At 68.0% G+C, this 55,780-nt stretch carries 54 protein-coding genes (2 of these 54 running past the window's edge); 30 read left to right on the top strand and 24 right to left on the bottom strand.

The genetic code is table 11. From position 1 onward, the window contains the following. Together C1931_RS11140 and betT are read left to right on the top strand one after the other, a co-directional pair. A protein-coding gene (locus C1931_RS11140; RefSeq protein ID WP_108756388.1) for a M14 family metallocarboxypeptidase crosses the window boundary here: on the top strand, positions 1-303 show its final stretch. It extends 618 nt beyond the left edge of the window; 303 of the gene's 921 nt are visible here — the last part of the coding sequence; its start codon lies off the left edge, out of view; its stop codon occupies positions 301-303. 224 nt (positions 304-527) lie between these two features. Continuing rightward, on the top strand, positions 528-2,507 hold the full coding sequence (gene betT, locus C1931_RS11135) for a choline BCCT transporter BetT (RefSeq protein ID WP_108756387.1): 1,980 nt from the start codon (positions 528-530) through the stop codon (positions 2,505-2,507). Positions 2,508-3,242: 735 nt separating this feature from the next. On the opposite strand, the gene C1931_RS11130 is transcribed toward betT, so the two are convergent. Beyond that, a complete protein-coding gene (locus C1931_RS11130; protein WP_108756386.1) occupies positions 3,243-4,220 on the bottom strand; it encodes a zinc-binding dehydrogenase in 978 nt (325 codons plus the stop codon). Between the two features lie 428 nt (positions 4,221-4,648). On the opposite strand from C1931_RS11130, the gene C1931_RS11125 reads away from it, so the two are divergent. The 4 genes from C1931_RS11125 (at position 4,649) to C1931_RS11110 (ending at position 8,916) form a co-directional block, all read left to right on the top strand. Next, the gene (locus C1931_RS11125; protein ID WP_108756385.1) at positions 4,649-7,012 is read left to right on the top strand and encodes a ribonucleoside-diphosphate reductase subunit alpha; all 2,364 of its coding nucleotides are present in this window, start codon (positions 4,649-4,651) and stop codon (positions 7,010-7,012) included. A gap of 72 nt (positions 7,013-7,084) precedes the next feature. Continuing rightward, positions 7,085-8,125: a ribonucleotide-diphosphate reductase subunit beta gene (locus C1931_RS11120; protein ID WP_108749818.1), complete on the top strand. Its 1,041-nt coding sequence runs from the start codon at positions 7,085-7,087 to the stop codon at positions 8,123-8,125. A gap of 25 nt (positions 8,126-8,150) precedes the next feature. Beyond that, positions 8,151-8,618, top strand: a complete 468-nt coding sequence (locus tag C1931_RS11115) for a flavodoxin (protein ID WP_325051542.1) — start codon at positions 8,151-8,153, stop codon at positions 8,616-8,618. After that, positions 8,590-8,916 (top strand): thioredoxin family protein, encoded by a 327-nt coding sequence (locus C1931_RS11110; RefSeq protein WP_108756383.1) that lies wholly within the window; start codon positions 8,590-8,592, stop codon positions 8,914-8,916. Before C1931_RS11115 ends, C1931_RS11110 begins: the two co-directional genes overlap by 29 nt. 273 nt (positions 8,917-9,189) lie before the next feature. Here C1931_RS11110 and C1931_RS11105 read toward each other — a convergent pair whose 3' ends face one another. Beyond that, entirely contained in the window at positions 9,190-10,521 is a 1,332-nt protein-coding gene (locus C1931_RS11105) for an Nramp family divalent metal transporter (RefSeq protein WP_108756382.1), read from the bottom strand. 116 nt (positions 10,522-10,637) lie between these two features. Between C1931_RS11105 and mntR the strand changes: the two genes are divergently transcribed. After that, on the top strand, positions 10,638-11,108 hold the full coding sequence (mntR, locus tag C1931_RS11100) for a manganese-binding transcriptional regulator MntR (protein ID WP_108756381.1): 471 nt from the start codon (positions 10,638-10,640) through the stop codon (positions 11,106-11,108). A gap of 135 nt (positions 11,109-11,243) precedes the next feature. Here the strand turns inward: mntR and fabR are convergent, their stop codons facing one another. After that, positions 11,244-11,903 (bottom strand): HTH-type transcriptional repressor FabR, encoded by a 660-nt coding sequence (gene fabR / locus C1931_RS11095; protein ID WP_108753290.1) that lies wholly within the window; start codon positions 11,901-11,903, stop codon positions 11,244-11,246. Between the two features lie 92 nt (positions 11,904-11,995). Here fabR and C1931_RS11090 point away from each other — a divergent pair, with 92 nt between their 5' ends. Together C1931_RS11090 and C1931_RS11085 are read left to right on the top strand one after the other, a co-directional pair. Next, positions 11,996-13,066 (top strand): ferredoxin reductase, encoded by a 1,071-nt coding sequence (locus C1931_RS11090; RefSeq protein ID WP_234412809.1) that lies wholly within the window; start codon positions 11,996-11,998, stop codon positions 13,064-13,066. 12 nt (positions 13,067-13,078) lie between these two features. Beyond that, positions 13,079-14,233, top strand: a complete 1,155-nt coding sequence (locus C1931_RS11085; protein ID WP_108756379.1) for an acyl-CoA desaturase — start codon at positions 13,079-13,081, stop codon at positions 14,231-14,233. 4 nt (positions 14,234-14,237) lie between these two features. On the opposite strand, the gene C1931_RS11080 is transcribed toward C1931_RS11085, so the two are convergent. The 5 genes from C1931_RS11080 to ptsJ form a co-directional block, all read right to left on the bottom strand. Beyond that, positions 14,238-14,576 (bottom strand): hypothetical protein, encoded by a 339-nt coding sequence (locus tag C1931_RS11080; protein ID WP_108756378.1) that lies wholly within the window; start codon positions 14,574-14,576, stop codon positions 14,238-14,240. Beyond that, positions 14,573-15,151, bottom strand: coding sequence for a flavin reductase family protein (locus C1931_RS11075; protein WP_108756377.1), 579 nt, complete (start codon positions 15,149-15,151; stop codon positions 14,573-14,575). The genes C1931_RS11080 and C1931_RS11075 overlap by 4 nt, the downstream gene beginning before the upstream one ends. Next, entirely contained in the window at positions 15,148-15,777 is a 630-nt protein-coding gene (locus tag C1931_RS11070; protein ID WP_108756376.1) for a superoxide dismutase, read from the bottom strand. Before C1931_RS11070 ends, C1931_RS11075 begins: the two co-directional genes overlap by 4 nt. A 73-nt stretch (positions 15,778-15,850) precedes the next feature. Further along, on the bottom strand, positions 15,851-16,603 hold the full coding sequence (locus C1931_RS11065; protein ID WP_108756375.1) for a gamma-glutamyl-gamma-aminobutyrate hydrolase family protein: 753 nt from the start codon (positions 16,601-16,603) through the stop codon (positions 15,851-15,853). 51 nt (positions 16,604-16,654) lie between these two features. Further along, positions 16,655-17,962 carry a transcriptional regulator PtsJ gene (ptsJ, locus tag C1931_RS11060; RefSeq protein WP_108756374.1) on the bottom strand — a complete coding sequence of 436 codons (1,308 nt, stop codon included), beginning with the start codon at positions 17,960-17,962 and terminating at the stop codon, positions 16,655-16,657. Between the two features lie 96 nt (positions 17,963-18,058). On the opposite strand from ptsJ, the gene C1931_RS11055 reads away from it, so the two are divergent. Next, positions 18,059-18,874: a YggS family pyridoxal phosphate-dependent enzyme gene (locus C1931_RS11055; RefSeq protein ID WP_108756373.1), complete on the top strand. Its 816-nt coding sequence runs from the start codon at positions 18,059-18,061 to the stop codon at positions 18,872-18,874. Beyond that, complete coding sequence (locus C1931_RS11050; protein ID WP_108756372.1) at positions 18,871-19,101, top strand: cytoplasmic protein; 231 nt, start codon at positions 18,871-18,873, stop codon at positions 19,099-19,101. The genes C1931_RS11055 and C1931_RS11050 overlap by 4 nt, the downstream gene beginning before the upstream one ends. A gap of 616 nt (positions 19,102-19,717) precedes the next feature. On the opposite strand, the gene C1931_RS11045 is transcribed toward C1931_RS11050, so the two are convergent. Then, a complete protein-coding gene (locus C1931_RS11045) occupies positions 19,718-21,232 on the bottom strand; it encodes a thioredoxin family protein (RefSeq protein ID WP_234412808.1) in 1,515 nt (504 codons plus the stop codon). A 100-nt stretch (positions 21,233-21,332) separates the two neighbouring features. Beyond that, on the bottom strand, positions 21,333-22,247 hold the full coding sequence (locus tag C1931_RS11040; protein ID WP_108756370.1) for a LysR family transcriptional regulator: 915 nt from the start codon (positions 22,245-22,247) through the stop codon (positions 21,333-21,335). 105 nt (positions 22,248-22,352) lie between these two features. Between C1931_RS11040 and C1931_RS11035 the strand changes: the two genes are divergently transcribed. Then, complete coding sequence (locus C1931_RS11035; RefSeq protein WP_108756369.1) at positions 22,353-23,114, top strand: SDR family oxidoreductase; 762 nt, start codon at positions 22,353-22,355, stop codon at positions 23,112-23,114. 9 nt (positions 23,115-23,123) lie between these two features. On the opposite strand, the gene C1931_RS11030 is transcribed toward C1931_RS11035, so the two are convergent. Next, positions 23,124-23,582: a GNAT family N-acetyltransferase gene (locus C1931_RS11030; protein WP_108756368.1), complete on the bottom strand. Its 459-nt coding sequence runs from the start codon at positions 23,580-23,582 to the stop codon at positions 23,124-23,126. A 55-nt stretch (positions 23,583-23,637) separates the two neighbouring features. Here C1931_RS11030 and C1931_RS11025 point away from each other — a divergent pair, with 55 nt between their 5' ends. The 9 genes from C1931_RS11025 (at position 23,638) to C1931_RS10985 (ending at position 34,718) form a co-directional block, all read left to right on the top strand. Next, entirely contained in the window at positions 23,638-24,555 is a 918-nt protein-coding gene (locus tag C1931_RS11025; RefSeq protein WP_108756367.1) for a TIGR03571 family LLM class oxidoreductase, read from the top strand. 106 nt (positions 24,556-24,661) lie between these two features. Further along, positions 24,662-24,991 (top strand): DUF3817 domain-containing protein, encoded by a 330-nt coding sequence (locus C1931_RS11020; RefSeq protein ID WP_199912356.1) that lies wholly within the window; start codon positions 24,662-24,664, stop codon positions 24,989-24,991. Positions 24,992-25,148: 157 nt separating this feature from the next. After that, the gene (locus tag C1931_RS11015) at positions 25,149-26,345 is read left to right on the top strand and encodes an MFS transporter (protein ID WP_108756366.1); all 1,197 of its coding nucleotides are present in this window, start codon (positions 25,149-25,151) and stop codon (positions 26,343-26,345) included. After that, a complete protein-coding gene (locus C1931_RS11010; RefSeq protein ID WP_108756365.1) occupies positions 26,342-27,541 on the top strand; it encodes an isochorismate synthase in 1,200 nt (399 codons plus the stop codon). Before C1931_RS11015 ends, C1931_RS11010 begins: the two co-directional genes overlap by 4 nt. Continuing rightward, positions 27,538-29,190 (top strand): AMP-binding protein, encoded by a 1,653-nt coding sequence (locus C1931_RS11005; RefSeq protein ID WP_108756364.1) that lies wholly within the window; start codon positions 27,538-27,540, stop codon positions 29,188-29,190. Before C1931_RS11010 ends, C1931_RS11005 begins: the two co-directional genes overlap by 4 nt. Further along, a complete protein-coding gene (locus C1931_RS11000) occupies positions 29,190-29,822 on the top strand; it encodes an isochorismatase family protein (RefSeq protein WP_108756363.1) in 633 nt (210 codons plus the stop codon). Before C1931_RS11005 ends, C1931_RS11000 begins: the two co-directional genes overlap by 1 nt. Then, the gene (locus C1931_RS10995; protein ID WP_108756362.1) at positions 29,822-30,079 is read left to right on the top strand and encodes a phosphopantetheine-binding protein; all 258 of its coding nucleotides are present in this window, start codon (positions 29,822-29,824) and stop codon (positions 30,077-30,079) included. Before C1931_RS11000 ends, C1931_RS10995 begins: the two co-directional genes overlap by 1 nt. Next, the gene (locus C1931_RS10990; protein ID WP_108756361.1) at positions 30,076-33,969 is read left to right on the top strand and encodes a non-ribosomal peptide synthetase; all 3,894 of its coding nucleotides are present in this window, start codon (positions 30,076-30,078) and stop codon (positions 33,967-33,969) included. Before C1931_RS10995 ends, C1931_RS10990 begins: the two co-directional genes overlap by 4 nt. After that, positions 33,960-34,718 carry a 2,3-dihydro-2,3-dihydroxybenzoate dehydrogenase gene (locus C1931_RS10985; protein ID WP_108756360.1) on the top strand — a complete coding sequence of 253 codons (759 nt, stop codon included), beginning with the start codon at positions 33,960-33,962 and terminating at the stop codon, positions 34,716-34,718. Before C1931_RS10990 ends, C1931_RS10985 begins: the two co-directional genes overlap by 10 nt. Positions 34,719-34,972: 254 nt before the next feature. Here C1931_RS10985 and C1931_RS10980 read toward each other — a convergent pair whose 3' ends face one another. From C1931_RS10980 to C1931_RS10965, 4 genes are read right to left on the bottom strand one after another with little or no spacing between them, the layout of a single operon-like run. After that, positions 34,973-35,359, bottom strand: coding sequence for a DUF2894 domain-containing protein (locus tag C1931_RS10980; RefSeq protein ID WP_108756359.1), 387 nt, complete (start codon positions 35,357-35,359; stop codon positions 34,973-34,975). Next, positions 35,349-35,987: an OmpA family protein gene (locus C1931_RS10975; protein WP_108753269.1), complete on the bottom strand. Its 639-nt coding sequence runs from the start codon at positions 35,985-35,987 to the stop codon at positions 35,349-35,351. Before C1931_RS10975 ends, C1931_RS10980 begins: the two co-directional genes overlap by 11 nt. Further along, positions 35,984-38,215, bottom strand: a complete 2,232-nt coding sequence (locus C1931_RS10970; RefSeq protein WP_108756358.1) for a DUF802 domain-containing protein — start codon at positions 38,213-38,215, stop codon at positions 35,984-35,986. Before C1931_RS10970 ends, C1931_RS10975 begins: the two co-directional genes overlap by 4 nt. A gap of 10 nt (positions 38,216-38,225) precedes the next feature. Beyond that, on the bottom strand, positions 38,226-38,879 hold the full coding sequence (locus C1931_RS10965) for a DUF3348 family protein (RefSeq protein ID WP_108756357.1): 654 nt from the start codon (positions 38,877-38,879) through the stop codon (positions 38,226-38,228). A gap of 143 nt (positions 38,880-39,022) precedes the next feature. Between C1931_RS10965 and C1931_RS10960 the strand changes: the two genes are divergently transcribed. After that, positions 39,023-39,943 (top strand): M14 family metallocarboxypeptidase, encoded by a 921-nt coding sequence (locus tag C1931_RS10960; RefSeq protein ID WP_108756356.1) that lies wholly within the window; start codon positions 39,023-39,025, stop codon positions 39,941-39,943. Between the two features lie 48 nt (positions 39,944-39,991). Here C1931_RS10960 and C1931_RS10955 read toward each other — a convergent pair whose 3' ends face one another. The 7 genes from C1931_RS10955 to C1931_RS10925 all read right to left on the bottom strand — a co-directional run bounded on the left by C1931_RS10955 (position 39,992) and on the right by C1931_RS10925 (position 45,106). After that, complete coding sequence (locus C1931_RS10955; RefSeq protein WP_108756355.1) at positions 39,992-40,519, bottom strand: hypothetical protein; 528 nt, start codon at positions 40,517-40,519, stop codon at positions 39,992-39,994. A 58-nt stretch (positions 40,520-40,577) separates the two neighbouring features. Then, positions 40,578-40,871, bottom strand: a complete 294-nt coding sequence (locus tag C1931_RS10950) for a hypothetical protein (protein WP_159095480.1) — start codon at positions 40,869-40,871, stop codon at positions 40,578-40,580. Positions 40,872-40,890: 19 nt separating this feature from the next. Further along, on the bottom strand, positions 40,891-42,012 hold the full coding sequence (locus C1931_RS10945) for a type IV secretion system protein (protein WP_108756353.1): 1,122 nt from the start codon (positions 42,010-42,012) through the stop codon (positions 40,891-40,893). A gap of 42 nt (positions 42,013-42,054) precedes the next feature. Next, on the bottom strand, positions 42,055-42,792 hold the full coding sequence (locus tag C1931_RS10940) for a hypothetical protein (RefSeq protein ID WP_234412807.1): 738 nt from the start codon (positions 42,790-42,792) through the stop codon (positions 42,055-42,057). Between the two features lie 310 nt (positions 42,793-43,102). Then, complete coding sequence (locus C1931_RS10935; RefSeq protein ID WP_108756352.1) at positions 43,103-43,441, bottom strand: hypothetical protein; 339 nt, start codon at positions 43,439-43,441, stop codon at positions 43,103-43,105. Then, on the bottom strand, positions 43,438-43,794 hold the full coding sequence (locus C1931_RS20515; RefSeq protein WP_234412806.1) for a hypothetical protein: 357 nt from the start codon (positions 43,792-43,794) through the stop codon (positions 43,438-43,440). Before C1931_RS20515 ends, C1931_RS10935 begins: the two co-directional genes overlap by 4 nt. Positions 43,795-44,233: 439 nt before the next feature. Next, entirely contained in the window at positions 44,234-45,106 is an 873-nt protein-coding gene (locus C1931_RS10925; protein WP_108756351.1) for a LysR family transcriptional regulator, read from the bottom strand. Positions 45,107-45,215: 109 nt separating this feature from the next. Here C1931_RS10925 and C1931_RS10920 point away from each other — a divergent pair, with 109 nt between their 5' ends. The 5 genes from C1931_RS10920 (at position 45,216) to C1931_RS10900 (ending at position 49,832) form a co-directional block, all read left to right on the top strand. Beyond that, positions 45,216-46,406 (top strand): MFS transporter, encoded by a 1,191-nt coding sequence (locus tag C1931_RS10920; protein WP_234412805.1) that lies wholly within the window; start codon positions 45,216-45,218, stop codon positions 46,404-46,406. Between the two features lie 40 nt (positions 46,407-46,446). After that, positions 46,447-47,310 carry an alpha/beta hydrolase gene (locus tag C1931_RS10915; RefSeq protein ID WP_108756349.1) on the top strand — a complete coding sequence of 288 codons (864 nt, stop codon included), beginning with the start codon at positions 46,447-46,449 and terminating at the stop codon, positions 47,308-47,310. A 101-nt stretch (positions 47,311-47,411) separates the two neighbouring features. Then, positions 47,412-48,392: an MBL fold metallo-hydrolase gene (locus C1931_RS10910; protein WP_108757737.1), complete on the top strand. Its 981-nt coding sequence runs from the start codon at positions 47,412-47,414 to the stop codon at positions 48,390-48,392. Positions 48,393-48,424: 32 nt separating this feature from the next. Further along, positions 48,425-49,249, top strand: a complete 825-nt coding sequence (locus C1931_RS10905; RefSeq protein WP_108756348.1) for an alpha/beta hydrolase — start codon at positions 48,425-48,427, stop codon at positions 49,247-49,249. A gap of 91 nt (positions 49,250-49,340) precedes the next feature. Continuing rightward, positions 49,341-49,832 (top strand): hypothetical protein, encoded by a 492-nt coding sequence (locus C1931_RS10900; protein ID WP_159095479.1) that lies wholly within the window; start codon positions 49,341-49,343, stop codon positions 49,830-49,832. A 404-nt stretch (positions 49,833-50,236) separates the two neighbouring features. Here the strand turns inward: C1931_RS10900 and C1931_RS10895 are convergent, their stop codons facing one another. Together C1931_RS10895 and C1931_RS10890 are read right to left on the bottom strand one after the other, a co-directional pair. Next, a complete protein-coding gene (locus tag C1931_RS10895; RefSeq protein ID WP_108756346.1) occupies positions 50,237-52,567 on the bottom strand; it encodes a TonB-dependent receptor in 2,331 nt (776 codons plus the stop codon). Positions 52,568-52,652: 85 nt separating this feature from the next. After that, complete coding sequence (locus C1931_RS10890) at positions 52,653-53,114, bottom strand: MarR family winged helix-turn-helix transcriptional regulator (protein ID WP_234412804.1); 462 nt, start codon at positions 53,112-53,114, stop codon at positions 52,653-52,655. Between the two features lie 68 nt (positions 53,115-53,182). Between C1931_RS10890 and C1931_RS10885 the strand changes: the two genes are divergently transcribed. From C1931_RS10885 to glgA, 3 genes are all read left to right on the top strand, one after another. Further along, positions 53,183-54,673, top strand: coding sequence for an FAD-dependent oxidoreductase (locus tag C1931_RS10885; protein WP_108757736.1), 1,491 nt, complete (start codon positions 53,183-53,185; stop codon positions 54,671-54,673). 88 nt (positions 54,674-54,761) lie between these two features. Next, the gene (locus C1931_RS20415) at positions 54,762-55,082 is read left to right on the top strand and encodes a hypothetical protein (RefSeq protein WP_199912355.1); all 321 of its coding nucleotides are present in this window, start codon (positions 54,762-54,764) and stop codon (positions 55,080-55,082) included. Positions 55,083-55,354: 272 nt separating this feature from the next. Continuing rightward, positions 55,355-55,780, top strand: partial view of a glycogen synthase GlgA gene (gene glgA, locus C1931_RS10875; RefSeq protein ID WP_108756344.1) — the start only. The gene runs 1,134 nt beyond the window's last position; the window shows 426 of its 1,560 coding nt (coding positions 1-426); its start codon is at positions 55,355-55,357; its stop codon lies off the right edge, out of view.

Below are 55,780 nucleotides of genomic sequence, written 5' to 3'. Positions count from 1 at the left end.
GTCGATGACAGCGAGAACCCGCAGCCGGCGTTCCAGCAGGCGGTGATTGCTGCGGTGGAGCAGGTGACCCACATCGCCCCGGCCGATGACAAGGGCGAGATCATCGGTTCGCCGGTGGTGGCGCACGGGGTGATCGAGTACCCGCTGGTGAAGCTGGGCCTGTGCGCTGGCATCACCGGTGCGAAGTACACCACCACCACCGAGGTCTACCCCGACAGCCCTCGGGCCACGCCGCAGCAGTGCAACGATGCGCAGGTGGCCGCGGTGTGTTCGGCGCTGGAGTACGCGCTGGCGCAGGGGTGATCGCGGGGCGGCCATCCACGCATGGCGTGGTTCTACTGAAGCATGATCATCCACGCCGGGCGTGGATGTACCGGCGGATGGGTTGAGGCCCACGGCCGCGCGCGCGATAGCACGTCCGGCCTGTCCCCCCGCTGTCATCGCGCGGGGGCACTTCATGCGGCGTCCACTGCGGTTCAGCCAGACTCGGCCGGCTCATTCTTTGATCGACCGGAGACCGCCGCCCCATGGAAGCACTGGAGCCGCAACCTTCCCCGGTGCGCACCCTACGGCCTGTGTTCGCCTTCGCGGCGATCGTTGTCGTGGCGTTCGCGCTGTTTGTCAGCCTGTTCCCGCTGGGTGCCGGCCGCCTGCTGGTAAAGGCCCAGGACTGGGCCGCGCTGAACGTGGGCTGGTACTACCTGCTGGCCATGACCCTGTACCTGGTGTTCGTGGTCGGCGTGGCGCTTTCGCGCTATGGCGGCATCAAGCTGGGCGCCGACCATGACGAACCCGAGTTCAGCTATCTGTCGTGGGCCGGCATGCTGTTCGCCGCCGGCATCAGCATCACCCTGTTCTTCTTCTGCGTTTCCGAACCGCTGACCCACTACCTGCAGCCGCCACAGGGCAATGCCGCTGCCGGCGAGGCCGGTGCGCGCCAGGCCATGCAGCTGCTGTTCCTGCACTGGGGCCTGCATGGCTGGGGCGTGTTCGCCCTGGCGGCGATGGCGATGGCCTATTTCGCCTATCGCCATAACCTGCCGCTGGCGCTGCGCTCGGCGCTGTACCCGCTCATCGGCAAGCGCATAAACGGCCCCATCGGCTATACCGTGGATGCGCTGGGTATCGTCGCCACCGTGTTCGGCATCGGTGCCGACATGGGCTTTGGCGTGCTGCACCTCAACGCTGGCCTCACCCACCTGTTCAACGTGCCGCATTCCAACCTGGTGCAGATCCTGCTGGTGGTGGCGATGATGGGCGCGGCGGTGGTGGTGGCCGTGTCCGGCGTGGAGAAGGGCGTGCGCTGGATGGCCAACATCAACATGCTGCTGGCCATCGCGCTGGTGCTGTTCATGCTGTGCGCCGGCCCCACGCAGTACCTGCTGAGCACCCTGATGCAGAACCTGGGCGACTATCTGGGCAGCGTGGTCGGCAAGAGTTTCGACGTCTACGCCTACGGCGGGCGGCCGGAATGGCTGGGCGGCTGGACAGTGTTCTACTGGGCGTGGTGGATCGGCTGGGCGCCGTTCGTGGGCCTGTTCATCGCGCGCATCTCGCGCGGGCGCACCATCCGCGAATTCGTGTTCGGCGTGCTGCTGATCCCGCTGGGGTTCACCCTGGCGTGGCTGTCGATCTTCGGCAACAGCGCGCTGGACCAGGTACTGCACCATGGCCAGCAGCAGCTGGCGCAGCTGGCGGTGGATGACCCGCCCACGGTGCTGTACGCGCTGCTGGACGGCTACCCGTGGAGCCGCGTGGTGATTGCAGTGACCGTGCTGGTCAGCTTCATCTTCTTCGTAACCTCGGCCGATTCGGGCGCGGTGGTGTTGTCCACACTGTCCTCGCATGGCGGCGCGCCGGAAGACGACGGCCCGCGTTGGCTGCGCGTGTTCTGGGGCACGGTGATCGCCGTACTGACCGCCGGCCTGCTGCTGGCCGGCAGCATCGATGCGTTGAAGTCTGCGGTGGTGCTGGCCTCGCTGCCGTTCTCGGCGGTGCTGCTGTTGATGATGTGGGGCCTGACCCGCGCCTTCAGTGACGAATCACACCGCGAGCGGGCGCAGCAGTTCCGGCCGTCGCCGTTGATTGGCGATGACCGCCACCACCAGGGCTGGCGCCAGCGCTTGAGCCAGGCCATGCACTTCCCGGTACGCGACCAGGTGTATCGCTTCATGGATGACACGGTGAAGCCGGCGATGGAAGCGGTGGCCGAACAGCTGAGCGGGCAGGGCTGGGAGGTGAGTACGCGCTTCGAGGCCGGCGACATGGAATTGTCCGTGAACCACGGCGAGCAGCAGGATTTCCTGTACCGGGTGATCCTGAGTGGCTACCTGACGCCGTCGTTCGCCGCACAGCAGCTGCGCAACCAGCGATATTACCGGGCCGAAGTGCATCTGTTCGAAGGCAGCCAGGATTACGACCTGGTGGGATACAGCCGCAAGCAGATCATCAACGACATCATCAGCCAGTACGAACGGCACCTGCAGTTCCTGCATCTGAGCCGGTGATGGGGCCGGGCCGCCGGGCATGGCCCGGCGGTACCGGTGTGCATGCTGCTTGGTAGAGTCGAGCTCGCTCGACTGCTTTTGGCGACGGCAGTCGAGCAAGCTCGACTCTACGCCCTCGCGCGCGGCCCGGCGTTACCGGTCATGCACGAACGCCGGGCATGGCCCGGCGCTACCGGTGTGCGTGATGCTTGGTAGAGTCGAGCTTGCTCGACTGCTTTTGGCGACGGCAGTCGAGCAAGCTCGACTCTACGGCTTTGCGCGCGGCCCGGCGTTACCGGTCATGCACGAACGCCGGGCATGGCCCGGCGCTACCGGTGTGCGTGATGCTTGGTAGAGTCGAGCTTGCTCGACTGCTTTTGGCGACGGCAGTCGAGCAAGCTCGACTCTACGGCCTCGCTCGCGGCCCGGCGTTACCGGTCATGCACGAACGCCGGGCATGGCCCGGCGCTACCGGTGTGCATGATGCTTGGTAGAGTCGAGCTTGCTCGACTGTTTTTGGCGACGGCAGTCGAGCAAGCTCGACTCTACGGCTTTGCGCGCGGCCCAGCGTTACCGGTCATGCACGAACGCCGGGCATGGCCCGGCGCTACCGGTGTGCGTGATGCTTGGTAGAGTCGAGCTTGCTCGACTGCTTTTGGCGACGGCAGTCGAGCAAGCTCGACTCTACGGCCTCGCTCGCGGCCCGGCGTTACCGGTCATGCACGAACGCCGGGCATGGCCCGGCGCTACCACGGGTCAGGGGCGCAGCAACACTTTGCCGCCGCGGCCGGGCTTGCCGCTGGCGGTCACTGCGGCGGCGACATCGTCCAGCGCGAAGACACCTTCCACCGGCAGCTTCAGTTCGCCGCTGGCCGCGCGCTGCAGCAGCTCGCCCACCAGTCGGCGCTTGTCTTCCACCGCCATCGCCTGGCTGACCTTGCTGCCCCAGAAGCCCTTCACCGTGGCCTGCTTGAAGATCACATCGCCGGACGGAATCTGCATCGGCTCGCCGGTCATCGAACCGAACGACACCAGGGTGCCGCCGTCACCGAGCAGGCCCACCAGATCGCCAGCCGCCGTGCCACCCACCGAATCGACCGCGGCAGTGGCACCGGCGTCGCCCAGCACCGCGCGTACCGCATCCTTCCAACCATCGCTGGCGGTAGAGAACACATGGGCGATGCCCAGCGCGGCCATTTCCTGCACGCCGGCATCGCGCCGCACCAGGTTCACCACCGGAATGCCGCGCGCGGCGGCCAGCATTGCCAGGGTCTTGCCCACCGCGCCATTGGCGGTGTTCTGCACGACCCACTGGCCCGGTTCCACCCGCAGGTATTCCAGCAGCATCAGCGCACTCAACGGCATGGCGATCAACTGCGCGGCGGTTTCATCGGCAATCGCCTCGGGCATCGGAATGACCATGCGCGCCGGGGCGATGAACGCTTCGGACCAGGTGCCGTGCACCGACGCGGCAGCCACGCGCTGGCCGATCTGCAGGCCCTGCACGCCGTCGCCCAGCGCGTCGATGGTGCCCAAGCCTTCGCTGCCACCGATGGCCGGCAGCGTCGGCTTGTAGCCGTACTGGCCGCGCACGGTCCACAGATCGTGGTTGTGGATCGGCGCCAGTACGGTGCGGATGCGCACCTCGCCGGGGCCGGGAACCGGCAGGTCGGCGTCACCGGCGGCCAACACCGTGGCCGGATCGCCGAAGGAAGAGTGCAGGGCTGCGCGCATGGGGAAGGTCCTGTGGAAAGAGAGATCTGATGTGGGGCCAGCGCCGCTGGCGACAAGCGTTGGTGTGTGCAACACCGTATCCTGCGACCGTTCGTCGCGACGCGGTGTGATTACCGCATCTTGTGTTGACGATCTGCCGCATCCCCACTATGTTGTGGCCGTCACTCCCGGTCAGCCGCCGCCGCCGGACGATGCAACAGACGTCCCGCGGCCCGCCCCTGATGGCTTGCCGTGTCGACGCGGCCGCCTTCGTGCGGACCCAGGTCGCCCCCACGGTCCGGATACCGGCCGCAGGCGCAGGCACATGCCGACGATCTGGTGTTCCCGCGCATGGGCATCCCCAACCGACAGCCCCGTGCGCCGGTATCGCGCTCTGGGCCGCCACGGCGCTGCACGTTGTCCGCGTGCAGGCCTGGAGACGCACCACCATGAACGACACCCCCTATCGCACGGCCGATCTGGCCGGCGCCGGCGAAGCCTTGTCTGCCGGCGGCGAACAGGTACCGACCTGGATCAGCAAGGAAGCCGGTAACCGTCGCCTGCCGTTCGACGCCGAGCGCCTGCAGCGCAGCATCGACAGCATCCACGCCGAGTTCCCGCAGCTGGACGTGGCCGATTACCGGCGCGTGGTGCAGGCCATGGTCGAGCGCAAGCCCAGCATCAGCGCAGACGACCTGGTCGACCTGCTGATCCGCGAAGCCGAATCGCGCGTGGACCTGACTGCACCGGAATGGGAGCAGTTCGCCGCCCGCCTGTACCTGCGCCGCCTGTACAAGCGCGCCAGCCGCAACCGCTTCTACGATGTAGCGCTGAAGTACGGTTCGTTCGTCGGCCTGCAGGAGAGCCTGGCCGACCGCGGCGTGTACAGCAACGATGTGCTGCGCTGCTATTCGAAGGAAGAACTGCAGCAGGCCGGGCAAATGATCGATCCCGATCGTGACCGCCTGTTCGCTTACAACGGCCTGTATCTGTTGGCCACGCGCTACCTGGCCACCGACCGCACCCGCGAGGTCTACGAACTGCCGCAGGAGCGCTGGCTGACCATTGCCCTGTACCTGATGCAGGACGAAAAGCCACGCGAACGGCGCATGCAGCTGGTGGGCGAGGCCTACTGGGCGCTGTCGAACCTGTACATGACCGTGGCCACGCCCACCCTGGCCAACGCCGGCAAGGTCGGTGGCCAGCTCTCCAGCTGCTTCATCGACACGGTGGACGACAGCCTGCAGGGCATCTATGACTCCAACACCGATATCGCCCGTGTTTCCAAGCATGGCGGCGGTGTCGGTGCGTACCTGGGCTACGTGCGCAGCAGCGGCGCGCCGATCCGTGGTGTGCCCAATTCATCGGGTGGCGTGGTGCCGTGGATCAAGCAGCTCAACAATACGGCCGTGTCGGTGGACCAGCTTGGCCAGCGCAAGGGCGCGGTGGCGGTCTACCTGGATATCTGGCACCGCGACATCGAAGCGTTCCTGGACCTGCGCCTGAACAATGGCGACCAGCGCCTGCGCGCGCACGACGTGTTCACCGCCGTGTGCGTGCCGGATCTGTTCATGGAAGCGGTGGAGCGCCGCGCCGACTGGTACCTGTTCGACCCGCACGAAGTGAAGCAGGCCAAGGGCTGGTACCTGCAGGACTTCTACGATGAGCAGCGCGGGCAGGGCAGTTTCCGCGATCGCTATGCCGAACTGGTGGCCGACGAACGCATCAGCCGGCGCACGGTGAAGGCCATCGACCTGTTCAAGCGCATCATGCTCAGCCAGCTGGAGACCGGCAATCCGTTCCTGTTCTACCGCGATGAAGTGAACCGGAAGAACCCGAACAAGCATGCGGGCATGGTCTATTCCAGCAACCTGTGCACCGAGATCCTGCAGAACATGAGCCCCACCCGGATGATCCAGGAGATCGTCAGCGGTGACCAGATCGTAACCACGCGCCGGGCAGGGGATTTCGTGGTCTGCAACCTGTCCTCGATCAACCTCGGCCGGGCGATCACTGCGCCGCACGATTTGTTGGCCACCGATGTGCTGGAGCGGCTGATTCCGATCCAGGTGCGCATGCTGGACAACGTGATCGATCTGAATGCCCTGCCGGTTCCGCAGGCCACCATCACCAACCGCAAGTACCGCGCCATCGGTCTGGGCACCTTCGGCTGGCACCACCTGCTGGCGCAGCAGGGCGTGCACTGGGAATCGCCGCAGGCCGAGGCACTGTCGGACAGCCTGTTCGAGCGCATCAACTTCCTCACCATCCAGGCCAGTGCCGCGCTGGCGCAGGAGAAGGGCAGCTACCCGATGTTCGCCGGCAGCGACTGGCAGACCGGTCGCTACTTCCGTGATCGCCAGTACGCCGGCGACGGCTGGGATGCGCTGGCGCAGACCGTGGCCACCCAGGGCCTGCGCAATGGCTGGCTGCTGGCAGTGGCGCCGAACATGAGCACCGCGCAGATTGCCGGCTCCACCGCCTCCATCGACCCGATCTACAGCGCGTTCTACTACGAGGAAAAGAAGGACTTCCGCCGTCCGGTCGCCGCCCCGGGGCTGTCGCTGGACACCTGGCCGTACTACGAAAAGGGCGCCTACAAGGTCGACCAGTTCGCCAGCGTGCGGCAGAACGCGCGCCGCCAGCGCCATGTGGACCAGGCCATCAGTTTCAACCTGTACGTGCCCAGCAGCATCCGCGCCAGCACCCTGCTGGAACTGCACCTGAGCGCCTGGCGCCTGGGCCTGAAGACCACCTACTACGTGCGCTCCAACGACATCGACGTGAGCGAATGCGAGTGGTGCTCCAGCTGATCGGCGAGCGCATCGCGCGGCCACCGCACATTCCGCCGGGCGTGGCCCGGCGCTACCTTTGCAGGAACGACCATGGCAACTCCGCTCGACCGCATCAAGATCCTGGAACCCCGCCACCCCAACCGCAGCACCGGCATCATCAACGGGCGCACCAGCGGCATCCTGAACTGGAACGACATTCCGTACCCCTCGTTCTATCGCGCCTACAAGGAGCTTTCCACCAACTTCTGGATTCCCGATGAGGTGGACATGAAGCTGGACGCGCGCCAGTACGGCGAACTGTCCGGCCGCGAGAAGAACGCCTACGACTCGATCATCGGCCTGCTGGCCACGCTGGATTCACCGCAGACGCGCTTCATCTACAACGTGGCCGAGTACATCACCGACCCGGCCGCGCATGCCAATGCGGCGATCATCGGCCAGCAGGAAGTGATCCACAACGAGAGCTACAGCTACGTGCTGGCCTCGATCACCGACCTGCCCAACCAGAACCGCATCTTCGAAATCGCCCGAACCCACCCGACCATCATCAAGCGCAACGCGCCGATCATGGGCGCGTATGACGATTTCATGCGCGAGAAGACCGCCGAGACCCTGCTCAAGTCGCTCATCCAGTCATCCATCCTGGAAGGCATCAACTTCTATTCCGGGTTCGCGTACTTCTACAACATGGTGCGGCAGAACCGGATGACCGGCACCGGCAAGATCATCAGCTTCATCAATCGCGACGAACTGGCCCATACCAAGTTCATCAGCGAACTGATCCGCGCCATCATCGGTGAAAACCCGGAACTGCAGACCCAGCAGCTGAGCGACTACGTGCATGGGGCGTTCCAGCACGCCATCGAGCTGGAAACCCAGTGGTCCAGTGAAGTGCTCGACGGCATTGATGGCATCGACGTGGACGAGATGGTGCGCTACGTGAAATATCGGGCCAACAAGATGGCCGGCATGCTGGGCATCGAGCGGCTGTACAGCGATACCACCGACAACGTGATGCCCTGGATCAAGGCCTACGCCGACAACTTCACCGAAACCAAGACCGACTTCTTCGAGATGCGCAATGCAAGCTACAAGAAGACCAACGTCGACAACGGCTTCGACGATCTGTGAGTCGCGTGGCGCGCTGCGCATCCTGATCGTGGTGGCCTCGCTCAGTGGCAACACGCGCGAACTGGGGCGGATGATCGCCGGCCACTGCCGCGCGGCGGGGCACGCCGTGTACTGGCAGGAGGCCGATGCCGCAGACCCGTCGGAAGCACTGGCCGCAGACCAGGCCGATCTGGTGCTGCTGGGCAGCTGGACCGACAACGCCGGGCGTACGCCATCGGAAATGAAGGCCTGGATTGCCGCCACTGCCGAACGCGGGCAGCGGCCGGCGCAGGTGGCGGTGTTCGGCACCGGTGAAACGCAGTGGGGGCAGGAGTACTACTGCGGCGCCGTGCAGCGCTTGATCCGCTATTTCAACAGCACTTATCCGCCGCTGCGGATTGAACAGATGCCGCATGGTGAGCGCCATGCCGCTGCCATCGCCGAATGGACCGCCGCGGTCCTGGCGCATTACTGGAGTACCGCCGATGCAGATCATCAACGCCACCACGCCTGAACAGTTCCAGCAGTTGCTGGCCGAGCACCCCCGGGTGCTGGTGGATTTCCACAAGGACGACTGCCCCGGCTGCCGCATGCTGGACATGTCGCTGCACCGGGTGGCAACCAGCGCGGCCGGGCAGGGCACAACCCTGCTGCGGGTGCAGCTGGAAGCGGTCGGTGAAGCCTTCTTCCGCCAGTTGGGCCTGCGGCAGACGCCCACGTTGTCGCTGTTCCGTGACGGCGACGAGCGCGCGCGCCTGCCCGGTTTCCAGTCGCCGCAGCAGATTGAAGCCGCGATCGCACAGCATCTGTAACCCCAATCGGCCGGGGTCGGATCCCTTGCCGAAGGCAAGGGCTCCGACCCCGCAACGGGCGCACCCGCTTTTGTAGACTCGAGCCATGCTCGACTGCCCTTCGCGCGATGGCCGATCAGTCGAGCATGGCTCGACTCTACAGGCGCATCCACGCATGGTGTGGATCTACCGGCCGCTGCATCGGTAGCGCCGGCCCGTGCCCGGCGGCGTTTGTAAACCCGATCAACCGGGGTCAGAGCCCTTGCCTGCGGCAAGGGATCCGACCCCGGCGAATCAGTTGCCGGCGAAGGTGTCCAGCAGCAGCTTCACGTTCAAGCCCACGATCAGCAGTGCGATCACCCACGCGGTGCCGCCCAGCCAGCGCGGCGCCACCAGGGCGCCCATCGTGGCCTTGTCGGTCACCAGCCGCACCAGCGGGATGATCGCGAACGGCAGCTGCATCGACAGCACCACCTGGCTCAGCACCAGCAGTTTCACCGCGCCCTGGTCGCCGAACAGCACGATCACCACCACCACCGGAATGATCGCCAGCAGGCGGGTGATCAGCCGCCGCAGCCAGGGCGGCAGGCGCAGGCGCAGGAAGCCTTCCATCACAATCTGCCCGGCCAGGGTGGCGGTCACCGTGGAATTCAGGCCCGAGGCGAGCAGGGCCACCGCAAACAGGGTCGATGCCAGGCCCACGCCCAGCATCGGTGCCAACAGTTGATGTGCCTGCTCGATGTCTTCCACATCCAGGCGGCCGTTGGCATGGAACACCGCCGCGGCCAGGATCAGGATGCTGGCGTTGATGAACAGCGCCAGGGTCAGCGCGATGGTGCTGTCGGTCACCGCCCAGCGCAGTGCACTGCGACGCCCTTCATCGGTGCGCGGGTAGGCCCTGGTCTGCACGATGGACGAGTGCAGGTACAGGTTGTGCGGCATCACGGTGGCGCCGATGATGCCGATGGCGATGTACAGCGCGTGCGGATCGGTCACCACCTGCGCGCGCGGAATGAAGCCGCCCAGCACCTCCATCACCGGGGGCGCGGCCAGCGCGATCTGCACCAGGAAGCAGCCGAAGATGATCATCAGCAGGGCGATCACGAACGCTTCCAGCGCGCGGAAGCCACGATTCATCAACAGCAGCACCAGCAGCGTGTCCAGCGCGGTGATCACCGCACCCCACAGCAGCGGCAGATCGAACAGCAGCTTCAGAGCGATGGCCGTGCCGATCACCTCGGCCAGATCGCAGGCGATGATCGCCGCCTCGCACAGCGCCCACAGTGCCAGGTTCACCGGCTTGGGATAGCGCGCGCGGCATGCCTGCGCCAGGTCCATGCCGGTGGCGATGCCCAGCCGCGCCGACAGCGCCTGCAGAATCACCGCCATCAGGTTCGAAATCAGGATGACCGACAGCAGCAGGTAGCCGAAGCGCGAGCCGCCGGCCAGGTCGGTGGCCCAGTTGCCCGGGTCCATGTAACCGACCGACACCATGTAGCCCGGGCCGATGAAGGCCAGCAGGCGGAACCACCAATGGCCCTTGTCGGGTACGGCCACCGACGCGTTGAGCGCGCCCAGGCTGGCCGCAGGGGCGGCCGGGGAGTCGGTTTGCGCGACAGTGCTCATGGGTGCAATATAGCCACTGCTATACCGATTAGCAATGTGAAACAATCGTCTTTACCGTGTCACTGGTCCAGAATTCAGCTTCGAATACAGGCATGACTGGAAGGGCGGGCAGACGCGTGCGCAGGAAGGACGATCCGACAACGGCAAAAGCCACCCCCTTGATCGAGGCCGAGCGCCAGGTCGAGAGCTTCCGCCAGGTGCGCGAGGCGCACCGGATGGAGCTGGTGGAAGACTATGTCGAGCTGATTTCCGACCTGCTGGCCGACGGCGGTGAAGCCCGCCAGGTCGATATCGCCACCCGGCTGGGCGTGGCCCAGCCCACCGTGGCCAAGATGCTGCGCCGGCTGGCGCGCGATGGCTGGGTGGTACAGCGGCCTTACCGTGGCGTGTTCCTGACCCCGGAAGGCGAGGCGCTGGCCCACGCCAGTCGCCAGCGCCACCAGACCGTGGAGCGCTTCCTGCTGGCGCTGGGTGTCGATCCGGATACCGCCCGCCGCGATGCCGAGGGCATCGAACACCATGTGAGCGAACAGACCCTGGCGCTGTTCGAAGCCTTCGTGCGCAAGGCCGAAGGCGGGGCCGCCTGACAGCGATCGAGCGGGCTCTGACTCCGGTAATTCCCCGCAGTAGATCCACGCCATGCGTGGATGAATTCATCCTATATCTGACAGATTTCATCCACGCATGGCGTGGACCTACTGGCCGCCGGCCGACCCCGGCGCCTACCGGCCGCGGCGGAATGCGGCCGGGCTGCGGGCGCCGACGATGATCATGCGGATCATCGTGGAAATCTGTTCGATCAGTTCCGGGTCTTTTTCCGGCGGCAGGTCCATGGCGGTAGCGCCCATGGCGAACACCAGCCGGGTGATGGCGGTGGCCACCAGTTCGGGCTTGTAGAGTTTGGCGCCGTCCAGCGCGGCCAGGCGCACCAGGTCGTGCTGCAGCTCTTCTTCGAAGTAGTGCAGCTCGCGTTCCACCGCGTGCTTGAAGTCGTCCGATCCCACCGCGCCCTCGCGCAGCAGCACGTGCAGCAGCTTGTCGTCGGCGCGCAGCTGTTCCATGAAAGTTTCCACCGACACCCGTACCACGCTGGTCGCGCTGGAGGTGGCGCGCTGGCGGGCCTCACCGATGATGGTGCGCAGCGAGCGCCCGGCCACGTCGATCAGCGCCACGGCCAGTTCGTCCATGTCGCGGAACTGGCGGTAGAAGCTGTTGGGCGCAATGCCGGCTTCGCGCGCCACTTCGCGCAGGCTGAGCGTGGACAGGCTGCGATGCGGGCCGATCAGTTTCAGCGCGGCGGCCAACAGGTCCTCGCGGCTCACCGTACGGCGGGCCGGGCTGTTGGCATCTTCGGGCGGCGTCAGGGCGGTGGCAGCGGCCATGGGACTTCCGGAGGGACAAGGCTGAATCATACCCAATCCGGTTCAATATACACATGTATACACAGGTGTATGTGCGCCCGTATAGTGGCCCCATGAGCGCTGTCATCCGTCCGTCCCTGTTCTCTCCGTACCGCTGGCTGTCGCCGTCGCTGTTCGATTTCTGGGCGGGCCAGCTCAATCCGCTGTGGACCCTGCGCGAGCCCCTGGCCCGCCTGGTGCGGCGTGAACCGGCCGGGGAGGGCGCCACCACTCTGGTCCTGCGCTGCAACCGGCACTGGAAGGGCATGCGTGCCGGCCAGCACATCACCCTGGGCGTGGAGCTGGGTGGGCGCATCCTGCGCCGCAGCTACAGCCCGACGATGATCGGGCGCCGCGAACTGGCCATTACCGTCAAGGGCGTGGAAGGCGGGCAGGTCAGCCAGCACCTTCTGCACCATGCGCGCCCGGGCGATCTGTTCCGCCTGGATGCCGCCTTCGGTGATTTCCACATGCCCGCCGCGGCGCCGGTGCTGTTGCTGGCCGCCGGCAGCGGCATCACCCCCATGCGCAGCCTGTTGCGCGAGGCCTGCCAGCGCCCGTTGGCCGCGCCGGTGGATCTGTTCTATTGGGAACGCACGGCGGCAACCCAGCAGTTCCGTGACGAACTGCAGGCGCTGGCCGCGGCCACCCCGAACCTGCGCGTGCACCTGCTCACCACCCGCGAGGGCGATGCCCCGGCCGCGCGCATCGACCGCCACACCTTGATGGTGCCCGGCGATGACACCCCGCTGGCCCAGCGCCATGTGCTGGCCTGCGGCCCGGACGGTTTCGTCGCCGCCGCGCGTGCGCGCCTGGCCCACCAGGTGGCCGGCTTCCAGGCCGAGGCCTTCACCCCGCCGGCGCCGATCACCGGCGCCGACAGCGAGGGCGAAGTGGCCCTGACCCTGGCCCGCAGCGGCCGCCAGCTGAAAGTGCCGCGCAACCGCTCGCTGCTGGAAAGCCTGGAAGCACAGGGCATCAAGCCCAAGCACGGCTGCCGCATGGGCATCTGCAATACCTGCACCTGCGAAGGCGTCAGTGGCGGCACCCGCCACCTGCGCACCGGCGAAACCCAGTCTGGCCCGGCAGCCCCGGTACGGATCTGCGTGAGTGCGCCGACCACCGACCTGACTTTGGATCTCTGAGGAACCGTTGCCATGACCCGCGCTACTGACCGTGCCCTGAGCCCCGTGGAGATGGATGCCTTCGGCAGGGAACTCGACGCGATCCGCGACCGTGTGATCGGCAGCCTGGGCGCGTCCGACACCCGCTACATCCGCCGCGTGGCTGCTGCCGTGCGCTGGTCCGGCGTGCTCGGTCGTGGCCTGCTGTTCCTGGGCGCGTTCTCGCCGCTGTTCTGGGCGCCGCTGCTGTGGCCGGCCTGCATCGCCGGCACGCTGCTGCTGGCGCTGGCCAAGATCCTGGAAAACATGGAGCTGGGCCACAACGTGATGCACGGCCAGTACGACTGGACCGGCGACCCCAAGCTCAACGGCAACACCTACGAATGGGACATCGTCGCCACCGGTGACAACTGGCGCAAGACCCACAATTTCCGCCACCACACCTACACCAACGTGCGTGGCATGGACGATGACATCGGCTATGGCCTGCTGCGCATCTTCCCCGAACAGCGCTGGAAGCCGTTCTACCTGCTGCAGCCGATCATCGCGCCGATCTTCGCGCTGCTGTTCCAGTGGGGCGTGGCCGCGCAGGACCTGCGCCTGGGCCGTTGGTTCAAGGGCCGCATCAGCAGCCGCGCCATGTGGCTGCAGACCCGCCCGGTGGCGCGCAAGATGCTGCGCCAGGTGCTGAAGGACTACGTGTTCTTCCCGCTGCTGGCCGGCCCGTTCTTCCTGCCGGTGATGCTGGGCAACCTGGTGGCCAATGGCCTGCGCAACATCTGGACCTACGTCATCATCTTCTGCGGCCATTTCACCGCCGAATCGGAAACCTTCCCCAAGGAATGCCTGCGCAATGAATCGCGCGGCCACTGGTACCTGCGCCAGCTGCGCGGCTCGTCCAACATCAGCGGTGGTTTCATCATCAACGTGCTGTCGGGCAACCTGAGCCACCAGATCGAGCACCACTTCTATCCCGATCTGCCGGCCAACCGCTACGCGACCATTGCCAAGGAAGTGAAGGACATCTGCCGCCGCTACGGCCAGCACTACAACAACGGCTCGCTGCCGCGCCAGTTCGGCCAGGTGGTCTGGCGCATCCTGCGCCATGCCTTCCCCAGCAAGCCGCGTCGCCTGCCGTTGGCCGACATCCTGTCACCGCCCAGCCCGGCACCGGCCAACGCGGGCTGATCGCTCAGCCCGCCTGCCCCTGGGCGGCGCCGCCGGCGCGGTCCAGGCGGCGCAGGAACACCTGCATTTCCCGCTGCGCCTGCTGGTCGCCTTTGCTGCCGGACACGCACAGCCCACGTTCCCAGGCGGCGCGCGCAGCGCCCGGCTGGCCACCGGCCAGCCACGCCTTGCCCAGCAGCTTCCACGCGGCCGAATACTGCGGGTCCAAGGCCACGCAGCGGCCCAGATGCATCGCCGCGCGCAGCGCGTCACCGGCATCCAGCCAGCCCTTGCCCAGGCCGAAGCGCAGCAGCGCGCTGTCCTTGCCCGCGGCCAACAGCGCTTCCAGGGCCTGCACGTTCATGGGATGACCTCGAACACGGGCTGCAGCGATCCGGCCTGGAAGCGGCCGCGATGGAACAGCAGCGGGGCCTGGTCGGCGTCGCTGGCCTGCAGCACGCGGCCCACCAGCAGCAGATGGTCGCCCACCGGCCAGTGCGCGTGGCGGCTGCAGACCAGGTGTGCCACCGCGCCGGCAATGCGCGGCGGCAGGCCGTCTTCCTCATCCAGCAGCGGCACGCCTTCGAAGCGATCGCGCACCAGTGGGTCGGCGAACTGGCGTGCCAGCGCCACCTGGTGCGCGCCCAGCACGCTGATCGCAAACTGCGGTGCGCGCTGGAAGGCCTTCAAACTGTGCGCGTGCAGTGCCAGGGTCCACGACACCAGCGGCGGCTGCAGCGAAACCGGCACGAACGAGTTGATGGTCAGGCCGTGCAGCTTGCCGCGCGCGTCGCGGGTGGTGGCGATGGCCACGCCGGTGGGGTAGTGGCCCAGCAACCGCCGCAGGGCGCGCGGTGCCAGCGCGACCGACGGCTGGACGGCCGCGGCGGGGTAGACCCCCGCCCACGGCCCGGCATAGGGCATGCCTTCGGCGCTCATGCGTGCATCGCCTGTGTGTAGCGACGCTCCACTTCGGCCCAGTGGATGATCTGGAAGAAAGCGCCGATATAGTCCGGGCGACGGTTCTGGTAGTGCAGGTAGTAGGCGTGCTCCCAGACATCCAGCGCCAGGATGGGCGTGTTGCCGGACAGGCCCACGGCCGCGCCCATCAGCGGGTTGTCCTGGTTGGCGCTGCTTTCAATCTGCAGCCGCCCGCTGCGATCGCTGGTCAGCCACGCCCAACCGCTGCCGAAGCGGGACTGCGCGGCCTTGCTGAAGGCGTCCTTGAAAGCATCGAGACCACCCAGGTCGCGTTCGATCGCTGCGGCCACGGCGGCGCCGGGGGTGCCGCCGGCCGGGCTCAGTACCGACCAGAACAGACTGTGGTTGGCATGGCCGCCGCCGTTGTTGCGGACCGGCGGGCGCAGCGCTTCGGGCAGGGCCTCCAGATCGGCAATCAGGTCTTCCACCGGCGTGGCCGGCAGCCCGGCCTGTTCCAGGGCTGCGTTGAGGTTGTTGATGTAGGTCTGGTGGTGCTTGCCATGGTGGATTTCCATGGTGAGCGCATCGAAGTGCGGTTCCAGCGCGTCGTAGGCGTAGGGCAGGGCGGGAAGCGAGTACGGCATTGCAACAGTCTCCGTGGGTGGCCAGGTGTCTGGCCGAGGGAGCACTGTTATCGCACCTCAACGTTGGTTGAGGTCAAGCATCGCCTGCGGTCGCCGGGCGTGGCCCGGCGCTACCTTCGAACGCGGCTTCGAGCTTGTCCAGGAACGTGAAGAGGACCTCGTTCATGACCGCGTAGTCCTGCGCCAGCAGCTCGGCCGGCTGCTGGACAAAGCGCGATGAACGGAAGGCGTCGAGCTCCTGCGTGGACGCGGCAATCAGCAACGCAATCACCTCGCGATTGAACTCCATGTGGCATTGGAAGCCATACACCAAGGGGCCGTACTGCACGATCTGCCGCGGGCAGCCTTCGCTCTGGGCGATCACCGTGGCATCGGCGGTCAGGCCGGGCATGTCGTTGTGCCAATGGCCAACGTCGAGCGTGTCGCCGAAGTGGGCGAACGCCGGGTTGGCACGCCCTGCGGCGGTCAGGGTGATCGGGAACGTGCCGATTTCCTTGTTCGGGCTGTGCTCGAAGGAAGCACCCAGCGCTTCGCCGATCAACTGCGCGCCCAGGCAGACGCCCAGCACCGGCTTTTCCGCCGCGGCAAACGCTGCAATCAGGTGCGTCTCTGCTGCGGCGTTGAAATGCGGACACTCGTCGAGGGTCGTCGCCGGGGATTGCGGGCCGCCCATGACGATCAGCATGTCGTGGGCGTTGGCATCGCGCGGCAGCGGATCGCCCGCATGCAGTCGAGTGAAGCTTGTTCCGTGGCCCCTGCTGTCGGCCCATTGCGCATAGGCGCCGGGCGCCTCGAAGGCTTCATGGATGACGAAGTGAACCTGCATCGGTGGCGTCCTGGGTTGAGCGGCGTGTGGGGTGGGGGCAAGGACGGCGCGCTACAACGCGAGACGTTGCATTGCAGCGGCCAGGTCATCGGCAAAACGCGCCGCATCATCGCGTGCGAGGGAGGAAATGGTCAGGCGCAGGCCATGCGACGGCGCCTGCACCCCGAACGACTCGCCACTTCGGGTCAGCCAGCCGTGCTTGGCCAGTTCGATGACCAACGGCTGGCTGTCGGCTTCAAGGGGAATCCAGACGTTCAGCCCATCGCTGGACGTAGCGGTGCCGATACCGCGGTCGTGCAGAAGGTGGACCAGCCGCGAGCGTCTTTCCGCGTAGTCGCCGCGTGCGGCTGCAACCTGGGCGTTGACCGTGGGCGAGCCAAGGCAGCCGATCACCGCCTGTTGCAGCAGATGGCTGACCCAGTGGGCGCCGGCAGCCAATCGAAGCCGCAGTCGGCTGGAGGTCTGCACGTCGCTGGCAACAAGGGCCACGCGCAGATCGGGGCCCAGGGCTTTCGAGACGGACCTGACCAGCGCCCAGCGCCGCGCATCGGCAGGAATCACATCGAAATAGTCGTTAGTTGCGAGCAATGCAAAGTGATCGTCAACGATCACCATGACGTTGGGATGGCGTGACAGTACGTCCCGGATCTCGGTCGCGCGCGTAGCTCCAAGCGAACATCCCGTGGGGTTCTGCGCACGGGGCGTCAGGATCACGGCCTGCGCCCCGCGGGCAAGCGCCTCCTGCAGCGCCGCCGGGATCATGCCCTCGGCATCCATGCCGACAGGGAATGGCTGCAGACCCGACACGCGCAGGGTGTTCACGCTGCTGACAAAGCAGGGGTTCTCAACGGCCACCTTGTCGCCGGGCACCAGATGGCAGGCGAGAAGCCGCTCCACCGCGTCTACCGCGCCCCCGGTGATGTCCATCTGGAACGCGGGCGGGCAGTCGCCCTGCATCCACGCGGTGGCCAGCGCTTCCAGCTCCGGATGCACCGCCGGCGCCCCGTACAGCGCAGGCGGCTGGGGCCGTTGGCCAAGCACCTGCACGATGTCCGGCAGCCACTCCGGGTTCGGGTTGCCTCCGGCCAGATCAGTCAGCCTGCATCCCGGAACGGTCCCCTCGGCGTCGCCCAGGCGCATCGGGTCACGAATGGTCGTGCCCAGGCGGCCCTGTGTGGTCGCAACCCCTGCGCTGACCAGGCGTTTGTAGGCGCTGGAAACCGTATTGCGGTTCACGCCCAGCGAGGCCGCCAGATCCCGCACCGTCGGCAGCTCCTGCCCGGCCCGCAGCTGCCCGGCCTGGACCAGGCCACGAACGCTTTCAAAGATGGCCGTAGCCGAGGTGCCTACGATTTCCACAGTGTCCTGGGACGTGATAGCTTATTGGCCTAGGACAATAACATGAATGCCGTCGCGCAGGTCGCGAAGTGGCAACCACCACACGTGAGGCATTGAATGACGACTGGCGGCAACTCACAGACGGCTACACGGCACGATCTCCACGGCCTGTGGCCCGAGGCGACCTCGGTGCAGGACATCGTGGCGAACCTGGCCACGGTGCAGTCCCGGATCGACGCGGCCTGCCTGCGCGTTGGGCGCGACGCGGCCAGCGTCAGGCTGCTGCCGGTCAGTAAGACCAAGCCGGAGGCCACCGTGCGCCGCGCCTTTGCGGCGGGCTGCCGGATGCTGGGCGAGAACAAGGTCCAGGAGGCAGTGGCGAAATGGGAAGCGACGCAGGATCTGCCGGCGCTGAAGTGGTCGATCATCGGCCATCTGCAGACCAACAAGGCCAAGGTGGTCGCCCGGTTCGCCGATGAGTTCCAGGCACTGGACAGCCTGAAACTGGCCGAAGCGCTGGACCGCAGGCTGCAGATCGAGGGGCGCGGCCTGGACGTCTTCGTGCAGGTCAATACGTCAGGTGAAGCCAGCAAGTACGGGCTGGACATCGACAGCGTGCAGGGATTCCTGCGCCAGTTGGCACCCTACCGTTCCCTGCGCGTGCGGGGCTTGATGACCTTGGCCATGCTCTCGGCGCAACCCGAACAGGTGCGTCCGTGCTTCATCCGCCTGCGGCAGCTGAGAGAGCGCCTGCAGCAAGAGGCGATCGACGGGGTGTCACTGCAGGAGTTGTCCATGGGGATGTCGGGCGATTACGAGATCGCCATTGAAGAAGGCGCCACGGTTGTGCGCGTCGGCCAGGCCATTTTCGGCGCGCGCGCCACGCCTGATTCCCACTACTGGCCTTCTGATGGCGAGGGGAGCGGGGCATGACGGTGTACCGACTGAACCTGTACCGGGGCGATCGCCTGCTCGGGCACTTTGAAACGGGAACGGCCACCCGCCGGGAGGAGCTACGGGAGCTGGTGGACCGCTTGAGCGCGGACTATCGGGTCGAGACGCTGGCGAGCTACGACGAAAAGCGACTGGTCGAGGCGTCTGCCGAAGGCATCAAGGTGCTTTACCGGGAGCTGCAGTTCAGGGCGATCGACCTGACCTGACAACGGCCCCGTTGTCCGTCGGTAGGTGTCCACCTTGGTGGACACGCCGTGATCGGCGGACGTTCGCCGGGCATGGCCCGGCGCTACCGGTCAATCCGCCGGTAGGTGGCCACCTTGGTGGACACGCCGTGATCGCCGCACGTTCGCCGGGCATGGCCCGGCGCTACCGGTCAATCCGTCGGTAGGTGTCCACCTTGGTGGACACGCCGTGATCGCCGGATGCTCGCCGGGCATGGCCCGGCGCTACCGGTCGATCCGCCGGTAGGTGTCCACCTTGGTGGACACGCCGTGATGGCCGGACGTTCGCCGGGCATGGCCCGGCGCTACCGCTTAATCCGTCGGTAGGTGTCCACCTTGGTGGACACGCCGTGATCGCCGCACGTTCGCCGGGCATGGCCCGGCGCTACCGCTCAATCCGTCGGTAGGTGTCCACCTTGGTGGACACGCCGTGATGGCCGGACGTTCGCCGGGCATGGCCCGGCGCTACCGGTCGATCCGGCGGTAGGTGTCCACCTTGGTGGACACGCCGTGATGGCCGGACGTTCGCCGGGCATGGCCCGGCGCTACCGGTCAATCCGCCGGCAGGTGTCCATCTTGGTGGACACGCCGTGATCGCTCAGCTCAACCAATTCCGGCACGCACTGTCGCTCTGCTCGCCGCAGGCCTGCTGCATGCGCTGCTGCAGGCGGGCCAGGGTCTGCGCGCCCTGGTGCTTGCCGCTCCAGGTCTTCAACTGCGCCGCCAGCCGCTCGAAGCGCTGCCGGGTGCGCTGGTGGTAGCCCGACGGCTGCGCCTGCAGTTCGGCAATCAACGCATCGGTGGCCTGTTCAATGCGGGGTGCATCCTGCGGTGCCAGCCGCAGCAGGCCTTCCACGTACAGCACGCCCCATTGCACGCGCGTGGCCGGGCCCTGTGCGCCTTCATAGGCGCGCTTCAGCCATTCCAGTGCGCCGGCGGTGTCGCCGCGTTGCTCGGCCAGTTCGGCCAGTTCGGGCATGTAGTAGTAGGGCTGCTCGCTGCGCTTGATCTCGGCCAACAGCAGCGCCTCGGCACCGGCGTCATCGCCGATCTGGCGCAGCGCGTACACCGCACTGCTGATCGTGGCCTGGCGTGCATGTGCATCGCTGGCGGCGGCATCGGCGGCGGCCACGCGCTGCTTCACCTGCGCCACAAGCGTGGGCGGCAGCGCGCCTTCGGGTTGCTGCTGGCGTGCCAATGCCAGTTCGGTCAGCGCACGCGACAGGGCATCGTCGGCGCGGTTGCCCTGGGCGGCGTCTGCGCGCTCCAGCGCGACCAACAGCTGCTGGCCCAGACGCTGCTCGGTGGCGGGGCCGGCGCTGGCCAGTTTCACCAGTTTGGCACCGGCATAGCCCAGCAGCTCGCGATTGCGGCGCACCTCGGCCGGCTGTGCCAGCACGGCCTCCAGCAGTTCGCGGGTGGCGGTCGGGGCGCTGCGCGGCGTCTCGGCCGTGGCCAGCGCCAGCAGCGCGAAGCGGCGCTGCAACGCAGGCTCAGGTGCGGCGGCGGCCAGTGCGTTCAAGACATCCGTGCTGCTGCGCGTGCCGGCCAGCTTGTTGGCGTCCACTTCCCAGCCGTAGTCGCCCAGTACCTGCCAGTCCTCTGCGCCCAGTCTGGCGGGCGTGGCCAGTGCGGTGGCCAGGGTGTCGGCCACCGCGCTGCGGCGACCGGCGGCCACGGTCAGCACCCGGGTCAGTTCGGCCGCATCGTTGCCGCCGGCCACCCGGGTAATCTCATTGCGCTGCGGGTCCAGCACGATCAGCGTGGGGTAGCCGCGCACGCCGAAGCGCTCGCCCCAGGCCTGCGCGCCTTCCTCGTCGCCGTCCAGGTAGACCGGCACGAACTTTCCGGTCAGGGCGATGAAGGCCGGATCCTTGAACAGCCCGGCCTTCAGCTGGTTGCACGGCGGGCACCACGCCGCGCCCCAGTACAGCAGCACCGGCTTGCCACTTTCGGCTGCTTCATTGAAGGCATCGTCCACGTCGCCCTGGCGCCAGGCGATGGCCGTGGCCGGCGCGGCGCTGGCCGCATTGGCCGAAGCAACCGGGGCCTGCGCGGGTGAGCAGGCGCTCAGTGCCGAGGCGAGCAGCAGTACGGAAAGGGCAGTGCGCATCGGCGGGCGGTCCGTTGGGGGAATAGCGCATTGTAGGAAGGCCGCCCCCTGCGGTTGATGCAGTTTGGGCATGACGGCCGTGCCTGCCGGCATATGCGGGTCAGGGGGCCCGCGCCGCCTGCAGTTCGTCGGCCAGCAGGCCGGCCAGCCAGTGCATGAAGGCCTGCACGCGGCGGGGCAGATGGCGGCGCTGCGCATAGACCAGGTTCACCGGCATCGGCTCGGCCACGCAGTCGGGCAGCACCTGTACCAGCCGGCCCTCGCGCAGCGCCTGGCGGGCGCCCATTTCCGGCACCTGGATGATGCCCAGCCCGGCCAGTGCGGCGGCGCTGTAGCCGTCGGCATTGTTCACCGTCAGCGCGCCGCGCATCGGCCAGCTGCGGTACTGCTGGCCATCGAAGTATTCAAACCCCGGCGAGCGCTGGCCCAGCGTGCCCACGTAATGCACCAGCGCATGCTGGTCCAGGTCGGCCAGTTCGCGCGGCACACCGCGCGCGGCCAGGTAGGCCGGGCTGGCCACGTTGACGATGTGCATGTGGCCCAGTGGGCGCGCCACCAGGCTGCTGTCGTCCAGGCTGCCGACCCGCAGCACGCAGTCGAAGCCTTCGCGCACCACATCCACGCGGCGGTCGGTCGCGCTCAGTTCCACTTCCAGCGCCGGGTGCTGGGCCAGGAAGGCCGGCAGCTGCGGAATCACCAGGTTGCGCGCCAGCCCGCCGGGCATGTCCACGCGCAGGCGCCCGCTCAGTTCGCTGGTCTGGCGGCGGAACAGGCCCTGCAGTTCCTCCATGTCGTCCAGCAGATCGTGCGCACGCTGCTGCAGCTGGGTGCCGTCGGCCGTCAGGTGAACGCGGCGGGTGGTGCGGTGCAGAAGCTGGGTGCCCAGTTCAGCCTCCAGGCGCTGGATCGCCTGGGACACACTGGCCTTGGGCAGGCCCAAGCCGTCGGCGGCGCGGGTGAACGAGCCCAGCTCGGCCACGCGCAGGAAGACCCGCAGGGTATCAAGGCGGTCCATGGATTGTTTGGCCAGGTTGAACAGTCAAATCAGGATCGCGCGATTTATGGCGCCCGGCAATCCCAATAGTCTGGTCCCACTTCCTCCTCAACCAGGTGCACCGTCATGACGTCTTCCTCCCGTGTTGTCCTTGTCACCGGCGGCAGCCGCGGCCTGGGCCGTAACGCCGCCTTGGCGCTGGCCGCCGATGGCGCCGATATCGTCATTACCTACCGCGCCCAAGCCGACGCGGCCGAACAGGTCGTGCAGCAGATCCAGGCCCTGGGCCGTCGTGCCGCCGCGTTGCCGCTGGACATGGCCGACAGCGCTGGCTTCGCCGCCTTCGCCACGCAACTGCAGAACGTGCTGCAGGGCTGGGGTGCCACGGCGCTGCAGGGCCTGTTGAACAATGCCGGTGAGGGCCTGTACGCGCCGATTGCCGACACCACCGAAGCCCAGTTCGACAACGCCGTGGCCGTACACCTGAAGGGCCCGTACTTCCTCACCCAGGCGCTGCTGCCGCTGATCGCCGATGGCGGTCGCATCCTCAACGTGTCCAGCGGGCTGGCGCGCTTCTCGCTGCCCGGCAGTTCCGCCTACGCCATGATGAAGGGCGGCATTGAAGTGTTCACCCGCTATCTGGCACGCGAACTGGGCGCGCGTGGCATCAGCGCCAACACGCTGGCGCCGGGCGCCATCGAGACCGACTTCGGCGGCGGCCGCGTGCGCGACGATGCGCAGACCAATGCCATGGTGTCGTCGATCACCGCGCTGGGCCGCGCCGGCCTGCCCGATGACATCGGCCCGGTGGTGGTGGCGCTGCTGTCGCCGGCCACCGGCTGGGTGAATGGCCAGCGCGTGGAAGCGTCCGGCGGCATGTTCGTCTGATCAGCGCGCTCAGTGCCGGGGCGGGGCGGCCAGGGTCAGCGGCTGGTAGACCAGTCCGTGCGATTCGGCCACTTCGCCATCCAGCACGAAGCCGTAGCGCTGGTAGGTGGGCACGGCATTCAGTGACGCGCTGACGCTCATCTGCGGCGTGCGCAGGTGCGGCAGTACCGCCTGCAGCAGCGCATGGCCGATGCCCTTGCCCTGGCAGGCCGGGGCCACGAACAACATCGCCAGGTGCCGGCCCTCCTTCAGTTCCACCACGCCCACGATGCGCGCGTCCTGTTCGGCCACCAGGATGTGGTTGTCGCCCTGCAGGCGATCGCCGAAAGCGGCAGGCGCGGCCACCGCAGTAAACGTCGCGACACCCTGGTCGCTCAGGGTGGGCGCCACCGCCTGTTCGAACGCGGCCATGCACACGGCGCTGATCGCCGGGGTGTCCTGGGCGAGGGCGGGGCGGATCCTGTGCATGCAGTGTTCTTCCTGTGGTGGCGTGGTGGTCAGCCTGCCACGCTAAGCTGCCTGCATGAGCGATTTCAATGCCGCCCATGCGCGGGTGTTTCCATCGCAGGGCCTCAGTCTGGGCCTGATGACCCCGCTGGCTGCGCACGGTCTGGCCGACCTGCGCAGCGCACGTGCGCATGCACGGCTGGCCGACGATCTGGGCTTTGCGGCGCTATGGGCGCGCGATGTGCCGCTGATGGTGCCGCAGGGGCCGGATGCGACGGCCAGCACACTCGATGATCCGTTCCTGTGGCTGGCAGCGCTGGCCGGTGCCACCGAGCGCATTGGGCTGGGCACCGCGGCCATCGTGCTGCCGCTGCGGCATCCGCTGCATGTGGCCAAGGCCGCGCGCAGCCTGGACCGGATCAGCGAGGGGCGCTTCATCCTCGGCCTGGGTTCGGGTGACCGCCCGGAAGAGTTCGCCGCGTTCGGCGAAGACCTGGACCATCGCGGTGCGGCGTTCCGCCAGCGCTGGTGGGTGTTGCGCGCGGCGCTGTCGCCCGACGCGCATGCGCAGGCCGAACTGGCCGATGCCACCGGTGGCTTTGCGGTACTGCCGCCGCCGCAGCAGCGTATTCCCATGCTGGTGGTGGGCACGGCGCGGCAGAGCCTGCAGTGGATCGCACGCGACGCCGAGGGCTGGGCCACCTATCACCGCGAAGAAGGCGCACAAAAAGGCCGCATCGGGCTGTGGCAACAGGCGCTGGCCCAGGCCGGCGCCGCCAAGCCGTTCGTGCAATCGATGCAGCTGGATCTGCAGGCCGATCCGCACGCGCCGGCCACGCCATTGCCATTGGGCATGAAAGTGGGCCGCCACGGTCTGCAGGCGTATCTGCAGCGCGTGCATGCGCAGGGCGTGGCGCATGTGATGTTCAACCTGGTCGACAACGGGCGGCCGGTGCAGGCGGTGCTTGAGGAAATCGCGTCGGTCGGGCTGTGAGGGTGCGAACCCCGGGTACGGCCCGGCGCTACCCGGCACGGCGGGTTCCTGCCGGCGTTCGCATCTGCGTATCATTCGCGTTTGATTCCCCGGCCCGGAGCCTTTCGTGACCCCACGTTCCCCCCTGCACCCGTTCGGGCGCGCGTTCGCCATCGTTGCCTTCATCGAGGCGCTCACCTGGGCCGGGCTGCTGCTGGGCATGTGGCTGAAGTACGGCCCCGCCGACACTGTGGCGCTGGTGAAGCTGTTTGGTCCGCTGCATGGCGGGGCCTTCCTGGTCTACGTGGCGGTCAGCCTGCTGGCGGCGCTGCGCCTGCGCTGGCCGTGGTGGGCCACCGGGCTGGCCCTGCTGGCGGCGATTCCGCCGCTGGTCACGCTGCCGCTGGAATGGTGGTTCCGCCGCCGGGGCCTGCTGTCGGCGCGTAGCGTCGGCTGAGCCTGCGCAAGCGCACGTTGCTGTCCCATTCAAGTGAATGGGTATCAAATGCAAATACGAGCCGTTATCATTTGAAGGCTGGATGCACGCCTGACGGTGCCGCGCCAGACGGGCCCACAAGGCGCCCGCGCTCCTTTCCTGAAACGGCTGGTGTTCCATGAATGCACGTCCCGTCGTCGCCGGTCTGCCGGCATTGGTGTTGGCTGCCCTGATCGGCACCATGGCGATGATGTCCTTCGTCGCGGTCATCGGCCCGGTGGTGCGCTTGCTGGGCCTGGCCGAATGGCATGCCGGTCTGTCGGTTACCGCCGCCGGTGTGCTGTGGATGCTCGCCGCCCGCCCGTGGGGCCTGCTGAGCGACCGCATCGGCCGCAAGCGTGTGCTGCTGGTGGCCATGAGCGCCTACACGGTGGTCTACATCGGCCTGGCGGTGTTCATCGACCGCGCGCTGCAGTCGGTGCCGGCGGTGCTGGTGTCGGTGGCGGTGCTGGTCGGCACGCGCGGTCTGATCGGGCTGTTCTATGCCGCCGTGCCGCCGACGGCCGCGGCGCTGATCGCCGATCAGTCACCGCCGGGGCAGCGCACGCAGTTGCTGGCGCGGCTGGGCAGCGCCAATGCGCTGGGCATGGTGCTGGGGCCGGCCGCGGCCGGTTGGTTGGCCTACCGCAATCTGCCGCTGGCCCTGTACGCCGCCGCGCTGCTGCCGTTGCTGGCGCTGGCGCTGCTGGCCTGGCGCCTGCCGGCCACGCCACCGGTGGCGGCCAACGCGGCACAGAAGCGCACGCCGTTGGCGCGCATGGATGCACGCGTGCGGCTGCCGCAGCTGACCGCGTTCCTGGCCATGATCTCGGTCACGATCGCCCAGGTTACGGTCGGTTTCTTTGCGATTGATCGGCTGGCGCTGGACGCCGCCGCCGGCGCGCGCATGGCGGGCCTGGCGCTTACCGCGGTCGGCGTCGGCCTGATCCTGGCGCAGGTGCTGGTGATGAAGCTGGACGTGCATCCGCGGCGCTGGATCGCGCTGGGCGCGTTGATCGGCGGCCTGGGCTTCGCCTCGGTCGCGCTGGTGCAGCAGCCCTGGCAGCTGCCGGCGGCCTACGCCATCGCGGCGTTCGGCATGGGCTTTGTGTTCCCGTCCTTCCAGGCGCTGGCCGCCGACGCGGTGGAACCGCATGAGCAGGGTGCCGCCGCCGGTACCGTGGCCGCCGCGCAGGGCGTGGGCATGGTGGTCGGGCCGATGCTGGGCACGCTGCTGTACCGCGCCAACGCCAGCCTGCCGTACCTGATGGTGGGCGTGTTGCTGTTGCTGCTGTGCGCACTGGCGCTGGCCCACCGTCGTGCGGAGGCCGCATGAACGATTCGATCGTGCTGGGTGATCGCAACCCCGATGCAGCGCTGGCCGACACGGCAATCAACGCCGATCAGGCCGATCTGTTCGTACTGCAGCAGGCGGGCCAGCAGGTGCATGCGCGCGGCTGCCGTGCGCGGCTGCCTGCCGGTGCACTGACCACGCTGGCCGACCGCGTAGCGGATTTCTTCAGCCAGCAGCGCGGTGGTCCGGGGCTGCTGGTGGGCGCGGTGCCGTTCGAGCCGCGCGCCGACGATGCGTTGTACCAACCCGAGCGCCTGTTGCCGGCGCTGCCGCTGCGGCCCCAGGCTGCGCCGGTACTGCAAGGTGCGTTGCAGGCCGAGCCGTCGGCACAGGCCTACGCCGATGCGGTGGCGCAGGCGGTGTGGGCCCTGCGTGCCAGCGACGACCCGTTGCACAAGGTGGTGCTGGCGCGCAGCCTGCTGGCGCAGACGCAGCAACCGCTGGCGCCGGATGCGCTGCTGGCGCGGCTGGGCGCCGACCCCTCGGTGGCGACCTACGCGGTGCCGCTGCCGGTCGACCCGGCGCAGCCGCCGGCCTGGCTGGTGGGCGCAACGCCGGAGCTGCTGCTGCGCAAGCGCGGTGCCCAGGTGTTGTCGCATCCGCTGGCCGGTTCGGCCCGACGCAGTGCCGATCCTGCCCAGGACCAGGCCGCTGCGCAGGCGCTGCTGGCCTCGCGCAAGGATCACGACGAACACCGCCACGTGGTCGAGGCCATCGTGGCCGCGCTGTCACCGTGGTGCCGCCAGGTGGACGCGCAGCCGCGCCCGGTGCTGCATGCCACCGCCAGCATGTGGCACCTGGGCACGCGCATCCACGCCACGCTGGATGATCCGTCCACGCCGGCAGCGCAGCTGCTGGCCGCCCTGCATCCCACCCCGGCGGTGTGTGGCACGCCGCAACAGGCTGCGCTGCAGCGCATCCGCGCACTGGAACCGGTGCCGCGCGGCTTCTATGCCGGTGCCGTGGGCTGGCTCGACGCGCAGGGCGATGGTGACTGGTACGTTGCGATCCGCTGTGCGCGACTGCAGGGCCGCCAGCTGCGGCTGTATGCCGGCGCCGGCATCGTCGCCGAATCCTCGCCGCAGGCCGAAGTGGCCGAAACGGCGGCCAAGTTCACCGCCTTGTTGAATGCGCTGGGGGTCCATGACCCGGCGCCGCTGCAGGAAATCCTGTCATGACCACGCCTTCTGTTTCCCACCGTGTTCCGCTGCAGCAGGTCTGGCCGGCCGAGCGCGCGCAGCGCTATCGCCAGGCCGGCTATTGGCGCGGCGAAACCTTCCCCGGCTTCCTGCGCGAGCGCGCCGAACGCTATGCCGACGATGTTGCCGTGGTTGCCGGGGATACCCGCCTGACCTACGCGCAGCTGTGGCATGAAGCCGGGCGCATCGGCGCCGGTCTGCTTGCACTCGGGCTGCAACCGGGTGACCGGGTGCTGCTGCAGCTGGGCAACACGGCCAGCTTCATCAGCGTGGCCTGTGGTCTGTTCCGCGCCGGGCTGGTTCCGGTGTACGCGCTGCCGGCGCACCGCATCACCGAACTGGTGCATTTCGCGACCAAGGCCCAGGTCAGTGCCTATGTCACCACGGCGCTGCACGAGGGCTTCGATCATCGCGAACTGGCGCGGGCCCTGCAGGCGGCGGTGCCGGCCGTGCAGCAGGTGGTGATCGATGGTGAGGCGGCCGAGTTCACCGCGTTGGATGCGCTGCAGGGCGACCGCGGCACGCTGCCGGCAGACCCTGACCCGCAGTCGGTGGCCTTCCTGCAGATTTCCGGCGGCAGCACCGGCCTGTCCAAACTGATTCCGCGTACGCACGACGACTACATCTATTCGTTCCGCGCCAGCAACGAGATCTGCGGCATCGACCGCGACAGCGTGTACCTGGTGGCCCTGCCGGCCGCGCACAATTTTCCGATGAGCTCGCCCGGCTTCTTCGGTGCGCTGTACGCAGGTGCGCGCGTGGTGATGAGCCCGGGCCCCGGGCCCGACGCGGCATTTCCGCTGATTGCCCGCGAAAAAGTGACCTGCTGCGGCCTGGTGCCTCCGCTGGCCTTGCTGTGGGCGCAGGCGGCGGCCAGCCGTAGCGAGGACATTTCCAGCCTGCAGGTGCTGCAGGTGGGCGGTGCCAAGCTGGTGCCCGAAGCCGCGCGGCGCGTGGTGGACGGGTTGGGCTGCACGCTGCAGCAGGTGTTCGGCATGGCCGAAGGGCTGGTGAACTACACCCGGCTGGACGACCCGCTGGAACTGATCGTGGCCTGCCAGGGCCGGCCGATCAGTCCCGACGACGAAGTGCGCGTGGTGGATGACCACGACCAGCCGGTGGCCGAAGGCGAAGTCGGCCACCTGATCACCCGCGGCCCGTACACCATCAATGGCTACCACAACGATCCGGTGGCCAATGCACGCGCCTTCACCGACGACGGTTTCTATCGCACCGGCGATCGCGTCCAGCAGCTGCCCGGCGGCTACCTGGTGGTGCAGGGCAGGGCCGGCGACCACATCAATCGTGCCGGCGAGAAGATTTCCGCCGAAGAGATCGAAGACCATCTGCTGGCGCACCCGGCGGTGTTCGACGCGGCCGTGGTCTCCATTCCCGATGAGTACCTGGGCGAGCGCAGCTGTGCCTTCGTCATTGCCCAGGGCGAGCCGATCAAGGCGCCGGCGCTGAAGGCCTGGATGCGCACCCGTGGCCTGGCCGCGTTCAAGGTGCCCGACCAGGTGCTGTTCGTGGACAGTTTCGATACCACGGCGGTCGGCAAGATCAGCCGCCGCGAACTGCGTGCGCAGCTGCGCGCGCGTCATCTGCAACAGACAGGAGGAACGCGCTGATGGCGCTGCCCCGCATTACCCCTTACGCGCTGCCCACGGCCAGCGAACTGCCGGCCGCACGCGGCCCCTGGCAGCCCCAGCGCGACCGCGTGGCGCTGCTGGTGCACGACATGCAGCGCTACTTCCTGGCCGCCTTCGATGGCGAACAGGCACCGCTGCAGCCGGCCGTGGCCAACATCGCGCGGCTGCTGGCGCATTGCCGCGCGCACGGCATTCCGGTGTTCTACACCGCCCAGCATGGCAACCAGGACCGGCGCGACCGTGGCCTGCAGGCCGATCTGTGGGGCCCGGGCATGCAGCGCGGGCAAGCGCATGAAGCGATCATCGACGCGTTGGCGCCGCAGGAAGGCGAGCACGTGCTGGTCAAGCACCGCTACAGCGCGTTCCAGCGCAGCAACCTGGAAACCCTGATGCGCGTGCGCGGCCGCGACCAGTTGCTGGTCACCGGCGTCTACGCCCATATCGGCTGCACCGCCACCGTGGCCGAGGCCTTCCAGCGCGATATCGAAGCGTTCATCGCCGCCGATGCCGTGGCCGATTTCTCGCGTGCCGACCACGACCAGGCGCTGTACTGGATCGCCCGCACCTGCGGGGTGCCGATGACTACCGACCGACTGCTGGAGCTGCTGTGATGAACGCAGGCGCTGAACCGCTGACCCTGGAACGCATGCGCGCCGACCTGGCGCGGGTGCTGGACTGCACGCCGGGCGAGATCGGTGACGATGACAACCTGATGGATCTGGACCTGGATTCGATGCGCATGCTCGGTCTGGTGCTGGCCTGGGGCAATACCGGCCTGCCGCTGGAATTCTCGCAGCTGGCCGAACACAGCACGCTGCGCCAGTGGTGGGCGGTGGTGCAGCGGCTGCAGGCTGCGCAGGCGGCATGAGCGCGGCAGCGCTGGCCACGGCCGTTGCCCTGACCGAAGCGCAGACCGGGCTGTGGTACGCGCAGCGGCTGGCACCGCTCAGCCCGGCCTTCAATACCGCCCATGCGGTGTGGATGGACGGTGCGCTGGACGTGCCCGCCTTCGTGGCCGCGGCCAACCAGGCGGCGGCCGAGGCGCAGGCGTTCGCACTCCGCTTCGGCCAGCAGGCGCAGGGCGAGCCCCTGCAATGGCACGATCCGGCGCATGTGCCGACGCTGCAACTTCACGATGTTTCCGCTGCGGCAGATCCGGACGCGGCCGCGCGCGCGGCGATGCAGGCGGACCGGCTGACGGCGGTGGATCCCACCCGCGATCGTCTGGCGCGGCAGGTGCTGTTCCAGCTGGGCCCGCAGCGCTGGGTCTGGTACCTGCGCGTGCATCATCTGGCCACCGATGGTTATGGCATGGCCTTGTTCAGCGATCGCGTCTGCGCGCTGTACGCCGGCCGCGGCGGCGATCCGTTGCCGTCGTTGGATGCCGTGTTGGCCGACGATGCCGCATACCGTGACCACGCTCGCCGCGAGCAGGCCCGGCAGTGGTGGCATGCGCAGCTGCAGGGAGCGCCGGCGGGCGCGGGCCTGGCGGGCACCGCCGCGGCAAGCGACGATGCGCTGCGCTGGGTGCAGCCGCTGGACAGCAGCTTCCGTGAGCGCCTGCTGCAGACCGCTGCGGCGTGGCTGCAGCCGTGGCCGGATGTGCTGACCGCGCTCACCGCCGAGTATCTGCGGCGCATGGGCGCGGCCGACGAAGTGGTGCTGGGCATTGCCTACATGGGCCGGCTGGGCAACGCATCGGCACGCGTGCCGGCGATGGTGATGAACGTGCTGCCGCTGCGTGTTGCCGCCGCCGAAGGCAGCGTGGAATCGCACTGTCGCGCGCTGGGCCGTCAGCTCAGCCAGGGCCGCAAACACGGCCGTTACCGGGGTGAACAGCTGCGCCGCGACCTGGGTCTGGTGGGGGCGCAGCAGCGCCTGCATGGGCCGCTGGTGAACGTGCAGCCGTTCTACCGCCCGCTGGCGGTGCCCGGTGTGCAGGCCACCCTGGAGGTGCTGTGCACCGGCCCGGTGGATGATCTGACCCTGGGCTTCCGTGGCGACGGCCAGCAGATGCTGGATCTTGAGATCGAAGCCAATCCCGCGCTGTACGGCGCGCAGGACGTGCAGGCGCATGCGCAGCGCCTGCTGCATTTCGTGTCGGCGGCCCTGCAGGCCGACGACATCGGCGATGTGCCACTGGCCACGCCCGAAGAAACACAGCAGCTGGTGCATGGCTTCAACGCCACCGACCACCCGCTGCCACACACCACCCTGGCCGAGCTGCTGCGGCAAGGTATGGATCGCGACCCGCAAGCCCCCGCGCTGGTGCTGGGCGCGCAGACGCTGGACCACGCCACCCTGGAAGCGCGCAGCTTCGCACTGGCCGCGCAGTTGCGCGCGCTGGGCGCCGGCCCGGGCACGCGGGTGGCGGTGGCCTTGCCGCGTTCGCTGGACCTGGTGATCGCGATGGTGGCCGTGCTGCGCGCAGGCGCCGCCTACCTGCCGCTGGATCTGGACCATCCTGATGAGCGCCTGGCGCGCATCCTGGTCTCGGCAAAGCCGCTGTGCGTGTTGGGCGAGGCGGACAACGCGCCGCGCCTGGCGGGTGTGCCGGTACTGGCACCCACGCAGTGGACCGATGTCAGCTTCGCCGCGCCATGGCCGGGGCCGGACGCGCACGATGCGGCCTATGTGATCTACACCTCCGGCTCCACCGGCGAGCCCAAGGGCGTGGTCATCGAGCATCGCGCCATCGTCAACCGCCTGCTGTGGATGCGCGAGCACTACGGCTTCAGCGCCGATGACCGCGTGCTGCAGAAGACACCGGCCACCTTCGACGTGTCGGTCTGGGAATTCTTCCTGCCGCTGCTGTGCGGGGCGACCCTGGTGCTGGCCCCGCCGCAGACGCATCGTGATCCTGCCGCGCTGGCGCGGTTGATCCGTGCGCATGGCATCACCACCGCGCACTTCGTGCCGTCCATGCTCGACGCGTTCCTGGCCGCGCCGGATACGCAGGGCCTGCAGCTGCGCCGCGTGTTCACCAGTGGCGAAGCGCTGGATGCCTCGCTGCGCGACCGCTTCCATGCGCGCGTGCAGGCACAGTTGCACAATCTGTACGGGCCGACCGAAGCTGCAGTGGATGTGAGCTATTGGCCTGCATCGGCGGACGATGCGTCGCGCCCGGTGCCGATCGGCTTCCCGGTCTGGAACACGCGCCTGTACGTGCTCGATGCCGCGCTGCGGCCGCAGCCGGTGGGGGTGCCGGGCGATCTGTACCTGGGCGGCGTGCAACTGGCACGCGGCTATCTGGGCCGCGACGACCTGACCGCCGACCGCTTCCTGGCCGATCCGTTCCTGCCCGGCGAGCGCATCTACCGCACCGGCGACGTGGCGCGCTGGCGTCCGGATGGCGCGGTCGAATACCTCGGCCGCAGCGACCACCAGGTGAAGCTGCGCGGGCTGCGCATCGAACTGGGCGAGATCGAGGCGGCGCTGCGCGAACTGCCCGGCATGCAGCGGGTGGAAGTGCTGCTGCGCCACGATGCGCCGGCCGAGGCGCGGCTGGTGGCCTATGTGCCTGCAGGCCTGGACGATGCGGCCGCGCTGCGCAGCCACCTGGCCGCGCGCGTGCCCGACTACATGGTGCCGTCGCTGTTCGTGGGGGTGGAACAGTGGCCGGTCACCGCCAATGGCAAGCTGGACCGCGCGGCGTTGCCCGCGCCTGCGCAGGTGCAGGTTGCCGGCCTGGCGCCGCGCACGCCGCTGGAACAGGAACTGGCGCAGCTGTTCGCGCAGGCGCTGGGGCGCGATGGGCCGGTGCCGGTGGACGCGGACTTCTTCAGCTTGGGCGGCGACTCGTTGTCGGCGGTGCATCTGTTGCTGGCCATCGAGCAGCGCTGGCGCTGCGAGCTGGGCCTGGGGGCGCTGTTCGCCCAGCCCACGGTGGCCGCGCTGGCCACGCGACTGGCCGAACCGCCGGCCAATGCCGACCATGCGCTGGGGCCGGTGATCGCACTGGCAGCGGCGGAGGGCGAACCTGCGCCTGCACCGCTGTTCGTGCTGCACCCGGCTGGTGGCATCGCCTGGAATTACCGCACGCTGGCGCGTGCACTGCAGCCGGCGCGCCCCGTGTATGGCCTGCAGTCGCCTGCGCTCGACCCCGCGCAGCCGCTGCCGGGCAGCATCGATGCCATGGCCAACGACTACGTGCAGCGCGTGGTGGCCCTGCAGCCGCGCGGCCCCGTGCATCTGCTCGGCTGGTCGGTGGGTGGCATCCTGGCCCAGGCCATGGCCGTGCGCCTGCACGACATCGGGCGTGAGGTGGGCGAACTGGTGCTGCTGGATGCCTATCCCGCTGAATGCTGGCGGGCCGAACCCGAGCCCGACCCGATTGCCGCGCTGCGGGCGCTGCTGGCCATTGCCGGGCACGATCCCGACGCGCACCCGGAACTGGACAGCCGCGAGGCCATCCTGGCCTTCCTGCGCCAGGGCGGCAGCGCGCTGGGCAGCCTGCCGGATGTGGTGCTGGAAGGCGTGGTGCGCGCGGTGACCGGCACCAATCGATTGATCCGGGCCCACCACCACCGCCCGTACGTGGGCACGCTGGTGCATGTGCGGGCAGGGCGCGACCACGTGGCCCGGCCGCAACTGCAGTCGGCGCTGTGGCAGGCGCATGCGCTGGACGTACAGGCGCTGGAACTGCCGTTCCTGCACGCCGAACTGACCGGCCGCGACGCGGTGGCGCAACTGGCGCCGTGGCTGTCGGCACGCCTGCAGCACTGGGATGAACAACAGGAGATCGCAACATGCAGTTGACCGGGTTTGCAGGCCGCGTGGCGCTGGTGACCGGCGCCGGCGGGGGCATCGGCGCGGCGCTGGTTGAACTGCTGGCGGCGGCCGGGTGCACGGTGGTGGCCACCGATCGTGCCGCGCCCGTGGCGCAGGCACGTGGGGTACACGCCTTCGCACTGGACGTGACCGACAGCGGTGCGGTGGACGCGCTGGTGGACCAGGTGGAAGCGCGCATCGGCCCGATTGCGCTGGTGGCGAATGTGGCTGGCGTGCTGCACGTGGGCGAGGTGGTGCAGACCACCGATGCCGATTGGCGCCGCGTGTTCGCGGTCAATGCCGAAGGCGTGTTCCATGTCAGCCGCGCGGTGGCGCGGGTGATGTCACCGCGTCGGCAGGGGGCGCTGGTGACGGTCAGCTCGAACGCGGCCGGTGTGCCGCGGCATGGCATGGCTGCTTATGCGGCCTCGAAGGCAGCGGCGACCATGTTCACCCGTTGCCTGGGCCTGGAGCTGGCCCCGCTGGGCATCCGCTGCAACATCGTCGCCCCGGGCTCCACGCTCACCTCCATGCAGACCGGCATGTGGGAAGACGCGCAGGGCGCCGAACGGGTGATCGCGGGCAACCTGGATACCTACAAGGCAGGTATTCCGCTGCGCAAGCTGGCGACCCCGGACGACATCGCCCATTCAGTGATGTTCCTGCTGTCCGAGCAGGCCGGCCACGTGGCCATGAGTGATCTGTACGTGGACGGCGGCGCCACCCTGCGCGGGTGACGCACGCGTCGCCGATTCCCGGTAGGTGCCCACCTTGGTGGGCACGCGGGCGCGGCGCGTGCCCACCAAGGTTGGCACCTACTAGGCGTCGGGGCGGTGCGCGTGCCACGGGCCGCCGATCCCCGGTAGGTGCCCACCTTGGTGGGCACGCGGGCGCCGCACGTGCCAACCAAGGTTGGCACCTACCAAAAGCGGGTCAATTGGCACCCATCAAAAGCGGATCAAATCGCGTTTTGAAGTTTGCGACGGGCCGGTCAGCCTGCGGTTCGGGGTTTGCGCGTGCGCTTGGGCTTTGCCGCATCGCTGCTGCTGGCTACGCCGTCCTGCAACGCCTGCAGCCACGACAACGTATCCACGTAATCAATGAAATGCCGCAGGTAGCCGGGGCTGGCGCCCTGCATGGTGTCCAGCATGCGCTGCACCAGCACCGCCGAATTCAGCGGCCCGCCGTCGGCCGGGGCCTCGGCGCGCAACGATCGCTTTACCTGCAGTTCGCTGCGCAGGGCCGACCACTCGCGGCGCACCGTTTCCACCATCGGCACCTGCGGGTAGTGTTCGCGCGCGCGCGAACCGGCATCCAGATCGCGCACCAGGGCACGCAACCCGTCACGCGCAGCGGTGGTGGCCGGCTTATTTGCCATCGCCAGCCTTCGGCTTGGGAATCGGCGCGATCTCCACGCGGCGGTTGCGCGCGCGGCCGGCTTCATCGGCGTTGGAACTGACCGGCTGCTCACTGCCGAAGGCGGCGGCGAACACGGCATCGGCCGGTACGCCGTCGGCAATCAGGGTACGGGTCACCGTCAGCGAACGCTGCGCGGACAGCTCCCAGTTGTCGGCGAAGCGTCGGTTGCCATCGCGGATCGGCGCATCGTCGGTGAAGCCGCTCACCATCAGGATTTCATCGCGCGAACCCAGATAGGCCGACAGCGGGGCAGCCAGGCTGCGCAGCAGTTCCTGGCCTTCCGGCTGCAACTGGTCCGAGTTCAACGCGAACAGCACGTTGCCGCTGATGCCGATGCGGCCATCGACCAGGGTCACCCGTCCGGCAGCCAGCGGCCCAGCCAGTGCCTGTTCCAGCGTCTGCAGCCGCTTGGCCTCGGCCTGGCGCTGCTTCACTTCGGCGTCCAGGCGTTGCGACAACTCCAGCTGCACCGCTACCACGCCCACCAGGATCAGCACGAAGGCGCCCAGCAGCACCGACATCAGATCGCCGAAGGCGGCCCAGATCGGGGCGTGCGAACCGCCATCGACCTCCAGTTCGTCGCTCATGCGCTGCCGGCCTTGCCACGGCGCGCGGCCAGCTGCTGCAGTTCGTCCATCACCTGCTTCTGCGACAGCAGGCTCAGGTCGACCACTTCACGGGCCTGGGCCACGTAGTAGGCCAGCTGTTCATCGCTGCGTGCCAGCGAGGCATCCAGCGCGCCGCCAATCTGTTCCAGGCGGCCGGACAGCTCTGCCGCTGCGCTGCCGAACTGTTCCACCGCCGCGCCGAAGCTGCCGGCCAGCTGGCCCACGTCGCCGGCGCTGCCGCTCAGCTGCGCGGCAATGCCATCCAGCTTGCCGGTCTCGGCGGCAATGTGGTCGGTGAAGCGGCTGCCCACGCGTTCCAGCAGCTCGGCCGAACCGCCTACCAGTGCGTCCACCGCGCTGCGCTGTTCGTGCGAGGCATGGTTGATGGCCTCCAGCAGGGTCTGCACGGTGGCCAGCAGGTGGCCGCGTTCTTCCAGCACGGCGTTGTCGCGTACCAGGCTTTCCGACAGCGTGTTGCGCAGTTCGTTGATGACTTCGGCGGCGGCCTTCGGTGCCTGCGCGGCGGTCTGCAGCAGGGTGGACACTTCGGCCAGGGTGGCGCTGGCCTGCGCGCGGCCGTTGTCGCCAATCTGCTGGGCCGTGTCGGCCAGGGTCTGGCACACGGTCTGCTGCTGCGCGGTCAGGTCGGCAGAGGCTGCCTGCAGTGCATCGGTCCAGCGCTGCAGGCGCTGTTCGTCGCTGGCCTGCAACTGCGCCTGCAGGGCGGCGTGGGCCTGCTGCAGATCGGCGCTGACTGCATCCCAGCGCGCCTGGCGCTGCTGTTCGCGGGTGTCCAGGCTGGCCTGCAGTTCGGCATGCGCGGCGGCCGCAGCGGCCTGTGCGCCGTGCCAGTCCTGCGTACGCTGCTGCTCGTGCGCCTGCAGCAGCGCCTGGCTGTCGGCGTGGCGTGCATCCAGCGTCTGCAGCAGGGCCTGCGCCTGGGTGTGCAGGGTGTCGTTGGCGCTCTGCAGCGCCTGCTGCTGGCGCTCGGCCAACTCGCGGTTCAGCGCGTGCTGCTGCTCGGCGGCCGTGCGCCAAGTGTCGGCATGGCGCTGGGCATCGCCCTGCAGGCGCTCACCCAGGCTGGCCAGCAGCGTTTCACTCTGGCGGGCCTGGCCGTCGCTGAAGGCCTGCAGGTGCTGCCGCAGTTCGGTCACCAGCGCCTGCTGGGCCTGGGTCTGCTCATCCACCACGCGCGCCCAGCTGGCCTCGGTAGCCACGCGGCTGCGCTCGAAGCCATCGGCCAGACCGGCCAACTGCTGCTGCACGGCCTGTTCGACGCGCACATGCAGCGCCTGGCCGTGGTTGGCCAGACCGGCCAGCGTGGTTTCGGCCAAGGGCTGCAGGGCGCCGCCAATGGCGCTGGCGCTGGCTTCGGCACCTTCGCGCAGCGATTGCTGCAGCGAGACCGCCAGCCTTTCCTGCAGCGCCTGGCTCTGGGTCAGGAACTCGCCCTGGCCGGCCAGCAGGCGCTCGTTGGCGGCACTGCTGTGCTGTTCGAACGCACGGGTCATGTCCTGCAGGCGGTCCACCAGTGCGGGCAGGGCGGTGGACTGCGCCTGCAGCAGGCGCAGCGATTCGGCACGCTGCCAGGCCTGCGAATGCGGGTGCAGGTCGCCAGCGATGGCGCGGTCCAGCTGCTGCACGGCCTGCAGGCGGTCGCGGCGCAGCAGGGCGGCCAGCAGACCCAGCATGGCCGAACTGGCCACACCGGCAATGGAGGTGCCGAACGCCACGGCCAGACCCTGCACCGGCGACGCCAGCGAACCGCGGATGGCGGCCACGTCGGTGGCGCTCTGCAGGGCCAGGCCGGTGCCGCGCAGGGTGTCCATCATGCCCAGCAGGGTGCCCAGCATGCCCAGCAGCACCAGCAGCCCCACCAGGTACGGGGTCAGCACCGGCGCGGGCAGGGCGGTGCGCTCGCCTTCCACGCGCAGGCGCACGGCATTGCGCAGGCCGGCCGGCACGCGCTCCAGCCACGGCTGCAGGCTGTCCTTGGCCATCGACAGATCGGCCAGTGCGGCACGCAGGCCGTTGCTGGCCTGGCGGTAGCGGTACAGCTCCACGCCACCGGCCACGTAGCAGGCCGCTATAACCGCGGCCACCAGTGCGCCCAGCGGATGCACGGCCACATAGCCAATGCCGATCCAGCACACGGCCAGCAGGCCCACAAGGAAGACAACGACGGGGAAGACGGTTCTGGACATGGTGTTCCGGTCAGTGGGGGCGCAGGGCTGCAAGCAGCCCATGAATCGGGTGGAAGCGCAGTTCAAGCTCGGCCAGCAGCAGGCTGCGCATGTCATTCCTGAAGGGAGCGCGCCAGCCGGGTTGGCCATGCACGCGCTCGAAGCGCGCGCCCAGCACGGCCGGGGCGGTGGCCAGCAGGGCGTGTTCACGCGGGCTCAGGGTCTGTTCCATCACCGCGTCGACCTCGGCCAGCCGCGCCAGTTCGGGCGTGGTCTGTACCAGTTGGTCACGCAGGCGGCCGCGCAGGCGGCCGGTGGCGGTCTGCATCGCCCGTTGCAGCACCAGATAGCGCTGCCGCAGCGAGGCGAAATTGGCGGTGGCGGCCGCCTCGGCCAGGTCCAGCAGGCGCTCGGCCTCGGCATCCTCGTTCAGCGACGCCAGCAGGCTGGTCTCGGCCTGGGCGCAGTCGGCCAGCAGATCGTCCAGCGCTTCGGCCGGCTCGGCCGGCTCCGGCAGGCGGCCATCCAATGCCCGGGAAAGGGCCACGGCACGGCTCCAGTCCACCCACTGGCCGAGGCGATCGGTCAGGGCAGGACTGGTGGCCGGCATCGCGCCGTCACTGAGACGGGCGAGCAGACGGAGAAAGTCCGGTCCGCCCAGGACCGGCTGCACTGCGTTCGCCATCAAGGGGTTGGGGGCCAAAACCGTTGATTTTACAGCCAGATGACCCCGCACGTATGAAAGGGCCGGCGGCATGCCGCCCGCGCCCGGCGGCGGGCGTACAATGGCCGGCTGCACTACCGCACCTGAATCCACTGGAGTTCCGCATGACCCTGGCGCAGTTTTACCCCATCGGCACCCCCGGCCAGCCCTGGGGCGATGCTGAACGCGCACAGTGGCGGGCCCGCCAGCAGAAGCAGCGCAGTTACCACGACGATGTGGTGGCCGAGCTGGAACGCCTGGACGAGCGGTTCGACGTGGTGCAGTACGGCCAGCTGGATTACGCGCCCGACCATTACCCGCTGTTTGCGGTGGTGAACCACGACTGGAACCCGGCCCTGCCCACCGCGCTGGTGACCGGCGGCGTGCACGGCTACGAGACCAGTGGCGTACATGGCGCCCTGCAGTTCCTGCAGGAGCAGGCCGAGCGCTACCTGGGCCGCTACAACCTGATCGTGGCGCCCTGCGTCAGCCCCTGGGGCTACGAGCGCATCCAGCGCTGGAACCCGGACGCCATCGACCCGAACCGCAGTTTCCGTGACGGCGGCCAGATCGAGGAAGCGGCGGCCCTGATGCATTGGCTGGCCGAGCGCAAGCCGAACATCCGGGTACACCTGGACCTGCACGAAACCACCGACAGCGACCTGCACGAGTTCGACCCGGCACGCTGCGCCCGCGACGGCAAGCCGTTCGAGCGCGACACGATTCCCGATGGCTTCTACGTGATCGGCAACAGTGAAGACCCGCAGCCGGAATTCCAGAAGGCGCTGATTGCCGCGGTGGCGCCGATCACCAATATCGCCCCGGCCGACGCCGAGGGCAACCTGGTCGGTCTGCCGCTGCAGTCGCCGGGCGTGGTCTGGGGCGAATCGCGTTCGATCGGTGCCTGCGCCGGCTTTACCGATGCGTTGTATGCCACCACCACCGAGGTCTACCCGGACAGCCCGCGTACCAACCCGCAGGAATGCAACGACGCCCAGGTGGCGGCGGTGTGCGCCGGTCTGGATTTCGCGCTGGCCGCGCCGTAACTCGGTAGTGCCGGGCCATGCCCGGCGAGCGGGACAGGGCCGCCCGGCCTAGCAGCTGGGCACTTCGTCCGGGCGCGGTGCCAGGGCCAGGGCCGGGGGTTCGTCGGCCACCGCAACGAACAGCGCGTTGTAGCCGCGCATGTCGCAGTCCACGCCGGTGCGGTAGGAATTCAACACCAACCGTACCGGGCCGCTGAAGTAGTGCTGCTGCTTCAAGCCAGCTTTGCGCTGGGCCGGCGACAGCAGCGCGCTGATGATCGTGTCGGTGTTGCGGATCCAGATCTCAGTGACCGGGCCACGGCCCGCATCGTGCGGCAATCGCCGCTGGCTGGCCGCGTCCGGTTTCAGCACCACCCGGTAGCCGCCACCGAAGCCCTCGCTTTCCGGCTCCCAGGCGACCTGCAGCGTGCCCGATACGGTGGCGCTGCCGCTGAAACGGGTTTCGTTCGGCGCGACAAAGACCGAACGCTTGAAGGGCGACGGTTCGGAGGAGATGAATCGCGCCTCCTGGGCCTGGGCATTGGCTGCACCCAGGGCGAATGTGGCGACCACGAACAGCAGGGCGTGTGCTTTCATGCGGCGGGCCGGGGCAGGGGCGATCTGCTGCGCACACTAGCACCGCACTGGCCTGCGGTCACTCGGTGGCGACGCCTGCGCCCTGCGGCCCGTTCGGGAACGCTTTCGGGCAGACCCGTGCGAACTGCAGGGCCGAGATCGGGTTGTAGCAGTAGATGTTGGTGATGGTGAAGGTGCCGGTGGCCGGGTCGACGGGTGCCCAGCAGTCGCTGGGCACGCCAAGGGTGCAGAACAGGAAGGGGTTGTCGTTGTAGTAGGGGATGGGCTCGTAGTAGTTGTCCGACTGCGCCCCTGCCGGCAGGGGGAGCAGCTGCAGCAGCACCAGCATGCAGATGCTGCGTGTTCTCTTCATTGCAGGTTCTCCCATTGCTTCACAGCATGCGGCTGCTGTCATGGTGGGCATTGCCGCGAAGGCCGGTTGCTTCCGGCAACGGCGACGGCGATGCGGCGAAGGCGCCCATCGGCAGCGCGTCCTGCGCTGCCACGGCTGGCGTTGCTGCCGGTGCCGGCGCCGGTGCCGGAGACAGCCCAGGTGAGCCCGACGTGCCCGGCGGCGGCGTCGGGCTGGCAAACGGCGAATAGGCCATGAAGGCGGCCATGTTGCCCTGCCACATGGCCGCGCCGATGGTCGGGGCCGTGATGATGAGGGCGGTCATCAGCAGCCCGATGCCGCCTTGTTGCAGTGCCTGCGATGACAAGCCTTCGCCAGTGTCAATCGGGATCAGCTTCACCACCCAGTAGGTGGCGGCCACTTTGGCGGTGAACTTCAGCACCATGGCTGACACCACCGACAGCAGGGACATGGAAAACAGCGTACCCAGCACGTAGAACAGCCACTTCTTGAACAGGTCCTTGGTCTGCTCGAACATCAGGGCGAGGATGAAGATCGGCCCGATGCCCATCAGGAAGGCCATGGTGAACTTGAACAGCAGGAGCATGGCACCGGCCGCCATGGGCGGGCTGGCGGTACCGAAGCTGGCCAGCTGCATGGCGCGGCCCTTCTTTTCGATCAGCTCCGGATCGCTCTCGTCCACGTGGATGGCGTCCAGCGCGGACAGCGCCAGCTGCGTGTACATCAGGTTCTCGTCAATCGCATCGGCCGCACCGCCGCTGCGCTTTCCGGTAAACAGCTGGTGGATCTCCTTGTCCAGGTTGTCGGTAACCGCCTTGTGCAGTGCGGTACCATTGGCGCCTGCGGCGGTGGCGGCCATGAGTACCAACGCCACTTTTGCCGCCCGCCCCATGATCGCCATGGCTGACTGCTGCGATCGCCCGGCGGCGAGCGCGTAGCCCTGGAGCAATACCCAGAAGGTAGTGAGCGTCATTGCGGTGAAGGTGACCCAATGCGCGGCGCGGCGGGTGAGCTCCAGCCCGAATTCGGCGATCTCCCTGTCGAAGTAGTCACTCACCAGCCGGAAGAACAGGAAGTTCCCCGGCGTGATGTCTGCAAGAAGCGGTAGGCCGAACGCGGCGCTGTCAACGAATCCATTCATGCCATCTGTCCATGGGTGGGGGGAGAGAAAAGCGCCGAGCCCTCAGTTCGACAGCGCTCGTTCCAGCACGGCCGCCTGCACCAACTGGCCCAGCAGGCTGGGGGGCTTGCCGTCCAGCGCCTGGCGCGCCAGCTGCGCCCGTTGTGCGGTCAGACCTTCGATGTAGCCGTCGTAGGCCTTCATCTGGGCCTGCCAGTGCTGCAGGTCCATTTCGTTCTGTGCAGCGAAGCGGTGGACTTCGTTGTCATTGGCGGCCAGCTTGCCCTGGCTGTTGCCGGTCTGGCTGCGCTGGCTCTGGATGGCCTCGAACTGCTGGTTGCGCTGGACCAGCCGATCGAGCATGCGCACGGTGGCGTTGTACTGGATGTTCCTGGCCTGCACGATGCGCGCGCAGATGCGCGTCTGCTCAGTCGCCGCATCGCCGCCGATGCCTGACAGCAGGTCGCCGAGCCTGCGTGGGAAACCGCCAATGCCGCGCGCTGCTGCGCCGGGGCAGCGCTCGTGCAGCTGGTAATCCTCTTTGCGCTCGGAAAAGCTGTCGGTCATCACCGAATCGGTGCGCGGCAGTGGATTAAGCTGGATCAGCTGCTGTTTGTAGTGTTCGACCTGCTGCTTGTAGTGCTCGGCCTGGCGCTTGTACTGCTCGATGGCCTTGGCCATCGACTGCGGGTCGTTCACGGTCCAGGTGGCATGCGCGGGCCCGGCCAGCAGCAGCGTGGCAACGGCGGCACACGCCAGCAGGCGCAGCGCGCGGGAACGAACGGGTGAGATGCGGGTCATGGCAGTCCTTGCAAACCGGGCGGGGTACCTGCGGTTCCAGCGCCGTGCGATCACGGCTCCTTCCGCGGTGCCCACATTCCATTGCCGGGCCACGAGGGCGGTCAATCAGAAACCTTGCACCTCGTGTCGCATGTGACTGGTGGCGCCGTGCCGACGGCAGCGGGAATGAAGACGCGGCACGGATTTGCGGTAGTTCAGCCGCCGCAGCTCGCAGACGACATGCCGCTCAACAGCCTGTGGAAGCGGCGCCCTGAATCTGTCCGTTCGCGCCATCGCGCGCGGGAATGGCCGCGCGCGATGGCGCCAGAGGCTAACCGTTGAACAGTTCCTTCCCGCAACGCGGGCATTCACCGGTGGCCAGCGCGCGTTTGCCAAACCTGCCCAGCAGATGGCGCGAACAGGCCGGGCAGACCAGTCCGTCGGGCAGCGGGCGGTGGCGTGGGTTGTGCAGCAGGATGTGGGCGAGCAGGCCCAGCAGCACACCCAGATGCAGCAGCGTGGGCAATGGCTTCAGGTGCAGGGGTGTTATCGAAAGCAGCAGCGACGGCACCGTTGCGACAATGCCGAACAGCCAGAGGTGCTTGATCAGGAACTGCTTTTCCACGGCACGGAAGGCTGTCTGCAGGTAGCGGAGGCGGCCGCGGGTCATGGCTGTGCGCCTGCGCCATCGCCGTGCAGGCGATCACCGACCTGCGCGCTCAGCGCCACGCAGGCCATCATCAGCCCTTCCATCACGCGATCGCCCAGGCATTCCTTGTCGTTGCCGCTCTGCCGCACGCGTTCGGCAGCCAGCAGCAGTTCCTGCACCACGCGCAGGCCGGCCACGGCGCAGTCGGCGTCGGCCAGTTGCACCCGCCGGGTCGGCAACGGGTGCTGTTCGGGCCAGGGGTGGCCATTGGCGGCGGCGGCGCGGCCGATACGGTGCAGCGTGGCGGCGAAGGTGGTGGGGTCGGCGGCCGCCGGGCGGGCAGGGCGCAGCGGCGAAACATCAGGCGTGGTCATGGCGTGGCTCCGAAAGGGGCAAGCAACAACCGCCACACAAAAGGTGGCGGGCGGTACGCGGTTCGAATCCGGATGACCTCAAGCCGGCGGGCGCGAACGCCCCCGCGCACCGCCCGCCATGGCCGGCAGGCGGATTGCCAGCCGACGCCGCACACGGCGGCGCCGACTGGCAAGCGCAATCACTCAAGATCACGACGGGATTCGAAGCCCGGCCATCCGTTTTCGATGGCCCGCCATCTGTAACCGCGGTGATGCCGAATGCCAATCAGAAAAGTTGAAGAACGCATTCTGATAGCGACGCTTTCGGCATTGTCGCAGGCTGTTAAGTAACCGCTATCCAAAGTGGCGCGTGGCGCTGCACCCAGCCGGCAATCTGCGACACAGTGCCGGATAGAACACCTGCACTTACACCCCGTAACGTGGCATTTGCGACAACGCCTTAGCCCAGCGCGTCCTGCACCGCCGCCACGAACGCGCGCACTTTCGGCGGCACCCGGCTGGCGCTGGGGTAGACCGCCCAGACATCCAGCGGTTCGGGCACGGCATCATCCAGCGTGATCGCCTGCACATCGCCACGCGCCAGCGCATCGCGCACATACCACTGCGACAGATTGGCGATGCCCAGCCCGCCCGCGCAGGCTTCATACACGGCTTCCACCGAACTGGCCGTCAGCCGGCCCGCCACCCGCTGCCGCAGCGGCTTGCCCTCGCGCAGGAACGCCCAGTGGCGGGTGCCGCTGGCGGCCAGGCACTCGTGCGCGGCCAGGTCGGACAGCAGTTGCGGCTGCCCACGCTGTTGCAGGTACGCCGACGACGCGATCAGCACGCGCGGGTTGTCGGCCAGGCGCCGCGCCACCAGCCGGTTGTCGCGCAGCGGCGCAATGCGGATGGCCACATCAATCCCCTGGGCGACGATATCCACCTGTTCGTCGGTGGTGTGCAGATCCACGTGCAGGCGCGGGTGCTCGGCCATGAACGCCGGCAGCAGCGGCGCCACCACCCGGCGCCCGAATGCGGTGGACGCGGTGATGCGCAACTGGCCGCTCAGGCCGCCGCCATCGGGGTGCAGATCCGCCAGGGCATTGGCCTGGCCTTCCAGCAGCGCCTGCGCGTAGGGCAGGAACACCTCGCCATCGCTGCTGGGCGACAGGGAACGGGTGGTCCGGTGCAGCAGGCGCGCACCCAGTTCAGCTTCCAGCGCCCCCAGGCTGCGCGAGGCCGACATGGCGGTCAGGCCCAGCTTGCGCGCCGCGCCGGCCAGGCTGCCCACGCGCACGGCTTCCACGAACACCTGCACATCGCTCAGGTTCATTGTAACGATTTCCGTTTGGCTGGCCTAACTGATTGGCAGTCTACTGCATGAATCGATACGCGCTCATAGTTTCGCCACGCCCACTCCGGGTGCGAACCGAGCCCGATCCATGAGCACTGCAACGTCACCAGCACAACCCGCCGCGCTACCGGCCCTGACCCCGGCCCTCACCCTGGTGATGGCCCTGTGTGCGGGCCTGGCCGTGGCCAACATCTATTACAACCAGCCCATGCTGGGCCTGATGCAGCGCGAGCTGCCGGGCACGCTGACCGGCCTGGTGCCCACCGCCACCCAGCTGGGCTACGCGCTGGGCCTGTTCGCGCTGGTGCCGCTGGGCGATCGCGTGGAGCGCCGCCGCCTGATCGTGGTGCAGTTCAGCCTGCTGGCCGTGGCCCTGGCATTCACCGCGCTGGCGCCCAGCGGCGCCCTGCTGCTGGCCGCCTCGCTGCTGGTGGGGGTGACCGCCACCGTGGCCCAGCAGATCGTGCCGCTGGCCGCCGCACTGGCCGCGCCCGAACGCCGCGGCGCCACCATCGGCATCGTCATGTCCGGTGTGCTGTGCGGCATCCTGCTCAGCCGCACCCTGTCTGGCGCGGTGGGCGACCACGCCGGCTGGCGCGCCATGTTCTGGCTGGGCGTGCCGCTGGCGCTGGGTGCGGCGGTGCTGGCACGCACGCTGCTGCCGGTCAGCCAGCCCACGCAGGGCGCAAGCTATCCGGCGCTGATGCGTTCGCTGGTGGGCCTGTGGCGCGAACTGCCGGTGCTGCGCCGTGCCGCCATCACCCAGGCCTTGCTATTTGCTGCGTTCGCCGCGTTCTGGACCACCTTGTCGCTGCGCCTGCCGCAGGTGAATGCCCACTACGGCGCACAGGTGGCGGGGCTGTTCGGCATCGTCGGTGCGGTCGGCATCCTGGCTGCACCGCTGGCCGGCCGCATTGCCGACCGCCGTGGCCCGCACCTGGCCATCGTCGCCGGCAGCGCGCTCACCCTGCTGTCGTGGCTGCTGCTGGGCCTGTGGCCGTCCATCATCGGCCTGGTCGTGGGCTGCGTGCTGCTGGACCTGGCGGTGCAGGGCGTGCTGGTTTCGCAGCAGCACGTGGTCTACGCACTGCGGCCCGAAGCCCGTTCGCGGCTCAACACGCTGTTCATGGGCTCGATGTTCCTGGGCGGTGCCGCCGGTGCCGCAGCCGCCAGCTGGGCCTGGTCGCTGGATGGCTGGCGTGGCGTGGTGGCGCTGTCGATTGGCCTGGCAGCGCTGGCCACCGCACTGCAGCTTGGCACCCGCGCCGCAGCGCGCTGAACAAATCTCTCATCTTCCCCCACGTTGAAAGGACACCCTGATGAACCCGTTCGTCAGCCACACCGTGCGTGCCAATGGCATCCGCCAGAACTTCATCGACGCCGGCAATGGCGCCCCGGTGGTACTGCTGCACGGCTTTCCGGAAACCAACTACGCCTGGCGCCATCAGATTCCGGTGCTTGCGGCCAACCACCGGGTGATTGCGCCCGATCTGCGCGGCTACGGTGAAACCGAGAAGCCGGCCACTGGCTACGACAAGCGCACCATGGCGCAGGACATCGTGGCCCTGCTCGACACGCTGGGCATCGACAAGGTGGCGCTGGTCGGGCACGACCGCGGCGCCCGCGTGGCCACGCGCCTGGCCAAGGATCACCCGCAGCGCGTAGACCGGCTGGTGGTGATGGACAACGTGCCCACCCGCATCGTGGCGCGTGAGCTGAATGCCTCCATCGCCAAGGCGTACTGGTTCTTCCTGTTCCACCTGGTGCCGGACCTGCCCGAAGCGCTGATTGCCGGCAATGAAGCGAAATGGCTGCGCTGGTTCTTCTCTGACTGGGCCTACGACCCGGCCGCGATCAGCGGCGAAGCCTTCGACACCTATGTGCGCGCCTACAGTGCGCCGGGTGCGGTGCGCGGGGCGATGTCGGACTACCGCGCCAACGCAGTGGATGTACAGCAGGACCTGGAAGACGCGCACGTGCGCATTGCCTGCCCGACGCTGGCCCTGTGGGGTGCGGAGTTCGAGGCGGTGGGGCGCATGTTCGACATGCCGCAGGTCTGGGCGGAAATGGCCGAGAACCTGCGTGCGGTTGCCATCGAACGCTGTGGCCACCTGCCGCATGAAGAACGCCCGGAGGTGGTGAACGGCCTGCTGATGGAGTTCCTGCAGGACTGGAGGGGCTGATGGACAGCGCTGTTGAAAACGCGGCTGCACACGGTGCAGTACACCGCCAACTATCTCCGGGCCCATCGGCCTTTTCGTTCAACACACGCAGGAATGCAATGATGCACAAGACACACACACTTGCGGCCGCACTGTTGCTGGCCGCTGCCTCGGCGCTGCCGATGGCCGGCATGGCGGCCGAACCCGCTGCGGCGGCCGTGCAGCAGCCGCAGCAGGCACCGGGCTTCTACCGCATGCAGCTGGGCACGTTCCAGGTGACCGCACTGCTGGATGGCACGCACCTGTTCCCCGTGGACCAGTTGCTGCTGGGCGCGCGTCCCGGTGAAGTGGATCGGCTGCTGGCCCAGCAGTACCTGAAGGCACCGGTGGAAGGCATGATCAACGCCTTCCTGGTCGAGCAGGGCGACCGGGTGATGCTGGTCGATACGGGTGCCGGCGATCTGTACGGCGCCGAGGGCGGCGGCCTGGTGGCGGCTCTGCGGGCATCGGGGCATAGCCCGGCCGATGTGGATGACATCTTCATTACCCACCTGCATGAAGACCATGCCGGCGGCCTGCTGCGTGATGGCAAGGCAGTGTTCCCCAATGCCACGGTGCATGTGGCCAAGCGCGAGTTCGACTTCTGGACCAACAGCCGCAACCAGGACCAGGTGGGGCCGCTGCAGCGTCCGTTCTTCGCCGCCGCGCAGAGCGTGCTGGCGCCGTATCGTGCGGCCGGGCGCGTGCAGACCTTCGAACCGGCAGGCCAGGACCTGCTGCCGGGACTGCGTGCCATGCCCGCGCCCGGCCACACCCCCGGCCACAGTGTCTACCTGCTGCACGATGCCGATCAGGCCATGCTGTTCTGGGGTGACACCGTGCATGTGGCGGCGGTGCAGTTCGACGACCCGCAGGTCGCCATCCGCTACGACTGGCAGAGCACCCAGGCCATTGCTTCGCGCGATGCGTTGTACCAGCAGGCGGTGGCCAGTGGCTGGTGGATCGCCGCGGCGCACATCTCCTTCCCCGGCATCGGCCATATCGCCGAAGGCGCGCCGTACCAGTACCGCTGGGTGCCGGCCAACTACACGCTCAATCGTTGAACCACTTCCCCCAACCATATACAGGATCCGACATGACCAATTTCGTTGCTGCCCAGGATGGCACCCAGATCTTCTACCGCGATATCGGCAGTGGCCGCCCGATCGTGCTCTCGCACGGCTGGCCGTTGAACAGCGATGCCTGGGACCCGCAGATGCAGTTCCTGGCCGACGCCGGCTTCCGTGTGGTGGCGTATGACCGCCGCGGGCATGGGCGCTCGGACCAGCCGCCCGGCGGCTATGACATGGACACCTTCGCCGATGATCTGGCGGCGGTGATGCAGGCCCTGGACCTGCGCGATGCGGTACTGGTGGGACACTCGATGGGCGGCGGTGAAGTGGTGCGCTATGTCACCCGGCACGGTACCGATCGCGTTGCCAAGCTGGTTCTTCTGGGTGCCATCACACCGCTGATGGGCGCCATCGACGGCCATCCCGAAGGCGTACCGAAGGCGGTGGCCGACGGGGTGAAGCAGGCCGTGCTGGACAATCGTTCACAGCTGTACCTGGACTTCCCGACAGCGTTCTTCGCCATGGGCCAGGGTGACGTGCCGCATAACGCGGGCTGGCAGATGGCGTTCTGGCAGCAGGGCATGAGCGGCGCGCTGCATGCGCAGCTTGCCTGCGTCGATCAGTTCTGGGGCACCGACTTCCGCGCAGAAATGGCGTCGATCACGCTGCCGACGCTGGTGGTGCACGGCAGCGGCGATGACATCGTGCCGCTGGACACCACCGCGCGTCGCGCCGTCGAGATCCTGCCCAATGCCACCCTGGTGGTGTACGAGGGCGCGTCGCACGGTTTCCCGGTCACCCATCGGGATCGCCTGAACGCCGATCTGGCCGCATTTGCCTACGTCTGAGTGCACGTGGAAGCGTAGAATTCCTTCGCCGTTGGCGCCAGCATGCGCAGTGCCAGCGGCAAGGAACCCCACTGCAAATGGAATGTAGGTAATGAACGTAACTCCCTCCTTGTCGCGTGCACGCCGCACGCGCCTGAAGCTGCTGGCCCCGCTGCTGGCTGTCGCCGCCGCTGCACCGGCCGCCCACGCCTTGAACGCCAGCCAGTGGCAGGCCATTGCGCCGTCGCTGCAGGCCGCGCTGGAATGCCGCGCCGCCCCCGATACCAACAACGCCGCCTGGAAGGCGCTGCCGCGCGAAGAAGACGGCAGCCTGAAGCCGATCACCCCGGCCGCCGGGTTCACCCTGTTCGGTCTGCCGGTGAAGGAAATCACCGCCTACATCGACGATAGCGATGGCATGGGCCAGAGCTACACTGCCGAACTGGGCGCCAGCGTTGCCGCCGTGCGCAAGGCGGCCAAGCTGGATGCCGGCGGTGGCCGCGAGACCAAGCTGGGTTCGCTGATGGTGAGCGAAGGCAGCCCGGTTACGCTGACCTGCACCGTGCCGGGTGAGTACGACGAGCGCGACTACCAGGAAAACTGAGCGCGGTAGACCCTGCCGGGGTGGCGCAGCGCATGTGCTGCGCCACCAGCAGCAGGCTGACACCCGCCGACGCCGCCAGCAGCCGTGCCAGTGGCAGGCTGCTGGCATCGGCAGGCAACTGCGCCCACAGCAGCAACGCGGCGCCAGCGCTGGCCAGTACCGGCGCCACTGGCGCCTGCCCAAGCGACAGTCCGCGGCAGAGCTGGGCGACCACGCCTGCACACACCAGCGGTGTGCACAGGCCACGCAGCCCGGTGCCGCTTGTGGCCCAGAGGGCGTGGGGCAGGTTGCCCGGCATCAGCTGCGGCAGCCAGGCCGCGCAGAGCACGGCCACGAAGTAACCTGCGGCCGCCCCGTGCAGCAACACGTGCGGCCTGGATGGCATGTACACCTTGCTGCCGCCCTTACAGCTTCACGTTCAGCCCGATCTGGAAGCCGCGCCCCGGCAAGGGGGCGATGTACTTCAGCGGCGAGTTGTGCGGTCGCGCCTCTTCGTCCAGCAGGTTGCTGCCGTTGACGAAGACCTCCAGCGCCGACACATACGCATTGCGGATCGGGAAGGTATAGCTGACCTGCATATCGACCAGGGTGAAGGCAGGCAGTGGGATTTCCTCGCTCACGTTCCGGCCCAGGTACTGCTGGGTGTCGTAGTAGGTGCCGGACAGGTGTGCCTTCCAGCCGCCGCGCTGCCAGGCCACGTTCGCACCGTAGCGGTTGGTGGGCATGTTGGGCAGGTACTGGCCATCGTTGTGGGCGCGCAGTGAGTCGGGGTGGTCGGCCTTGTTTTTCACCAGATCGGAGAACGCCGACAGCTGCAGGCTGCCGTAACGCCCCAGTTCCAGTGCCTGCGACACATCCACCTCAAAGCCCTTCACCGTGGTGTCAGTCTGCTTCCAGTATTTCAGCGGCAAGCGGTTGGCAGTCTGCAGGCCGGAATAGCCCAGGTAGAGATAGTTCTCGTACTTCATCTCATACGCGGTGGCCGTGGCGTCGAAGCCCGCATTGCTGAAGGCCAGCGTGAACTCCAGGGTCTTGGCGCGCTCGGGTTTCAGCGCCTGGTTCCCTTCCTCCTGGGTCATGGTGGAGTAGTGCGCGTTGCTGGCGTAGAGCTCGTTCACGTCGGGGGCGCGCTGTGAATCGGCGTAGCGCAGGGTTGCCGCGAACCACTTGCCGAGCGTGAAGTAGCCACCGGCGCTGTAGCTTTCCAGATTGAAATCGCGGTCTTTCAAGCTGCCATTGGGGGAGTTGCGGCCGCTCTGGAAGCGGCTGACCTGGATTTCGTGATCGATCTTCTCGTGCCGGTAGCCAGCATCGAAGGTGGCCCACGGCAGGGTCAGGGTCTCCTTCACGAACAGCGCTTTTGCCTGCGTATCCACGTCGGGCAGGTAGCGTTGCGGGCCACTGCCGGTAATGGAACGGGACTGGTAGCTGGTGCCCAGCTGGCCGGTCAACGCACCTACGCGGCGATGGTTCAGGACAAGCTCGCCCTGGTAGGTGTCAAAGGCGTACTGGTTGGCCTTGCTGGCGCCCAGGTATTCGCCTGCGGTGCTGCTGAGCTTGGACAGATTCACTTCGGCGCTGTCCAACAGCGGCAGCGGCTCGCGCACGTTGGCCAGCACCGTGTAGGTGTCCTGCTGCAGCTTCACGCCCACCGGGCGGCCCTGGCTGTAGTCCGAGCCGAAGGACAGGTTCTCCATCGAGAAGCCCGGTACGCCGTATTCGCTGTCCTTGCTGTCGATGCTGGCGGCCACGTAGCCGCGATCAAAGAAGTAGGTCGAGCCCGCGGCAAGATGGGTATTGCGGAAGTAGCTGTTGCCCAGTGTGCCGGAGTAGTTCGGCGTGACATCGCGGTCGATCTGCTGCTGCACGTACGACGGCGTGCCCTGCACGTACTGCGGGTTGGCCGGGTTGACGTAGGTCTTGCCCATCCACACGGATGTGGGCTGGTTGGTGAAGAAGGAGAAATCACCGTCCGCCCAGTCGGGGTTCTCGGTCATGAACTGGTCGATGAAGGGTTGCGAGGCCTTGTTGTAGACCCGCTGCACGCGCGCTTCCTTCTGGCAGGCGTCGGCCAGTGCGCTGTTCACACCACCAGCGGCAGGAAACAGCTGGCTGTCGCACACGCTGGCCTTGCTGTTGCCGGGAATGTCGTAGTGGGAGATGCGCTGCACCGACATCTGCAGGTTGGTGGACACATTCCGCTGGTTGTTGAAGTTCATGCGGAAACCCTGCGCATCGGCGGCATTGAAGCCCTGGCGCAGCAGCAGTTCCATTTCCTGGTCCTTGGTTTCCATCTGCCGCGAGATGAGCCCGGTATCGACGTTCACGCTGCCGCCGATGGCATTGCCGCCGTAGCGCACGCTGTCCGCGGACCTGTTCACCGATACCTGCTTCACGAACAGCGGGTCGAACGGCACGTTGATGTTGCCGCTGATCGCATTCATGCCGAGGATCGAATGGCCGTCTTCGAGCAGCTGCACGCGGTTGCCGCCCAGGCTGCGGATGACCGGCGCGCCAGCATTGGGCCCGAACGCGCTGCTCTGCACGCCCGACACGTGTTCCAGCATCTCGCCCAGGGTGCGGTTGGGCGCATCGGTGTTTTCGACGACCACCACCGAATCAACCTTGGAAAGGCGATCGGCGCGGACATCCAGCGTGGGCAGCGTGGTGTTTTCGGCGGCGCAGGCGCCATGGACAGCAAGCAGTACAGCAACGGCAAGAACGTGACGACGCATACATCCCCCTGAAAAAGAGGCGGGATGTTATAACATCACATTGGAGGCGACAAGCAGCCGTTGGCAGGGCCTGCGCGGGTGCAGGTCAGGGCGCCATCGATTCGAGTGCTGCAGAGAACTTCGCCATCAGGCGCACCAGGTCCTTGACGTCCTGCGGCTGCCACGTGGCGAAAATGCCGGCCGCGATGCGCGCACGCGCTGCATCCAGGTGGTCGGTCATCGCCTTGCCCTTCGGCGCGATCACCGCCTCGCGCATGCGCCGGTCGGCGGGGTTGCCCTGGCGGGTCACCAGCTCCTTGGCCACCAGCTTGGCCACCTGGCGGCTGATGGTGGTGTAGTCGCGGCCCAGCCGGTCGGCCAGTTCGACAACGCCAATCGGCCCGACCCGTTCAATCACCACCAGCAGGCGAAACAGGGCCGGGTCCAGGGTGATGCCGGCTTCCTTGATGAGTCGCAGGTCGTTGGCCGGGCGGTTCATCACGCTCACGATGCCCAGCATGGACAGGTGCAGCGACTTCAGGTCCGCCGAGATATGTGTATCTTGCACGCGCTTTTGGGTGGGCATAGGCTGCTCCTGAAATATGTGCATCCTACACATATATGTGGGTGGTCGAAATGAAGGCGTCAACTGAAGTACTCATCTGTGGCGCAGGTGCCGCAGGCCTGGCCCTGGCCATTGAACTGGCCAGGCGCGGCGTTGCCATACGCGTGATCGAGCAGCGCGAAGCGCCCTTCCAGGGCTCGCGCGGCAAGGGCATCCAACCGCGCAGCCTGGAGATCTTTGAAGACATGGGCGTGGTCAACCGCCTGTTTGCCGTCGGCGGTGCCTACCCGCCAACCCGCACGCATCACCCGGACGGCAGCAGCACCGATGCAGTGATGCTGGAGGCATCCCGTGCGACCGTAGCCGAGCCCTATGGCGTGCCGTTGATGGTCCCGCAGTTCGCCACCGAGCAGGTGCTGCGCGCACGCCTGGCCGAACTGGGCCACCACGTGGCGTTTGCCCATGTGCTGCGCGACTTCGAGCAGGACGCTGACGGGGTCACGCTGCAGCTGGATACCCCGGTGGGCCCGCAGGCGCTGCGCGCGCGCTATCTGGTCGGCGCCGATGGCGGCCGCAGCACGGTGCGCCGGGTCCTGCAGATCGGATTCCCTGGCAAAACGCTGGGCGTGCGCGGGGTGGTTGCCGATATCAGCCTTCAGGGCCTGCCGCGCGATGCCTGGCACACCTTCAACGAGCACGACCCGCAGCAACGGCTGATGCTGTGCCCGCTGATGGGAACGGCGTTGTTCCAACTGCAGGCACCGGTACCGCTGGAAGGCGAGGTGGACTTGTCCGCCGCCGGGCTGCAGGCGATGGTGCAGCTGCGCTCGGGGCGCGATGACATCGTGGTGCAGCAGGTGCACTGGGCATCGGCCTACCAGATGAATGCGCGGCTTGCCGACTGCTACCGCAGCGGCAATGTGCTGTTGGTGGGCGACGCGGCCCACACCCATCCGCCCACCGGCGGGCAGGGCTTGAACACCAGCGTGCAGGATGCCTACAACCTGGGGTGGAAGCTGGCAGCGGTGCTGCGCGGCGCGCCGCCTGTGCTGCTGGACAGCTACGAGCAGGAGCGCCGGCCGATAGCCGCCGCCATGCTGGGCCTTGCCACGAGCCTGCTGGAGCGCGCACAGCAAGGGGACCACCGGCGCGGGCGCGAGGTGCAGCAGCTGGATCTGCAGTACCGCAGCTCGCCACTGACCCTACCGGCGGAGGCGAGCATCACCAAGGTGCTTCCCGGCGATCGCGTCCCGGATGCGCGGCTGCAGGGCGCGGGCGGTCAGCCGGCACGGCTGTTCGATCTGCTGCGCGGCACCCATTGGACGCTGCTGGGCCACGCCACGGACCGGCACAGCGTTGTGCCGCGTGCCGGGCTGCAGGTGCATGTGCTGGGCGCCCAGGGCGAATGGCGGGACGTGCACGGCGACGTTGCCGCGGCGCTGGACCTTGCCGAAGGCCATTGGCTGCTGATCCGACCCGATGGCTACGCATGCGCGCTGGGTGCGGCGGCCGAGGTGGAGCGCGTGCTCGCCCGATTCGATGCCTGCATGCCGGCGCGCTGACGCAGGGGCGTTGGCAGTACCATGCACGCCCACGATCGTTCCGGCCTTGAATCATGATGTCTGCGTACAGCCCCGCCCAGGTGCCCGCATGAAAGTAGAACTGCAGCAGCAATCGCTGCGCCTGTGCCTGGAGCCCGCCGAACTGCAGGTGCTGCTGGGCGGGGAAACGGTGGAGAACATGACCCGCTTCGGCGGCGTGGAAGGCTGGGGCCTTGCGCTGTCGCTGCACGCAGGCGAACAGCCGGTGCTGCTGGATGGCGGCACGTTCTGTCGGCTGGTGCTGCCGCGCGCGATCGTGCAGCCGCTGGCGGACGCGGGTTCGGTGCCGGTGCAGCAGGTGCTGTACCTGGACGATGGCAGCACGCTGCAGGTGCAGCTTCTGGTCGCGCCGGCACAGCCTGGCGCGTGACCTCGCAATGCGGGGCGGCGTTGCCCCCCCCCCCCGCAAGGCCGGCGCGCATGCTGGCCAGATGGCTGCCGCAGGCACAGGGCGGGCTGCATCGAACGATGCGTACTGAGCTCATGAAGCCCTGTCACAAATAAATCGCCATCACTTCACAGCTGTTTGATATGCAACAGGGCACATTCGCGTAGAGCCTACGCGCACGTCCCCCACGTTCCGCGACGACTTCCTTTCCAGCACGCGCGCCCAGCAGGGCGCCGCTGGCGTCTGCCTGACTGATTCAGAGAAGCATCATGGCCCTCGATCTCGTCGCCGGTTCCCCGTTCGACTCCATGGCAGACACTGCGCTGCCCGCACCCGGCGCTGTGCCCATCGGCACGCGCCGCGTTCCCTCACAGCCCATTGAACTGCCCGCGCTTGTGCAGCGGGTGCTGTTCGTGGCCACCGAGATGGCCGACTTCATCAAGGCCGGTGGCCTGGGTGATGTCGCTGCGGCCCTGCCACGCGCAGTGCGCGCCGGCTGTGATGCGCGGGTGCTGTTGCCGGGCTATCCCGAAGTGCTGCAGCGCCTGCCGCAACTGCGCGAGGTGGGCCGCATTGGCGGCCGCGCCGGGCTTCCCGCATGCACCCTCGGCATGGCGCTGCAGGCTGACGGGCTGCCGATCTACGTACTGCTTTCGCCCGCCCTGTATGAGCGCGACGGC

It is taken from the genome of Stenotrophomonas sp. YAU14A_MKIMI4_1 (genome assembly GCF_003086855.1).
Classification (GTDB): Bacteria; Pseudomonadota; Gammaproteobacteria; order Xanthomonadales; family Xanthomonadaceae; genus Stenotrophomonas.
The sequence above is the reverse complement of the archived record's forward strand: the minus strand, read 5'-3'. Positions and strand labels throughout refer to the sequence as shown.

Coding starts and splice junctions, on each gene's coding strand:
- C1931_RS11055 (WP_108756373.1), top strand. CDS start 18,059: ATGACGACTGGCGGCAACTCACAGACGGCTACACGGCACGATCTCCAC.
- C1931_RS11045 (WP_234412808.1), bottom strand. CDS start 21,232: ATGCGCACTGCCCTTTCCGTACTGCTGCTCGCCTCGGCACTGAGCGCC.
- C1931_RS10910 (WP_108757737.1), top strand. CDS start 47,412: ATGCACAAGACACACACACTTGCGGCCGCACTGTTGCTGGCCGCTGCC.
- C1931_RS11030 (WP_108756368.1), bottom strand. CDS start 23,582: ATGCACAGGATCCGCCCCGCCCTCGCCCAGGACACCCCGGCGATCAGC.
- C1931_RS11125 (WP_108756385.1), top strand. CDS start 4,649: ATGAACGACACCCCCTATCGCACGGCCGATCTGGCCGGCGCCGGCGAA.
- C1931_RS20515 (WP_234412806.1), bottom strand. CDS start 43,794: ATGACCACGCCTGATGTTTCGCCGCTGCGCCCTGCCCGCCCGGCGGCC.
- C1931_RS11085 (WP_108756379.1), top strand. CDS start 13,079: ATGACCCGCGCTACTGACCGTGCCCTGAGCCCCGTGGAGATGGATGCC.
- C1931_RS11005 (WP_108756364.1), top strand. CDS start 27,538: ATGACCACGCCTTCTGTTTCCCACCGTGTTCCGCTGCAGCAGGTCTGG.
- C1931_RS10945 (WP_108756353.1), bottom strand. CDS start 42,012: ATGAATGGATTCGTTGACAGCGCCGCGTTCGGCCTACCGCTTCTTGCA.
- C1931_RS11065 (WP_108756375.1), bottom strand. CDS start 16,603: ATGCAGGTTCACTTCGTCATCCATGAAGCCTTCGAGGCGCCCGGCGCC.
- C1931_RS11120 (WP_108749818.1), top strand. CDS start 7,085: ATGGCAACTCCGCTCGACCGCATCAAGATCCTGGAACCCCGCCACCCC.
- C1931_RS20415 (WP_199912355.1), top strand. CDS start 54,762: ATGAAAGTAGAACTGCAGCAGCAATCGCTGCGCCTGTGCCTGGAGCCC.
- C1931_RS10965 (WP_108756357.1), bottom strand. CDS start 38,879: ATGGCGAACGCAGTGCAGCCGGTCCTGGGCGGACCGGACTTTCTCCGT.
- C1931_RS10915 (WP_108756349.1), top strand. CDS start 46,447: ATGAACCCGTTCGTCAGCCACACCGTGCGTGCCAATGGCATCCGCCAG.
- C1931_RS10990 (WP_108756361.1), top strand. CDS start 30,076: ATGAGCGCGGCAGCGCTGGCCACGGCCGTTGCCCTGACCGAAGCGCAG.
- C1931_RS10985 (WP_108756360.1), top strand. CDS start 33,960: ATGCAGTTGACCGGGTTTGCAGGCCGCGTGGCGCTGGTGACCGGCGCC.
- C1931_RS10960 (WP_108756356.1), top strand. CDS start 39,023: ATGACCCTGGCGCAGTTTTACCCCATCGGCACCCCCGGCCAGCCCTGG.
- C1931_RS11070 (WP_108756376.1), bottom strand. CDS start 15,777: ATGCCGTACTCGCTTCCCGCCCTGCCCTACGCCTACGACGCGCTGGAA.
- C1931_RS11110 (WP_108756383.1), top strand. CDS start 8,590: ATGCAGATCATCAACGCCACCACGCCTGAACAGTTCCAGCAGTTGCTG.
- C1931_RS10975 (WP_108753269.1), bottom strand. CDS start 35,987: ATGAGCGACGAACTGGAGGTCGATGGCGGTTCGCACGCCCCGATCTGG.
- C1931_RS10950 (WP_159095480.1), bottom strand. CDS start 40,871: ATGAAGAGAACACGCAGCATCTGCATGCTGGTGCTGCTGCAGCTGCTC.
- C1931_RS10905 (WP_108756348.1), top strand. CDS start 48,425: ATGACCAATTTCGTTGCTGCCCAGGATGGCACCCAGATCTTCTACCGC.
- C1931_RS10920 (WP_234412805.1), top strand. CDS start 45,216: ATGAGCACTGCAACGTCACCAGCACAACCCGCCGCGCTACCGGCCCTG.
- C1931_RS10885 (WP_108757736.1), top strand. CDS start 53,183: ATGAAGGCGTCAACTGAAGTACTCATCTGTGGCGCAGGTGCCGCAGGC.
- C1931_RS10935 (WP_108756352.1), bottom strand. CDS start 43,441: ATGACCCGCGGCCGCCTCCGCTACCTGCAGACAGCCTTCCGTGCCGTG.
- C1931_RS10925 (WP_108756351.1), bottom strand. CDS start 45,106: ATGAACCTGAGCGATGTGCAGGTGTTCGTGGAAGCCGTGCGCGTGGGC.
- C1931_RS11010 (WP_108756365.1), top strand. CDS start 26,342: ATGAACGATTCGATCGTGCTGGGTGATCGCAACCCCGATGCAGCGCTG.
- C1931_RS11090 (WP_234412809.1), top strand. CDS start 11,996: ATGAGCGCTGTCATCCGTCCGTCCCTGTTCTCTCCGTACCGCTGGCTG.
- C1931_RS10955 (WP_108756355.1), bottom strand. CDS start 40,519: ATGAAAGCACACGCCCTGCTGTTCGTGGTCGCCACATTCGCCCTGGGT.
- C1931_RS11015 (WP_108756366.1), top strand. CDS start 25,149: ATGAATGCACGTCCCGTCGTCGCCGGTCTGCCGGCATTGGTGTTGGCT.
- C1931_RS11050 (WP_108756372.1), top strand. CDS start 18,871: ATGACGGTGTACCGACTGAACCTGTACCGGGGCGATCGCCTGCTCGGG.
- C1931_RS10940 (WP_234412807.1), bottom strand. CDS start 42,792: ATGACCCGCATCTCACCCGTTCGTTCCCGCGCGCTGCGCCTGCTGGCG.
- C1931_RS11025 (WP_108756367.1), top strand. CDS start 23,638: ATGAGCGATTTCAATGCCGCCCATGCGCGGGTGTTTCCATCGCAGGGC.
- C1931_RS10995 (WP_108756362.1), top strand. CDS start 29,822: ATGAACGCAGGCGCTGAACCGCTGACCCTGGAACGCATGCGCGCCGAC.
- C1931_RS11130 (WP_108756386.1), bottom strand. CDS start 4,220: ATGCGCGCAGCCCTGCACTCTTCCTTCGGCGATCCGGCCACGGTGTTG.
- C1931_RS11075 (WP_108756377.1), bottom strand. CDS start 15,151: ATGAGCGCCGAAGGCATGCCCTATGCCGGGCCGTGGGCGGGGGTCTAC.
- C1931_RS10980 (WP_108756359.1), bottom strand. CDS start 35,359: ATGGCAAATAAGCCGGCCACCACCGCTGCGCGTGACGGGTTGCGTGCC.
- C1931_RS11080 (WP_108756378.1), bottom strand. CDS start 14,576: ATGAACGTGCAGGCCCTGGAAGCGCTGTTGGCCGCGGGCAAGGACAGC.
- betT (WP_108756387.1), top strand. CDS start 528: ATGGAAGCACTGGAGCCGCAACCTTCCCCGGTGCGCACCCTACGGCCT.
- C1931_RS10895 (WP_108756346.1), bottom strand. CDS start 52,567: ATGCGTCGTCACGTTCTTGCCGTTGCTGTACTGCTTGCTGTCCATGGC.
- C1931_RS10900 (WP_159095479.1), top strand. CDS start 49,341: ATGAACGTAACTCCCTCCTTGTCGCGTGCACGCCGCACGCGCCTGAAG.
- C1931_RS11035 (WP_108756369.1), top strand. CDS start 22,353: ATGACGTCTTCCTCCCGTGTTGTCCTTGTCACCGGCGGCAGCCGCGGC.
- C1931_RS11105 (WP_108756382.1), bottom strand. CDS start 10,521: ATGAGCACTGTCGCGCAAACCGACTCCCCGGCCGCCCCTGCGGCCAGC.
- C1931_RS11040 (WP_108756370.1), bottom strand. CDS start 22,247: ATGGACCGCCTTGATACCCTGCGGGTCTTCCTGCGCGTGGCCGAGCTG.
- fabR (WP_108753290.1), bottom strand. CDS start 11,903: ATGGCCGCTGCCACCGCCCTGACGCCGCCCGAAGATGCCAACAGCCCG.
- C1931_RS10970 (WP_108756358.1), bottom strand. CDS start 38,215: ATGTCCAGAACCGTCTTCCCCGTCGTTGTCTTCCTTGTGGGCCTGCTG.
- C1931_RS11000 (WP_108756363.1), top strand. CDS start 29,190: ATGGCGCTGCCCCGCATTACCCCTTACGCGCTGCCCACGGCCAGCGAA.